Origin of the sequence: Nocardioides currus, from assembly GCF_003057875.1 — a bacterium.
GTDB classification, from domain to species: domain Bacteria; phylum Actinomycetota; class Actinomycetes; order Propionibacteriales; family Nocardioidaceae; genus Nocardioides; species Nocardioides currus.
The window spans coordinates 110831-166458 of the sequence record NZ_PYXZ01000006.1; the positions used below are offsets into that span (position 1 = coordinate 110831).

Sequence of the window (55628 nt, forward strand, 5' to 3'; positions counted from 1 at the left end):
ACGTGTAGTGGGAGCGGTGGCTGCGCACGTGGTCGGCGAGGACCGGCAGCGAGCCGTCGATGTAGTCACGGAACTGCGGGGACCTCAGCCACACCTCGCGCAGCAGCCCGCGCAGCGACTCGAAGCTCTCGTCCACCAGCGCGAGGCCGAGGGACTCGACGGAGTCGAAGTGCCGGTAGAAGGCCGTCGGCACGATGCCGACCTCCTTGGCGACCTGGCGCAGCGAGATCGCCACCAGGCTGGTGTCGGCGGTCAGGCGCAGGGCGGCGTCCAGGATGGCGCGCCGCGTCTGCTCCTTGCGCTCCACCCGGGTCCGCGTCACCTCGCTCGTCCCTCCAGCCACGTCCGCGATCGTAGACGAGACCGTTCGGTGGACAGGTGTGCACGCGTGGTGCGGATCACGGCGGGTCGCGCTTGACCGTCGGCGGCGACTCGGGGCAGGCTTTGAGTGAACAAGCGTTCACTGAAAGGGAAGGTGATCCGGATGTCCCTGGTCACGAACCTCCTGAGGTCCCGCGTCGCCGCGGCCCTCGCATCGCCGCACGGCGTCGACCACTATCTCGAGCAGGTCAACCCGATGTGGGCGGCGCACGACGTGCGAGCACGTGTCGTCGCCGTACGCCGCGAGACCGAGACGGCCGGCGCCTGCGTCGCCACCCTGACGCTGCAGCCCACGAGCACGTGGCGCGGCCACCGCGCCGGGCAGTACGTCCAGGTCGGCGTCGAGCTGCCCGGCTCGGCCCGACGCCTCACCCGCTGCTTCTCCATCTCCTCGGCCGCCTCGCTGCCCGGCGAGCAGATCACCCTCACCGTCCGCGCCCACGAGGAGGGCCAGGTCAGCAAGTTCCTGGTCCACGAGGCGCGCCCCGGCCAGATGCTCCACCTCAGTCAGGCCGACGGCGACTTCACCCTGCACGAGAGCGCGGCCACCCCGACCAACAACCGCCTCGTGTTCATCACCGGCGGGTCCGGCATCACCCCGGCCATGTCGATCGTGCGCACGCTGCTGCGCGACGGCTACGACGGCCGCGCCAACCGCAAGGTCACGTTCCTGCACTTCGCGCGCGGCCCGGAGGACCAGATCTACGCCGACGAGCTCGCCGAGATCGCGGCCGCCGACAACCACGTCGACGTGCACCTGCGCCACGGGGAGGCGCGGTTCAGCGAGTTCGAGCTGCGCCGGCTGGTGCCGCAGTTCCGGGACACCGACACCTGGGTCTGCGGGCCGAGCGGGCTCGTGGACCTGGTGCGGGAGGCGTACGGCGACTCCGATCGCCTACGGGTCGAGTTCTTCAAGCAGCCGTCGACCGCGACCGGCACCGCCGAGGGCGACGTCAGCTTCACCCGCTCGGGGGAGTCCGCCGCCAACACCGGCGCCTCGCTCCTCGAGCAGGCCGAGGCACTGGGACTGGAGCCGGAGTTCGGCTGCCGCATGGGCATCTGCTTCTCCTGCACCTCGCGCAAGACCGACGGCACCGTCCGCAACATCCTGACGGGCGAGGAGTCCTCCCTGCCCGACCAAGACATCCGCATCTGCGTGAGCGCGCCCGTGGGCGACTGCTCCGTGGACCTGTGAAAGGAAGCCGCATGAGCACCGTCACCGGCACCACCCTGACCCGCGAGCAGCTCGACGAGCTCGGTCGTGAGTTCGACGTCATCCGCCAGCGCGTCATCGCCGACCTCGGCGAGGACGACGCGGCGTACATCCGAGGCATCGTCAAGAAGCAGCAGCAGTTCGAGGTCGCGGGACGCGCCATGTTCTACCTGCCGCCGCTGTGGCCGCTGGCCGTCGCCGCGCTGTCGGTCTCCAAGATCCTGGAGAACATGGAGATCGGCCACAACGTCATGCACGGGCAGTACGACTGGATGGGCGACCCCAAGCTCAACTCGCGCATCTACGACTGGGACAACGTGTGCCCCGGCGAGCAGTGGAAGTACAGCCACAACTACATCCACCACACCTTCACCAACGTGCTCGGCAAGGACCGCGACATCGGGTACGGCATCCTGCGCATGGACGAGGACCAGAAGTGGCACCCCTACTACCTCGGCAACCCGCTCTACGCGTTCCTGCTGATGGTCTTCTTCGAGTGGGGCGTCGCGATGCACGACCTCGAGGTCGAGAACATCGTCGCCGGCAAGCGCAAGCTCGAGGAGAACAAGGCCCTGCACGCGGGCATCATGCGCAAGGTCCGCCGCCAGGCCCTCAAGGACTACCTGCTGTTCCCGGCCCTCACCGGACCGCTGTTCCCGCTCACCCTCGCCGGCAACGCGACCGCCAACCTGATCCGCAACGTGTGGGCCTTCAACATCATCTTCTGCGGCCACTTCCCGGCCGGCGTGGCGACCTTCACCGAGGAGGAGTGCCTCGACGTCGAGGGTCCCAACGGCCGTGAGGAGTCGCGCGGGCACTGGTACTACCGCCAGCTGCTCGGCTCGGCCAACATCACCGGCAGCAAGCTCTTCCACATCATGAGCGGCAACCTGAGCCACCAGATCGAGCACCACCTCTTCCCGGACATCCCGGCGCGGCGCTACCCCGAGATCGCCGTCGAGGTGCGCGAGATCTGCGAACGCTACGACCTCGCCTACAACACCGGGTCGCTGTCGACGCAGCTGTTCAGCGTCGCCCGGAAGATCGTGCGGCTGGCGCTGCCCAACCGCACCACGTCCCCGGAGCCGGCCCCGGTTGCCGAGACGCCGGTCGCCGCGTGAGACTGGCGCCATGACCCGGCCCACCAGGCTCAGCAAGGCGGAGATCCGCAAGGACGCCGTGCAGGACACCGTCACGGCGGCCGCGACCACGGTCGGGCAGGTGACCGCGATCGTCACCGGGGCCGTGAAGGACGTCGCCGGGTCCCTCGGCGGGCTGGCCACGGAGCTCTTCGAGATCCGCGACTCCGCCCGCCGGGCGATGGACGACGAGGCCTGACGCCCGCTCAGTCCTCCGGGTCGTCGAGGCGCGCCAGCCAGGTCGCGAACCGCTCGACCGGCGTCTCGAACTCGGGGAACGTGTCGACGAACGCCTGCAGCTGCTCGGCGAGCCACGCCAGGGTGACCTCCTCGTCACCCCGGCGCTTGACGAGCTCCTCGAGCCCGCGGTCGGTGAAGTACATCGACCCTCAGTAGTCGCCGGTCTGGGCGCGGTCGCCGGTCGGCGAGGCGAACGCCGCGTCGAGGAGCGACTTCTGCTCCTCGGTGTGGCGCTTGATCGTGCCGACCGAGGGCGACGCGGAGGCGGGACGCGTGACGGGCTCGACGGTGAGGTCGAGGTCGGGCCACACGTTGAGCTGGTAGTGCGGCCACGGGCCCATGTTCCGCGGCTCGTCCTGCACCCAGCGGATCGACTTGAGGTTGGGGTACTTCGCGATCTCGGCCTTGATCTCGTCGACCGGGCGCGGGTACAGGCGCTCGACGCGACCGATCGCGAACGCGTCGCCGTCCTCGCGCTTGCCGCGCTCGACCATCAGGTCCCAGGTGACGCGACCCGAGCAGAGGAGCAGCGTCTCGACCGTGGCCGGGTCGGCCGCGTCGTCGCCGATGAACGCGCGGAAGGTGGTCTCGCCGGTGAAGTCCTCGGGCTGCGAGGCGGCCTCCTTGCGCTTGAGCATCGACTTGGGCGTGAACACGATCAGCGGACGGTGCTCCTCGCCCAGCGAGTGCCGGCGCAGCAGGTGGAAGTACGACGCGGGCGTCGACGGCTGCGCCACCACCATCGCGTCCTCGGCGGCCATGGTCAGGAACCGCTCGATGCGCGCCGAGCTGTGGTCGGGACCCTGGCCCTCGTAGCCGTGGGGGAGCAGGAGCACGACGCCCGACTGCTGGCGCCACTTCGTCTGCCCGGCGGAGATGAACTCGTCGATGACGGTCTGGGCGCCGTTGACGAAGTCACCGAACTGGGCCTCCCAGAGCACGAGCGCGTCGGGGCGGGCGACGGAGTAGCCGTACTCGAACCCGAGGGCGGCGTACTCCGAGAGCAGCGAGTCGTAGACGTGGAACTTGGCCTGGTCCTCGGTGAGGTTGGTCAGCGGCGTCCACTCGTCGGCGTTGGTGCGGTCGATGATCGTCGCGAAGCGTTGCACGAACGTGCCGCGGCGCGAGTCCTGCCCGGCGAGCCGCACGGGGCGGCCGTCCATCAGCAGGGAGCCGAAGGCGAGGATCTCGCCGGTGCCCCAGTCGATCGGGCCGCTGGTGATCGCGGTCGAGCGGCGCTGCAGCTGCGGCATCACCTTGGGGTGGACGGTGAAGCCGTCCGGCGGCGTGACGTAGGCGTCCGCGATGCGCTTGAGCACCTCCTGGCCGACCGCCGTGGTGAACTCGCCGGCGGGCTTGTCCGGGTAGTCCGGGACGGTGGTCCACTCGGAGACCGCGTCGTTGCTGGCCTCGCGGACCTCGGTGAAGACCCGCTCGAGCTGCTGCTGGTAGTCCTTGAGGACCTGCTCGGCCTCCTCGATCGTGATGTCGCCACGACCGATGAGGGACTCGGTGTAGAGCTTGCGCACCGAGCGCTTCTGCTCGATCAGGTCGTACATCAGCGGCTGGGTGTACGACGGGTCGTCGCCCTCGTTGTGGCCGCGGCGGCGGTAGCAGACGAGGTCGATGACGACGTCCTTGTTGAACGCCTGGCGGTACTCGAAGGCGAGCCGGGCGACGCGGATGCACGCCTCCGGGTCGTCGCCGTTGACGTGGAAGATCGGCGCCTGGACCATCCGCGCGACGTCCGTGCAGTAGAGCGAGGAGCGCGAGGAGCCGGGCGAGGTGGTGAAGCCGACCTGGTTGTTGACGACCACGTGGATCGTGCCGCCGGTGCGGTAGCCGCGCAGCTGCGACAGGTTGAGCGTCTCGGCGACGACCCCCTGGCCGGCGAAGGCCGCGTCACCGTGGACGAGCAGGGGGAGCACGGGGTAGTCGGCGCCCTGGTTGAGCACGTCCTGCTTGGCGCGGGCGATGCCTTCGAGCACCGGGTCGACGGCCTCGAGGTGCGACGGGTTGGCCGCCACCGAGACCTTGATCGTGTCGCCGAGGCCGGAGAGGAACTCGCCCTCCGCGCCGAGGTGGTACTTCACGTCGCCGGAGCCCTGGACGGTGCGCGGGTCGATGTTGCCCTCGAACTCGCGGAAGATCTGGCTGTACTTCTTGCCGACGATGTTGGCGAGCACGTTGAGCCGGCCACGGTGGGCCATGCCGATGGTGACCTCGTCGAGGCCGACCTCGGCGGCCGCCTCGCAGATCTCGTCGAGCACCGGGATCGTGGTCTCGCCGCCCTCGAGGCTGAAGCGCTTCTGGCCGACGAACTTCGTCTGCAGGAACGTCTCGAACGCCTCGGCCTGGTTGAGCTTGAGCAGGATCCGCAGCTGCTCCTCGCGGGGCGGCTTGGTGTGCGGCTGCTCGACCCGCTCCTGGATCCAGCGGCGCTGCTCGGGATCCATGATGTGCATGTACTCGATGCCGACCGTGCGGCAGTAGGAGTCGCGCAGGATGCCGAGCACCGAGCGCAGCTTCATGAAGCGGCGTGCCCCGCCGAACTCGCCGGTCGCGAACTCGCGGTCGAGGTCCCACAGGGTCAGCCCGTGCTCCTCGACCTCGAGGTCGGGGTGGCTGCGCTGCTTGTACTCCAGCGGGTCGGTGTCGGCCATCAGGTGGCCGCGCACGCGGTAGGCGTGGATCAGCTCGAGGATCCGGGCCTGCTTGCTGACGTCCTCGTCGTGGCTGGCCGAGACGTCCTGGGCCCAGCGGATGGGCTCGTAGGGGATGCGCAGCGCACGGAAGATCTCGTCGTAGAACCCGCCGTCGCCGAGCAGCAGCTGGTGCACGGCCCGCAGGAACTCACCGGACTGCGCGCCCTGGATGACGCGGTGGTCGTACGTCGAGGTCATCGTCATGATCCGCGACACCGCGTTGCGGGTCAGCGTCTCCTCCGAGGCGCCCTGGAACTCCGGCGGGAAGTCCATCGAGCCGACGCCGATGATCGCGGCCTGCCCCTGCATGAGTCGCGGCACGGAGTTGTTGGTGCCGAGGCCGCCGACGTTGGTGAGGCTGACGGTCGTGCCGGAGTAGTCCTCCATCGTCAGCTTGTTGTCCTTGGCCTTGCGCACGATCTCCTCGTACGCCGTCCAGAACTGCGCGAAGTCCATCGACTCGCAGCCCTTGATGGACGGGGCGACCAGCTGGCGGGTCCCGTCGGGCTTGGTCTGGTCGATCGCCAGGCCGAGGTTGATGTGCGCCGGGGTCACCATCGTCGGCTTGCCGTCGGTCTCGGCGTACGTGTTGTTCATCGCGGGCTGGCTGTTGATCGCCTTGACGATCGCGTAGCCGATGAGGTGGGTGAACGAGACCTTGCCGCCGCGGGCGCGCTTGAGGTGGTTGTTGATGACGATGCGGTTGTCCCAGAGCAGCTTGACCGGGATGTTGCGCACGCTCGTGGCCGTCGGGACGGCCAGCGAGATGTCCATGTTCTTGGCGGTGGCGGCGGGGATGCCGCGCAGCACGGTGTAGGTCGGCTCGTCGGTGGCCGCGGCCGGCGCGGCGGGCTTGGCGTCCTTGGCCACCGGGGTTGTGGTGCCGGCGGCGGGCTCGGCGGCGGCTGCGGTGGGCCGGGGCTTGGCCTGCGCGGCGGGGGTGGGCTTCGGTGCTGGAGTCGGAGCGGCGGCCGGGGCGGGCGCGGCGGCCGGGGCGGGAGCCGGAGCCGGGGCGGGCGTAGGGGCGGGAGCCGGAGCCGGGGCGGCGGGCTTGGTGGTCGTGCTGGTGGTGCTGGACGTGGCGGTGCCGTTGCCGTTGCCGTTGCCGTTCGCGGTGAAGTAGGCAGCCCACTCCGGCGTCACGCTGCCCGGATCCGCCGCGAACTGCTCGCGCATCTCGTCCACGAGCCACTCGTTGGCTCCGAGGTCGGTGGAGGGGGCAACCGAGGAGTTGCCGGACTGATCGGTGGGGGACTGCGGCACGGCTTGCTTCGCCTCTTCCAGGTGGCAGATGTGTGTGTGCGATCGGTTGTTGTCAAGGCTAGTCCCACACGCGCACAAATGCAGGGGCGGCCCAGATCCGTGGGGCAAGGTGTTGCCAGCGCCACACGCGTCCCACGCGCACCACCTCTGTCCCACTGGAGAAACCATGCGATCTGCCCTCCCGGGCCGACCCCTGCGGGCCCGGCGGACGGCCGCCACCTGGCTGCTGAGCCTCGCCCTCCTGCCCTCGTCCGTCGCCGTCGCCGGCTGCAGCGCGAGCACCGATCCGGCATCCCCGGGGGCGGCCGCGAGCCACGTCGGCGCCACCGTCCGGACCGAGCCGGCCGCGCCGTCCGAGCTGGCGACGACCGCCCAGGTCGGCACCGTCGTGGGCCGCCTGCCCGGGCAGCGCCGCAAGGCGGTGCGCAAGGACGTGACCTCGGTGATCGACCGCTGGTGGGAGAAGGCCTACCTCTCGGGCGCGGGCTCGCAGACCGACGTCGCGTCCGCCTTCCCGGGGTTCACCCCCGGCGCCCGGCGCCGGGCGACCTTCGACCGCGAGCTGATGACCAACGTCGACCTCGACGCCGCCGAGCTCACCCCGCTGATGCGCAAGGTGCGCCTCGACCTGCTCGCCGTCGACCGACGGGCGAAGTCGGTCACCGCCCGCTTCGACCTCCGCATGCGCACGACCGGCACCGAGGCCGGTCGCCTGCGCGTGAGCGGGCGCCTCTTCCTCACCCGCAAGCCGCAGGGCTGGCAGGTCTTCGGCTACGACGTCTCCAAGGGGTGGCTGTGATGCTCCGCCGGTTCCCGACCCTCACGCGCTCGCTGCGCACGGGCCTGCTCGTCCTCGTCCTGGGCGCGGCGGCCCTCGTCGTCCCCGACTCGGCCGTCCAGCCGACCGGCGTGGAGCTGGTCCGCATCAAGCGGGCCGGTGGTGTCTCGGTCGGCCCCGACGTCGTCTGGATCCTCGCCGTCGGCTCCGACGCTCGCCCGGGGGAGGACATGCTGCGCAGTCGCGGTGACGCGCTCCAGCTGATCGGGATCAACACCAGGACCGACGCTGCCACGGCCATCGGCGTGCCTCGCGACTCGTGGGTCTCGATCCCGGGTCACGGCATGAACAAGATCAACGCCTCGCTCTACTTCGGCGGTCCGAAGGGGATGGCCGGCGCGATGGCCAACCTCACCGGCATCACACCCGACTACGTGATGGTCACGCGCTTCCCGTTCTTCGAGAACATGGTCGACGACATCGGGGGCATCGAGGTCCGCAACCCCCGTCGCTTCACCGATCCCTACCTCAAGAAGGAGGGGTTCAGGGCCGGCCGGATCCACCTCGGCGGCTACGACGCGATGGCCTTCTCGCGCATCCGCAAGTCGCTGGCCGGTGGCGACTTCGACCGCTCCGCCAACCAGCAGCGGACCCTCCGGGGCATCCATGCCCGCATCCGCGCCCAGGCCGACCGGCCCGGCTTCATCGAGCGCGGGGTGATGTCGGTGCTGAGGAACATGGGCACCAACCTCGGGCCTGCCGAGCTCTACCAGCTCGCGCAGGCCGTGGCCCAGGTCGAGCCCGGCAAGATCACGACCTGCGTGATCGGCGGTCGGATCGGGTCGGTCGGCGGGCAGAGCGTCGTCTTCCCCGACGTGGCCCAGGCCCGCCGGCTCGGCAACGCCGCGCGCGCCGACGCCACGTTGAGGGGCTGCTGATCAGCGCGGGTAGATGTGCCCGTCGGCCAGGCCCAGGTCCAGCACGACCGCCTCGGCGAACAGCTGCACCCGCAGCCCGATCGACGCGGCGCCGTACCTGCTGTCCTTGACCACCTGACGCTGGAGCAGGCCCGCTCCGCCGGGCAGCTCCACGGTCTGGCCCGGAGCGGGTACGGCGACGGGCTGGCCCCGGAAGGTGATGGCGCCGATGCTCGAGGTGACCTTGGACTTCACCGGCCGGTTCTCCTTCCCGCGCATCGTGACCCTGCTGACGATGTCACTGACCTCGAGCCCGACGGCGGGCACGGAGGTGGAGGCGATGCTGACCGCCGAGAAGCCCTTGGCGAGGTCCTTCCTGGCGTTCTGCTTGCCGCGGTGCGAGTACGTGACGCCGGTGACCCGGGCGACGAGGCCGCCGAGCACGCCGGCCGACGGGACGTGGTAGGTCATCGTCTTGCCGAGGGTGCCCTCGCAGGGGATCGACTTGTGCTGCACGTTGCCGAAGCGCAGCGAGCTCTGGAGGGCCTGGAGGTCGAGCGCGGAGCCGCCGGCCCGGAAGACGCCGGCCGGCGCCGGGGCGCCGATGCGCGCGTTGGCCGAGCCGATCTCCACGAGCTGGCGGCTGCCGCCGGCGTCGACCACGATCTCGAGCGCCATCGCCTCCGAGGTGGCCCGCTTGGCGTTGGCCGAGCCGCGCACCTTGCCGAGCGCGATCGAGCCCAGGCCGGGGATCTGGATCGGCGCGGTGGCGGACTGCAGGACCTTGAAGATCTCGTTGGCGGCCTGGTTGGTGCCCTCGAAGACCGTGTCGGTCACCTGGTCGAGCGGCGCCAGCAGCGCCTCGAGCGGGGTGCCCTGCAGGGGAGTGCCCTCGAGCAGCTCGAGGCGGATGCGCGCGAAGTCGAACGACTCCTCGTGGCCGAAGCCCTGCGGCGTGTGGAACGCGTTGGCCGAGGTGGTGAGGCCCTCGATCACCAGCGTCGGCGTCCTGACCCCGGCGACCTCGCCGCCGATGCGGATGTCACCGACGGTGTTGACGCCGACCACGCCGTTGGTGCTGCCGTCCTGGTAGGTGTCGGTGCGACTCGTGCTCGCCGCGATGTTCACCAGCGGGTTGTCGGGGACGCTGAGCACCGACGACTTCTCGGCGCTCTGGCCGATGGCTCGCGTGCACCGCAGCTGGGCGTGCGCGTCCTTGACGTTGAACGCCTCGACGTTGTCCGTCACCAGCTTCACGGCGTAGACGTCGGCGCGGTAGCCGAAGTCGGTCAGCGTCGGGGCGGATCGTTCCGCGGAGGCGACGGCCGCGGCCGGGCCGGCGGTGCCCGCCAGCAGGCTCAGCGTGACGGTGGTGGACAGGGCGAGGCCCGAGATCAGCTTGCTCACGGTGGAGTGCTCCCAATGTCGATGTTGTAACGCAGTGTTACACATCTCGGGAGTGAAGCGCCTCCGGCAGGATTCGAACCTGCGGCACCCGGTACCGGAAACCGGTGCTCTATCCCCTGAGCTACGGAGGCTCGGGCGAAGCAGACCCTACAACCCAGCCGGCCCGGCCGGCACATCGGTCGGGACCTCGGCTGGTGAAACCGGGTCGGAGGCACCCGTGCAGCGCCGATAGGCTGGGTCGGTGACTCCGGACCAGCTCTCCCAGACCATCGTCGACGTCCTCGAGGCCGCGGTGGCCGACGGGTCCGTGACGCTGCCCGACGGCGTCCCGACGACGGTCACGATCGAGCGGCCCCGGCAGAAGGGCCACGGCGACTACGCCACCAACGTCGCCCTCCAGCTGGCCAAGCGAGCCGGCACCAACCCGCGTGCGTTCGCCGAGGTCGTCGCCTCCCGGCTGACCGCGTCCGACGGTGTCGCGGCCGTCGAGGTCGCCGGACCGGGCTTCCTCAACATCACCGTCGCCGCGGGCGCCCAGGGACAGGTCGCCGCCGACATCGTCGCGGCCGGGTCGTCTTACGGCGCCTCCGACGCGTTCGCCGGCGAGAAGATCAACCTCGAGTTCGTCTCCGCCAACCCGACCGGTCCGCTGCACCTCGGCGGCGTCCGCTGGGCCGCCGTGGGCGACGCGCTCGGCCGGATCTTCACCCTCGCCGGGGCCGAGGTCACGCGGGAGTACTACTTCAACGACCACGGTGCGCAGATCGACCGGTTCAGTGGGTCGTTGCTCGCCAGTGCGCGGAAGCGGCCCGTGCCCGAGGACGGGTACGGCGGGCAGTACATCCACGACATCGCGGACGCCGTGGTCGAGAAGCACCCCGAGGTGCTCGACCTCGACGACGACAAGGCGCAGGAGCTCTTCCGCGAGGTCGGCGTCGAGATGATGTTCGCCGAGATCAAGCAGTCGCTGCACGAGTTCGGGGTCGACTTCGACGTCTACTTCCACGAGGACGACCTGCATCGCAGCGGTGCCGTCCAGAAGGCGATCGACCGGCTCACCGAGCTCGGCAACACCTACGAGTCCGACGGCGCCCTGTGGCTGCGCACCGAGCAGTTCGGCGACGACAAGGACCGCGTGGTCGTGCGCTCCAACGGTGCGGCGGCCTATCTCTCCGGCGACCTGGCCTACTACCTCGACAAGCGCGAGCGCGGGTTCGACCGCTGCTTCATCATGCTGGGCGCCGACCACCACGGCTACGTCGGCCGGATGAACGCGATGTGCTCGGCCTTCGGCGACGAGCCGGGCAAGAACCTCGAGATCCTGATCGGGCAGATGGTCAACCTGCTCAGGGACGGCGAGCCGATGCGGATGTCCAAGCGGGCGGGCACGATCGTCACGATCGACGACCTGGTCGGCGCCATCGGCGTCGACGCGAGCCGCTACGCGCTGGCGCGCTACCACTCCGACTCGCCGATCGACATCGACCTCGACCTGTGGTCGCGCGCGACCAACGACAACCCGGTCTTCACCGTGCAGTACGCCCATGCGCGGGTGGCGAGCCTGATGCGCAACGCCGCCGACCTCGGGGTCGAGGCGCAGTCGCACCCCGAGCTGCTCACGCACGAGAAGGAGGGCGAGCTGCTCCGCGCCCTCGCCGAGCTCCCGCGGGTGATCAAGGCAGCCGCCGAGCTGCGCGAGCCGCACCGGGTGGCGCGCTACCTCGAGGAGCTCGCCGGGACCTACCACCGGTTCTACGACAACTGCCGCGTGCTGCCGCGGGGCGACGAGGAGACCAGCGACCTGCACCGTGCGCGGCTGCTCCTGGTCGACGCGACCCGCGTCGTGCTCGCCAACGGGCTCGGCCTGCTCGGCGTCTCGGCGCCCGAGCGGATGTGAGCGCGTGCCCACCTCGCACCCGTCCGGCTGGGCACACGCCGACGGCGCCCTGAAGGGGCCGCACTGGCTCCAGCGCCCCACCGACGCCAACGAGATCGTCCCGCGGCTCTGGTCGAGCACGACCGAGAAGACCGCGGGCGTGCTCAGCGTCGGCGGCGTGGCCCTCGCCGACGTCGTCGCCCGGCAGGGCAGCCCGGCCTACGTCCTCGACGAAGCCGACTTCCGGGCTCGCGCGCGCGCCTTCAAGCAGGCCTTCGCGGCGTACGACGTCTTCTACGCCGGCAAGGCGTTCCTCTCGGTGACCACCGTGCGCTGGCTGGCGGAGGAGGGGCTCCACCTCGACGTGTGCTCGGGCGGCGAGCTGAGCGTGGCCGAGCGCGCCGGCTTCCCGATGGCGCGCGTCGGCTTCCACGGCAACAACAAGACCGAGCGCGAGCTCGCGCGGGCCCTCGAGCTGGGCGTCGGGCGGATCATCGTCGACTCCTTCCACGAGATCGCGCGGCTCGAGCAGCTGACCACCGAGCTCGGCCGCACCGCCCGCGTGATGATCCGCGTGACCGCGGGCGTCGAGGCGCACACCCACGAGTACATCGCCACCGCGCACGAGGACCAGAAGTTCGGCTTCTCGATCACGAGCGGCGACGCCCTCGAGGCCGTACGCCGCGTGCGCGACGCCCCCGGTCTGGAGCTGCTCGGCCTGCACAGCCACATCGGCAGCCAGATCTTCGACTCCTCGGGCTTCGAGGTCGCGGCCCGCCGCGTCCTGGCCCTGCACGCCCGCGTGGGCGAGGAGCTCGGCGTCGACATGCCCGAGATGGACCTCGGCGGCGGGTTCGGCATCGCCTACACGACCCAGGACGACCCGAGCGATCCCGCGCAGCTCGCGACCGAGATGACCAAGATCGTCGAGCACGAGTGCCGCGCCCTCGGCGTCGCCGCGCCGCGGCTGAGCATCGAGCCGGGCCGGGCGATCGTCGGCCCGTCGATGTGCACCGTCTACACCGTCGGCACGGTCAAGGAGGTCGCCCTCGACGGCGGCCTCACCCGCACCTACGTCTCGGTCGACGGCGGGATGAGCGACAACATCCGCACCGCGCTGTACGACGCCGACTACTCCGCGACCCTCGCGAGCCGTGCGTCCGAGGCTGTGCCGGTGCTGGCGCGCGTCGTGGGCAAGCACTGCGAGGCCGGCGACATCGTGGTGAAGGACGAGTTCCTCCCCGGTGACGTGGCCCCGGGCGACCTGGTGGCGGTGCCCGGGACCGGCGCCTACTGCCGCTCGATGGCCTCCAACTACAACCATGCGCTGCGACCTCCGGTGATCGCTGTGCGGGACGGGAAGATCTCCGTCGTGCTGCGCAGGGAGACTGAAGACGACCTGTTGGCTACTGACGTGGGTGCATGAATGGATGACAAGCGACTGAAGGTCGCGGTGCTGGGCTGTGGATCGGTGGGCTCACAGGTGGTGCGCCTGCTCACGGAGCAGGCCGACGACCTCGCGGCTCGCGTCGGCGCGCCCGTCGAGCTGGTCGGGGTGGCCGTGCGCCGCCTCGACGCCCAGCGGGAGGTCGACGTGCCCGCGGAGCTGCTGACGACCGACGCGGCCGGGCTGGTGGCCCGCGACGACGTCGACCTGGTGGTCGAGGTCATCGGCGGCATCGAGCCCGCCCGCTCGCTGATCCTGGCGGCGCTCTCCGGCGGCGCCAGCGTGGTCACGGCCAACAAGGCCCTGCTGGCCGAGGACGGCCCCACCCTGTTCGAGGCGGCGGCCAAGGCCGAGCGCGACCTCTACTACGAGGCCGCCGTGGCCGGCGCCATCCCGATCCTGCGGCCGCTGCGCGAGTCGCTGGCCGGCGACAGGGTCACCCGCGTCCTCGGCATCGTCAACGGCACCACCAACTTCATCCTCGACAAGATGGACACCTCGGGCGCCGGCTTCTCGGAGGCGCTCGAGGAGGCGCAGGACCTCGGCTTCGCCGAGGCCGACCCGACCGCCGACGTCGAGGGCTTCGACGCGGCGGCCAAGGCGGCGATCCTGGCCAGCCTCGCGTTCCACTCGCGGGTCACGGCCTCCGACGTCTACCGCGAGGGCATCTCCGAGGTCACCGCCGCCGACGTCCAGTCGGCCCGCGAGATGGACTCGGTCGTCAAGCTGCTCGCCATCTGCGAGCTGCGGGGAGACCAGGTCGCGGCCCGCGTGCACCCCGCGATGATCCCGCGCAGCCACCCGCTCGCCAGCGTGCGCGGCGCCTACAACGCCGTGTTCGTCGAGTCCGAGGCCGCCGGCCAGCTGATGTTCTACGGCCCCGGAGCAGGCGGCTCGCCCACGGCCAGCGCCGTGCTGGGCGACCTCGTGACGGTCGCCCGCAACCGGCTCAGCGACACCCGCGGCGCCGGCGAGTCGGCGTACGCCGATCGGGCCGTGCTGCCGATGGGGGAGACCCGCACCCGCTACCACGTGGCGCTCGACGTCGACGACCGCTCGGGCGTGCTCGCCGCCGTGGCCAACGCGTTCGCCGACAACGACGTCTCGATCCAGACCGTGCGCCAGGAGGGTCGCGGCGAGGACGCGCAGCTCGTCGTGGTCAGCCACGCCGCCACCGACGCCGCGCTCAGCGCGACCGTCGAGCACCTGCGGACCATGGACATCGTGCGCGACGTCACCTCGGTGATGCGCGTCGAAGGGGGAGACGAATGACCACCGGCCAGTGGCCCCGCCGTCAGTGGCGGGGCGTGATCGAGGAGTACCGCGACCTCCTCGACCTCCCGGAGGGCCTCGAGGCGGTCACCCTGCGCGAGGGCGGCACCCCGCTCGTGCACTCCGAGTGGCTCTCCGGTCTGACCGGCGGCCAGGTCTGGCTCAAGGTCGAGGCCAACAACCCGACCGGCTCGTTCAAGGACCGTGGCATGACCGCCGCCATCTCGGTCGCGAAGCACGAGGGATCCGAGGCGGTCGTGTGCGCCTCCACCGGCAACACGTCGGCGTCGATGGCGGCCTACGCCGCCAAGGCCGGGCTCAAGCCGCTCGTCCTCATCCCCGAGGGCAAGATCGCGGCCGGCAAGATGGCGCAGGCCGTCGTGCACGGCGCGCAGATCGTCATGGTCCGCGGCAACTTCGACCACTGCCTCGACCTCGCGCGCGGGCTGGCCCGCGACTACCCGGTCGCACTGGTCAACTCGGTCAACCCGGTCCGCCTCCAGGGCCAGAAGACCGGCTCGTTCGAGATCTGCGACTTCCTCGGCGACGCCCCCGACTACCACCTGCTCCCGGTCGGCAACGCGGGCAACATCGCGGCCTACTGGCTGGGTTACCAGCAGTACGCCGAGCTCGGCCGCGCGACGAAGCTGCCCGTGATGCGCGGCTTCCAGGCCGAGGGAGCGGCGCCGCTCGTCACCGGCGAGCCGTTCCCCGACCCGGAGACCAAGGCGACCGCGATCCGTGTGGGCAACCCGGCGTCCTGGCACCTCGCCGAGATGGCGGCCAAGGAGTCGGAGGGCCGCTTCGCCGCGCTCTCGGACGCGCAGATCCTCTCGGCTCAGGCCGAGCTCGCCCGCCGCGACGGCGTCTTCGTCGAGCCGGCGTCGGCGGCCGGGGTGGCGGGCATGCTCGCCGAGCTCGCCGCCGGCGAGAGCTACGCCGGGAAGACGGTCGCGATCACGGTCACCGGGCACGGGCTCAAGGACACCGCCACCGCGCTCGAGTCCTACACCGACATCGTCGACACCGTCATCGATGCCGACGTGGCCGCGGCCGCCGCGGCTGCCGGTCTCGCCTGAGCATGGCGACCTTCGTCAGCGGCCCCGTGCGGGTCACGGTCCCCGCCACGTCGGCCAACCTCGGTCCGGGCTTCGACTCGCTCGGCCTCGCCCTGTCCCTGCGCGACACCCTGTCGGCCGAGGTCACGGGCGAGGGGCTCACGGTCGAGGTGACGGGCGCCGGCGCCGACGACGTCCCCCTCGACGAGTCCCACCTCGTGGTCCGCTCCATGCGGGCGGCGTTCGCCGCGATGGACGCGGAGCCCTCCGGGCTGACCCTGCGCTGCACCAACGTCATCCCGCACGGTCGCGGGCTCGGGTCGTCCTCGGCCGCGATCGTCGGCGGCGTCACGCTCGCCCGTGCCCTCGTCGCCGGCGGGCAGCTGCTGCTCGACGACGAGTCCCTGTTCCGCCTCGCGGCCGACATCGAGGGCCACCCCGACAACGTCGCCCCGGCGTTCTACGGCGGTTTCGTCATCTCCGGGCGTGAGGACGACGATTGGTACGCCGTGCCCGCCGGCGTCGACCCGCGCGTCGGCGCCGTGGTCTACGTCCCGCCGACCCCGGTCGAGACGAGGGTCGCCCGCGGTCTCCTGCCCGAGGTCGTGCCGCACGCCGACGCCGCGGCCAACAGCGGACGGGCCGCGCTGCTCGTCGCCGCCCTCGCCGGACGGCCGGAGCACCTGCTGGCCGCCACCCGCGACTACCTGCACCAGGAGCAGCGCGAGCCGGCCATGCCCGAGTCGCTGGCCCTGGTCCACGCGCTGAGGGCCGACGGGATCGCCGCCGTGGTCAGCGGGGCAGGCCCCACCGTGCTGGCCTTCACGGCCGGCAACGACCGCGAGCTGGTCGCACGCGCCCCGCGGGGGTGGGCGTGCCACGCCCTGTCCGTCGAGGCGGCCGGCGCACTCGTCGGGGACTGACCGGTCCGGCCCCGAGGCCGGGTCGGCTGGTGCTAGCATCGCGCTGCGCCGTACGGCGTGAGCACCTCCGCAGCGGTTCGCCCGCAGGGTGCCGAGCTCGTCCCGGCCGTCTGGTTGCCGGGTTCCCGTCCTGACGACACGCGCCGCTCTTCTCGCCAGCGGCCCCACAACCGAGTTGGACCCACGTGACTGAAACTCCTGACGCTCCCACCGCTGCGCCCGCCACGAAGCGCGCCAAGTCGGGTGGGGGACTCAGCTCCATGCTCCTCGCCGACCTGAAGTCGATGGCGAGCGGGCTGGGCGTCCCCGGCGCCGGCTCGATGAAGAAGGCCCAGCTGGTCGATGCCATCAAGGCCGTCCAGTCCGGCGGGTCGAAGCCGGCCGACAAGCCGGCCGAGAAGCGTGCCGACAAGCCGGCTGAGAGGGCCGACAAGCCGGCCGAGAAGCCGGCCGAGAAGCCTGCCGGGAACACCGAGAGGGCCGAGCCCGCCGCGGACGCGCCGAGCACGCCCACCGTCCAGGTGACCACCCGCCAGCGCACCCGCAATCGCCAGCCGGAGAAGCAGGGCGGCCAGCAGGCCGAGAAGAAGCAGGACGCGCAGAAGCAGGCCGAGAAGCCCTCCTACAAGCCGTCGGACCGGCCCGCCGAGAAGCAGGCCGAGCAGAAGCAGGTCGAGCAGAAGCAGGCCGACCAGAAGCAGGCCGACCAGAAGCAGGACGAGAAGCCCGCCGAGCGGCAGGGCGGCCAGCGCCAGCAGGACCGCCAGCCGAACCAGAACCAGAACCAGCAGGGTCAGCAGGGTCCGCACCAGAACGAGGACACCGACGAGGACGGCGAGGGCGGCAGCCGCCGCAACCGCCGCCGCCGAGGTCGCGACCGCGACCGGCAGGCCAACCGTGCCCCGGGTGGTCGCAACGAGCCCGACACGACGGTGCTCGAGGACGACGTCCTCGTGCCGGCGGCTGGCATCCTCGACGTCCTGGACAACTACGCCTTCGTGCGGACCTCGGGCTACCTCCCGGGCACCGACGACGTCTACCTGTCGCTGTCGATGGTGCGTCGCTTCGGCCTGCGCCGCGGCGACGCCGTGGTCGGCCAGGTGCGCCAGCCCCGCGAGGGCGAGCGCAAGGAGAAGTTCAACCCGATGGTGCGCATCGACAGCGTCAACGGCGCCGACCCGGAGGCCGCCCGCGAGCGCACCGAGTTCGAGTCGTTCACGCCCGTGCACCCCACCGAGCGCCTGCGCCTCGAGACCGACGGCGCCAACCTGATCGGGCGGGTCATCGACATCGCCGCGCCGATCGGCAAGGGCCAGCGTGGCCTCGTCGTTGCGCCGCCGAAGACCGGTCGGACCACGCTCCTCCAGTCGGTCGCGCAGTCGATCTCCAAGAACAACCCCGAGGTCCACCTGATGGTGGTGCTCCTCGACGCCCGCCCCGAGGAGGTCACCGACTTCCAGCGCGCCGTGAAGGGCGAGGTCATCGCCTCGACCTTCGACCGGGCCGCCAGCGACCACACGATGCTCGCCGAGCTCGCGATCGAGCGCGCCAAGCGACTCGTCGAGCTCGGCCACGACGTGACGGTGCTGCTCGACTCGGTGACGAGCCTGGCCCGGGCCTACAACGTCTCCGCGCCCGCGACCGGCCGCACGCTCGCCGGCGGCGTCGACGCCGGTGCCGTGCACCCGCCCAAGCAGCTCTTCGGCGCGGCCCGCAACGTCGAGGGCGGCGGCTCGCTGACCGTCCTCGCGACGGTCGTCGTCGAGACCGGCTCGGCCACCGACGAGGTGATCTACGAGGAGCTCGGCGGCACCGCCAACATGGAGCTGCGGCTGCGTCGCGAGCTGGCCGAGGGCCTCACCTACCCCGCCGTCGACTTCGTGGCGTCGGGCACGCGCCACGAGGCGCTGCTCTCCAGCGACCAGGAGGCGGGGATCGTCGCGTCGCTGCGGCGCCGGATGTCCGCGGACCCGATCGAGTCCGTCGCGCCGGTGCTCGAGCAGATCCGGGGCGCGCAGAACAACATCGCGTTCCTCACCCACCTGCAGCCCGGCTCCGGCCGGGGCAAGTAGCGCGGAACAGGTCGGGGGACCACCATGGCGCGCATCCTGGTCGCGGACGACGATGTCGACATCCGCGAGCTCGTGGAGTTCAAGCTCACCTCGCTCGGGCACGAGGTGGTGGCCGTCGCCGACGGCATGGCCGCGGTCCGGGCGTGCCAGGAGCAGCGGCCCGACCTGGCCGTGCTGGACGTGATGATGCCCGGGCTCTCGGGCCTGGACGCGGTCCGGCTGATCCGGGCCGAGACCGCCCTGGCGGACCTTCCCGTCATCCTGCTGACGGCCCGGGCGCAGGAGTCCGATGTGGAGACGGGCTTCGACTCGGGTGCCGACGACTACATCACCAAGCCCTTCAGTCCGCGCGAGCTCGCCCACCGGGTGGCGGCCCTGCTGGCCCGCGACGAGTGAGGGAATGCCCGGATTCGCACTGGCGTTGACCTCGGTGGCACACTTGTGCGCTGGTTCCGGTTCACGTCTCCTGCAACCGAGCACTGACGACCCGGAACATCGACCGACAAGGACGACACCCCATGAAGAAGGACATCCACCCGGACTACGTGGAGACCCAGGTCACCTGCACCTGTGGCGCGAAGTTCACCACCCGCAGCACCGCGACCTCCGGCTCGATCCACGCCGACGTCTGCTCGCAGTGCCACCCGTTCTACACCGGCAAGCAGAAGATCCTCGACACCGGCGGCCGCGTGGCCCGCTTCGAGGCTCGCTACGCCAAGAAGGCCCCGGCCGGCGCCCCGGCCGAGAGCGCCGAGAGCAAGTAGCCCCTCTCCAGCGCCGACCTCCCGCAATGCGGGAGGTCGGCGCTGTTCATTTCCTGCCGTCCCGCACCGCCACCCGCTCGCCACTTGCGCAAGGAGCCGACCCGTGTTCGAGGCCGTTGAAGGGCTCGTCGCCGAGCACGCCGACATCGAGGCCCGGCTCGCCGCGCCCGAGACCCACGCCGACCAGCGGCTGGCCAAGCAGCTCAACCAGCGCTACGCGGAGCTGAGCGCGATCGTCTCGACCTGGCGGCACTGGCTCCAGCTGGCCGACGACATCGAGGCCGCCCGCGAGCTCGCGTCGGAGGACCCCGCCTTCGCCGACGAGGCGGCGCAGCTCACCGCCGAGCGCGAGACGACCCAGGAGCGGCTGCGTCACCTGCTCATCCCGCGCGACCCGGCCGACGCCAAGGACGCCCTCCTCGAGGTGAAGTCGGGCGAGGGCGGTGAGGAGTCGGCGCTGTTCGCCGGCGACCTGCTGCGGATGTACACCCGATTCGCGGACCAGCACGGCTGGAGCACCGAGGTGCTCGACGCCACCGAGTCCGACCTGGGCGGCTACAAGTCGGTCACGGTCGCGGTGAAGGCCAAGGGCACGCCGCAGCCCGGCGAGGCGCCGTACGCCCTCCTCAAGTTCGAGGGTGGCGTGCACCGGGTGCAGCGCGTCCCGGTCACCGAGTCGCAGGGCCGGGTGCACACCAGCGCCGCCGGCGTCCTGGTGATGCCCGAGGCCGAGCAGGTCGACGTCGAGATCGACGACAACGACCTGCGCATCGACGTCTACCGCTCGTCGGGCCCCGGAGGGCAGAGCGTCAACACCACCGACTCGGCCGTCCGCATCACGCACCTGCCGACCGGGATCGTCGCCAGCTGCCAGAACGAGAAGAGCCAGCTCCAGAACAAGGAGTCGGCCATGCGGATCCTCCGCGCCCGGCTGCTCGCCGCCGCCGAGGAGGAGGCCAACGCCCAGGCCAGCGCCGCGCGCAAGAGCCAGATCCGCACCGTCGACCGCTCCGAGCGCATCCGCACCTACAACTTCCCGGAGAACCGCATCTCCGACCACCGCACCGGTTACAAGGCCTACAACCTCGACACCGTGCTCGACGGCGACCTCGGCCCGGTGCTCCAGTCCTGCGTCGAGGCCGACCTCGCCTCGCGGCTGGAGGGCCTGAACGAATGACGTCCGTACGCCGCAGCGTGGCCTTGGCCTCGGCGGTCGGCCGGCTCCGTGCGGCCGGGGTCGCGAGCCCCGAGCACGACGCGGCCGAGCTCCTCGCCCACGTCCACGGCATGGAGCGGCGCGACCTGTTCCGGGTCGACACCGTGGAGGGGGAGCGGGCGACGCGCTTCGAGTCCCTCGTCGCCCGGCGTGCGGCACGCGAGCCCCTCCAGCACCTGACCGGCGCCGCGTACTTCCGCCACGTCGAGCTCGCGGTGGGACCCGGCGTCTTCGTGCCGCGGCCCGAGACCGAGCTGCTGGCCGGCTGGGCGATCGAGCACGCGCAGGCCGTGGCCGGTCGCGCCCCGGTCGTCGTCGACCTGTGCACCGGGTCGGGCGCCATCGCCCGGGCGGTCGCCGACGAGGTGCCCGACGCGGAGGTGCACGCGGTCGAGCTGGACGAGGACGCCCACGCCTGGGCGGAGCGCAACCTCGCCGGCACCGGGGTCGACCTGCGGCAGGGCGACATGGCCACGGCGTTCGACGACCTGCTCGGCACCGTCGACGTGGTGGTGTGCAACCCGCCGTACATCCCGCTCGAGGCGTGGGAGTCGGTGGCTCGCGAGGCCCGCGACCACGACCCCCACCTCGCCCTCTTCTCCGGCGACGACGGCCTCGACGCCATCCGGGTCCTCGCCGTGCGCGCGGCCGGGCTGCTGCGGCCGGGGGGAGTGGTCGGCGCGGAGCACGCCGACGTCCAGGGCGACTCGGCGCCGGGCGTCTTCGCCGCCGCCGGTCGCTGGTCCGACGTCGTCGACCACCGCGACCTGGCAGGTCGTCCGCGCTTCACGACGGCCCGGCTGGCACGATAGGCAGGTGCAACGACTGACCGTGACGACCGACGACGAGCGCGAGGCGGCGATCGAGGCCGCCTCCCTGGCCATCCGCCGGGGGGAGCTGATCGTCCTGCCGACCGACACGGTCTACGGCATCGGCGCCGACGCGTTCTCCCCGGACGCGGTCCAGGCGCTGCTGGACGCCAAGGGACGCGGTCGCGACATGCCCCCGCCGGTCCTGGTCAGTGCCGCCACCACCCTCGACGCGCTCGCGATCGGCGTGCCGGACTACGCCCGCGCCCTGGTCGAGGAGTTCTGGCCGGGCGCCCTGACGATCGTGTGCCGCCAGCAGTCCTCCCTGCAGTGGGACCTCGGCGAGACGCGGGGGACCGTCGCCGTACGCATGCCGGACGACGAGGTCGCCCTGGCCATCCTGGAGCGGACGGGGCCGCTGGCCGTCAGCTCGGCCAACCTGTCCGGCCGCCCGGCCGCCCACACCGCCGACGAGGCGGAGCAGATGCTGGGGGAGTCGGTCGAGGTGATCGTCGACGCCGGCACCAGCCCGGGCGCCGCCGCCCACGGCCAGGCCTCGACCATCGTCGACTGCACCGGGCCCGAGGGCCGGATCCTGCGGCAGGGCGCACTGTCGGTGGAGCAGCTCAACGCCGTCCTCGAGCCGCTGGGCAGCCGGCTCACGGACGAGGGCCAGCCCTGACCTCATGCGCGAATACCTCCTCGTCTTCCTGGTCGCGGGCACCATCACCTACCTGCTGACCGTGATCGCGCGCGAGATCGCGCTGCGCACCGGCGCGACCGCGGCCGTGCGTGACCGGGACGTCCACACCGAGCCGATCCCCTACATGGGCGGGCTGGCGATGCTCGGCGGGTTGTGGGCGGCGTACCTCGTGGCGCGCGAGCTGCCGTTCCTGTCCACCAGCGGCTCCCTGGTCTTCCAGGACGCCGGGGTCGTGCTGCTCGCGGGCAGTCTGGTCTGCGCGGTCGGCGTGCTCGACGACATCTTCGAGCTCGACGCCCTGACCAAGTTCGGCGGGCAGGTGCTCGCCGCGTCGCTGCTCGTGGTCTTCGGGGTGCGCTTCTACTTCTTCCCGCAGCTGCCCGGCATGGACGCCAACCAGTTCTCCCTCGACGAGGCGCAGGGGGCGTTGCTGAGCGTGGTGGTCGTGATCGCGACGATCAACGCGGTCAACTTCGTCGACGGCCTCGACGGGCTCGCGGCCGGCGTGGTCGGGATCGGTGCGGTCGCGTTCTTCTTCTTCTGCTACGTCCTGACGGCCGAGAAGGACCTCACGCTGGCCACCACGGGCGCCCTGCTCACCGCTGCTCTGGCCGGGGCGTGCGCGGGGTTCCTGCCCCACAACTTCCACCCGGCGCGCCTGTTCATGGGCGACTCCGGGTCGATGCTGATCGGCCTCGTGCTCTCCGCCAGCGCGCTCACCCTGACCGGGCAGTTCACCGGCACCGAGATCGCCTCCGACGGCAACAGCATCTTCGTCACCGTGCTGCCGGTGCTGCTGCCGGTCTCGATCCTGATGGTGCCGGTCGTCGACCTGGTGCTGGCGGTCGTACGCCGCACACGGGCCGGGCGGTCGCCGTTCGCGCCCGACAAGCAGCACCTGCACCACCGGCTGCTCGAGATCGGCCACTCGCAGCGACGGGCGGTCTACATCATGTGGATGTGGGCCGCGCTGGTCGCGGGGGGATCGGTGCTGGTCAGCCTGCGCAGCGGGACCTCGACGTGGGTCGGGCTGGCCGCGATGTTCGTTGTCGTGGTTGTGATGACGTTCGTGCTTCCGAGTCTGCACAAACCGGGCGCGAAGAGACCCGATTCGAACCCGGCCGAGACTTTGTGATAGTTTTCACGAGCGTTCGAACGGGCCGCTCACCACGGTCCTCGAACATGGATTTCTGAACCCTCCACAGGACGGCCGCCGCCATGACGACCGAGTCGAAGCAGGACACCCGCCCGGGTGCAGCCGTGCTCCTCGGGGCGGCCGGTGCGGCCCTCGTGGCCGGGCTCCTGCTGGCGTTCGTCGCGTGGCTCGCGGCCGACGCGGCGGCCGTGCGCAGCGTCCTCGTCAGCACCGCGCTCGTGGTGCTGGTGATCGGCTTCGGGGTCTACGTCCTCGACGTCGTCGCCTCGATCATGCCGAGGGCCACCGTGCTCGTCGCGCTGGTGACCTACGCCGTCCAGCTGGTCGTCCTGGCCGCCGTCGTGCTGGGCCTGGCGCGCAACGGCATGATGGACGACACCCTGGACCGACGGTGGTTCGGGGGAGCCGTCGCGGTCACCACGCTGGTGTGGATGGTGGCCCAGATCATCGCCGCGATGCGGGCCCGGATCCCGGTCTACGACCTCCCGGAGGCGGGTGCGCGATGACCATCCACGCCTGCTATTGTCCGGACCGCGATGGCTCAGCAGCAGCCCCCTTCGGAGCATCCCGACGAACCCACGTATGCCGACCCCTGGTTGGCGTTCTCCTACCTCGTCTCGGGTGCAACGATCTACGGGTTGGTCGGCTGGGGTCTCGATCGATGGCTGGGCACCAGGTTCCTCGTCGTCATCGGCATCCTGCTCGGCGTTGCGCTGGCGATCTACATGACTTTCGGACGGTTCGGCGGGCTCGCCTCGCGGCAGGACAAGCAGACTTGAGGCAGGAGACACAGTGAGCTTCCACCAGAGCCTGGGTTCGGGCATCGTCGCAGCAGAGGGCGGTGGCTTCCACGCCCCCGGTCCCGGCAGCTTCGAGCTGCCGCCGGTCTTCGAGCTCGGTGGCTTCGGCGTCACCAAGCCCATGCTGCTGCTGGTCCTCTCGGCCGTGCTGATCCTCGGCTTCACGATCGCCGCCTCGCGCAACGCCCAGCTCGTCCCGGGCCGCCTGCAGTTCGCCGGCGAGGCCGTCTACGGCTTCGTCCGCAACAACCTGGCGCGCGACAACATCGGCAGCGAGCACTACATGAAGTTCGTGCCGTACCTCTTCTCGCTGTTCCTGTTCATCCTCGTGAACAACTACTACGGCATCTTCCCGCTGCTGCAGTTCCCGAGCTTCTCGCGCATCGGCTTCGTCATCCCGCTGGCGATCATCTCGTGGCTCGTCTACGTCGGCACCGGCGTCTGGAAGCACGGGCCGCTCGGCTACCTCAAGCACGCCACGATGCCCTCGGGCGTCGGCGGGCCGATCCTGCTCCTGCTGGTCCCGCTGGAGTTCTTCTCCAACATCCTGGTCCGACCGGTCACGCTCACCTTGCGTCTGTTCGGCAACATGTTCGCCGGCCACCTGCTCCTGATCCTGTTCGCGACCGGTGGCGCCGCGCTCCTGACCAGCGGCAACCTGCTGTACGGCGGCGTGGGCATCTTGTCCTTCGCCCTCGGGATCGGCGTCAGCTTCCTGGAGATGCTGGTGATGTTCCTGCAGGCCTACGTCTTCACCCTGCTCAGCTCGATGTACATCGGGGAAGCGCTCGCGGACGAGCACTGATCCACCCCTCACAAGTTTCGCCAAACAGCGGCGCGATGGACGCGTCGCCGACGAAAGGAAAAGCCGTGGAAGGCTCCATCAACATGATCGGCCTCGGCCTCTCCGCCATCGGTCCCGGTGTCGGTATCGGCCTCATCTTCGCCGCGTTCATCAGTGGCGTGGCCCGTCAGCCCGAGGCCCAGAGCCGCCTGCAGTCGATCGCCATCCTTGGCTTCGTTCTCGCCGAGGCGCTCTTCATCATCACCGTCGCGCTCGCGTTCGTCCTGCCCATCTGACGACCGTCCCGGCATAAGGGAGATCACCTGTGAACACCGCAATCCAGGCGGCCACCGAAGAGGCGCACAACCCTCTCGTACCGGTCTTCTCGGAGATCGTGCTGGCGCTGATCGTCTTCGCGATCCTGTTCTTCGCGATCCGCAAGTTCGTCGTGCCGAACTTCGAGAAGACCTTCGCCGAGCGCACCCAGGCGATCGAGGGCGGCCTCAGTGCTGCCGAGACCAAGCAGGCCGAGGCGGACGCGAAGCTCGCCGAGCTCGAGAAGCAGCTCGCCGACGCCCGGCACGAGGCCGCGCGCATCCGTGAGGAAGCGCGTGAGCAGGGTGCGCAGATCGTCGCCGAGATGCGGGAGTCGGCCCAGGCCGAGGCCGCGCGGATCGTCGAGCACGGCAAGACGCAGATCGAGGCGGAGCGCCAGCAGGCGGTCACCTCGCTCCGGGCCGAGGTGGGCACGCTCGCCACCGGCCTGGCCGGTCGGATCGTCGGCGAGAGCCTGGACGACGAGGCTCGCCAGAGCCGCGTGGTGGAGCGCTTCCTCGCCGAGCTCGAGAGCGACGGCTCGACCACCAGCGGGAGCGGGGTCAACTGATGACCATCGCCTTGCGTGGTGCGTCGGCCGACGCCCTGGCCGAGCTCTCCAGCGAGCTGGAGAGCAAGCTCGGGGGAGGGGCGGACGCGAGCCGCATCGGTGACGACCTGTTCCGGGTCTCCACGCTGCTGCGCACCGAGCCCGGCCTTCGCCGTGTGGCCACCGACGTCTCCGTCGACAGCGCGGCCAAGGCGAGCCTGGTCACCGAGATCTTCGGTGGCAAGGTCGACCCGGTCTCCCTGGAGATCCTGGTCTCGGCCGTCGGTCGTCGCTGGACCGTGTCGCGCAACCTCGGCGACGTGCTCGAGCACCTCAGCGAGGTGGCGATCGTCCGCTCCGCGGGTGGCGACTCGGGCCGGCTGGCCGACGAGCTCCACTCCTACGCCCAGACCGTGAACGACAACGCCGCCCTGCGCGACGCCCTGTCGGACCCGGCCCGGTCCGTGGACGACAAGGCAGCGCTCGTGCGCGGGCTCCTGGACGGCAAGGCCCTGCCGGCGACCGTCACCCTGGCCCAGCAGGCGCTGGCCGGCACCTACCGCACGGTGGCGGTCGCCCTGGCGACCTACCAGCAGGTCGCCGCGCAGGTGCACGGCCAGGGCGTCGCGACCGTCCGGGTCGCCCACCCGCTCGGCGACGCCGAGCGGCAGCGACTCGGTGACGCGCTGGCGCGGCAGTACGACCGGCCGATCCACCTCAACGTGGTGGTCGACCCCGACGTGATCGGCGGCATCCGGGTCGAGGTCGGTGACGACGTCATCGACGGCACGGTCGCCACCCGCATCGACGAGGCCCGCCGCAAGCTGGCCGGCTGACGGCCCCGCGGCCGACCGCCACCCATTCATACTTTCGAGCAGCAGATTTGAAGACGAGGAAGAGGAAATGACGGAGCTTTCGATTCGTCCGGACGAGATCCGGGACGCGCTTCAGCGTTTCGTGTCCGACTACAAGCCCGAAGCGGCGAGCAAGGAAGAGGTCGGCACGGTGGCCGAGGCGGCCGACGGCATCGCCCGCGTCAGCGGCCTGCCCTCGGTGATGGCCAACGAGCTCCTCGAGTTCGAGGACGGCACGCTCGGCATCGCCCTCAACCTCGACACCCGCGAGATCGGTGTCGTCGTGCTCGGCGACTTCGACAAGATCGAGGAGGGGCAGTCCGTGCGTCGTACGGGCGAGATCCTCTCGGTCCCCGTGGGCGAGGGCTACCTCGGCCGCGTCGTCGACCCGCTCGGCACCCCGATCGACGGCCTCGGCGAGATCGCCTCCGACGAGCGCCGCGCCCTCGAGCTCCAGGCGCCCGGCGTCATGGTCCGCAAGTCGGTGCACGAGCCGCTCGCCACCGGCATCAAGGCCATCGACGCCCTGACGCCGATCGGCCGCGGCCAGCGCCAGCTCATCATCGGCGACCGCGCGACCGGCAAGACCACGATCGCGATCGACACGATCATCAACCAGAAGGCCAACTGGGAGTCGGGCGACCCCGACAAGCAGGTGCGCTGCATCTACGTCGCCATCGGCCAGAAGGGCTCGACCATCGCCTCCGTGCGTGGCGCCCTCGAGGAGGCCGGCGCGCTGGAGTACACCACGATCGTGGCGTCCCCGGCCTCCGACTCCGCCGGCTTCAAGTACCTCGCGCCCTACACCGGCTCGGCCATCGGCCAGCACTGGATGTACGCCGGCAAGCACGTCCTGATCGTCTTCGACGACCTGACCAAGCAGGCCGAGGCCTACCGCGCCGTGTCGCTGCTGCTGCGTCGTCCCCCGGGCCGTGAGGCCTACCCCGGCGACGTGTTCTACCTCCACAGCCGGCTGCTCGAGCGCTGCGCCAAGCTCTCCGACGACATGGGCAAGGGCTCGATGACGGGCCTGCCGATCATCGAGACGAAGGCCAACGACGTCTCGGCGTTCATCCCGACCAACGTCATCTCGATCACCGACGGCCAGATCTTCCTGCAGTCCGACCTGTTCGCGGCCAACCAGCGCCCCGCCATCGACGTGGGTGTCTCGGTCTCGCGCGTGGGTGGCTCGGCGATGACGAAGGCCATGAAGGCGGTCACCGGATCGCTCAAGGTCGACCTGGCCCAGTTCCGCGCCATGGAGGCCTTCGCGATGTTCGCCTCCGACCTCGACGCCGCCTCGCGCCAGCAGCTCGACCGTGGCCAGCGCCTGATGGCGCTGCTGCGGCAGCCGCAGTACTCGCCGTACCCCGTCGAGGAGATGACCGTCTCCCTGTGGACCGGCACCTCGGGCCGCCTGGACAAGGTCCCCACCGAGGACGTCCTGCGCTTCGAGAACGAGTTCCTCGACTACCTGCGCCGCAGCCACGAGGGCATCCTCGCCGGCATCCGCGAGTCGCAGAAGTTCGAGGACTCGACCGAGGTCGAGCTCACCAAGGCCTACGACTCCTTCCTCGACCAGTTCGAGACCTCTGACGGCCAGAGCATCAAGGCCGGCAAGGAGGAGCACGTCGCTCTCGAGGACGCCGACGTCGAGCAGGAGCAGATCGTCAAGCAGAAGCGGGGCTGAGTCATGGCTCTCTCGGTACGCGAGTACCGCGCGCGGATCAGGTCGACGGAGTCGATGAAGAAGATCACGCGTGCCATGGAGCTGATCGCTGCCTCCCGCATCATCAAGGCGCAGCAGCGGGCCCAGGCGGCCGCCCCCTACGCCCGCGAGCTCACGCGCGCGGTGTCGGCGGTGGCGACCTTCTCCAACGTCGACCACGCACTGACGGTCGAGCCGGAGGACCCCACGAAGGCGGCGATCCTGATCGTCACCTCCGACCGCGGCCTGGCCGGCGCCTACTCCTCGAGCGTCCTCAAGGAGGCCGAGCGCCTCATCGAGAAGCTCAAGGGCGAGGGCAAGGACGCCGACATCTACGTCACCGGACGCAAGGGCGAGGCGTACTTCAAGTTCCGCCAGCGCCCGATCATCCAGGCGTGGACCGGCTTCAGCGACCAGCCGACGTACGACGTCGCGCGCGACATCGGCGAGACGCTGATCTCGGCCTTCCTCAACGAGACGGGGGAGACCCCGGAGGAGGGCACGGCGCCCGGCGTCGACGAGGTCCACGTGGTCTACACGCGGTTCCGCTCGATGCTCAGCCAGGAGCCGACCGCCGTGCGGCTGCTGCCGCTGGAGGTCGTGGAGGGCGACGAGAAGCCCTCCGACGAGGACCTCCTGCCGCTCTACGAGTTCGAGCCCTCGCCGAGCGAGGTCCTCGACTCGCTGCTGCCGCGCTACGTCCAGAGCCGGATCTTCTTCGCCCTGCTGCAGGCGGCCGCCTCCGAGCTGGCCGCGCGACAGAAGGCGATGAAGTCCGCGACGGACAACGCCGACGAGCTCATCAAGAAGTACAAGCGCATCGCCAACCAGGCCCGCCAGGCTGGCATTACCCAGGAAATCAGCGAGATCGTCGGTGGCGTGAATGCCCTTGCCGACGCCCAAGCCGGGAGTGAGTGAAAGACGACATGACTGCCACCATCAACGAGTCCGCCGACACCAAGGCCGCGGCCGGTGTGGGCCGCATCGCCCGGGTCATCGGGCCGGTCGTGGACATCGAGTTCCCGTCCGACGCGATGCCCCCGATCTACAACGCGCTGACCTGCGAGTTCACGCTCAGCGGCGAGACGAAGACGATCATCCTCGAGGTCGCCCAGCACATCGGTGACGGGATGGTCCGCGCCATCTCGATGAAGCCGACCGACGGCCTGGTCCGTGGTGGCCAGATCATCGACACCGGCGAGTCCATCACCGTCCCCGTGGGTGACGCGACCCTCGGTCACGTGTTCAACACCACCGGCGACGTCCTCAACCTCGAGGAGGGCGAGGTCTTCGAGCCCGCCGAGCGCTGGGGCATCCACCGCAAGGCGCCGGCCTTCGACCAGCTGGAGTCCAAGACCCAGATGTTCGAGACCGGCATCAAGGTCATCGACCTGCTCACCCCCTACGTCCAGGGCGGCAAGATCGGCCTGTTCGGTGGTGCCGGCGTCGGCAAGACCGTGCTCATCCAGGAGATGATCGCCCGCGTCGCCAAGGACCACGGTGGCGTGTCGGTGTTCGCCGGGGTCGGCGAGCGCACCCGTGAGGGCAACGACCTCATCGTCGAGATGGAGGAGGCCGGTGTCCTCGGCCAGACCGCCCTCGTCTTCGGCCAGATGGACGAGCCGCCGGGCACGCGTCTGCGCGTCGCGCTGTCGGCGCTGACGATGGCGGAGTACTTCCGCGACGTGCAGCAGAAGGACGTGCTGCTCTTCATCGACAACATCTTCCGCTTCACCCAGGCCGGTTCCGAGGTCTCCACGCTGCTCGGCCGCATGCCGTCCGCCGTGGGCTACCAGCCCAACCTGGCCGACGAGATGGGTCAGCTGCAGGAGCGCATCACCTCGACGCGTGGTCACTCGATCACCTCGCTGCAGGCGATCTACGTCCCCGCCGACGACTACACCGACCCGGCGCCGGCCACGACGTTCGCGCACCTCGACGCCACCACCGAGCTCTCGCGCGAGATCGCCTCGCTCGGCATCTACCCGGCCGTCGACCCGCTGACGTCGACCTCGCGGATCCTCGACCCGCAGTACATCGGCGAGGACCACTACAACTGCGCGATCCGCGTCAAGCAGATCCTGCAGCGCAACAAGGAGCTCCAGGACATCATCGCGATCCTCGGTGTCGACGAGCTCTCCGAGGAGGACAAGATCATCGTCCTCCGGGCACGCCGCATCCAGCGCTTCCTGTCGCAGAACACCTACGTCGCCAAGCAGTTCACCGGCATCGAGGGCTCGACCGTGCCGGTCGCCGACACGATCGAGGCGTTCAACAAGATCGCGGACGGCGAGTACGACCACGTCGCCGAGCAGGCGTTCTTCATGTGCGGTGGGCTCGACGACGTCGAGGCCAAGTGGGCTGAGATCCAGAAGAGCCTCTGATGGCTTCCTCTGACACCCTCCAGGTCGAGCTGGTCGCCGCCGACCGACTCGTGTGGTCGGGCGAGGCCAAGATGGTCATCGCCCGCACCACCGAGGGTGACGTCGGCATCCTGGTCGGTCACGCGCCCCTGCTGTCGGTCATCATCGAGGGCGTGGTCGACGTGCAGACCGTCGAGGGCGAGACCTGGGTCGCGGCCGTCGACGCCGGCTTCATGTCGGTGGCCAACAACCGCGTCTCGATCCTCTCCGAGCACGTCGAGATGTCGCACGAGATCGACCTCGAGAAGGCCCGTCAGGACCTCGAGCGGGCCAAGGCCTCGGGCGAGAACGACGACGAGGCCGAGGAAGCCGTACGCCGCGCGGAGGCGCGCATCCGCGCCGTCGAGCGGGCTTCCTGACAGTCGTCAAGCAGCGCCCGATAGGGTGAGCGCACGAACCGGCCGGTTCGTGCGCTCATCTCATTTCACCCACCCCAGCAGGAGAGTGGATGCCCGTCTGGCAATGGCTCCTCGAGTCTGCTGGCGTGCTCCTGCTCCTTCCCCTGCTGTACGGCGCCGCGCTGATCGTGCGCCGTCGGGTGCTCTCGCGCAACGGCGGGACCTTCGAGCTGAGCTGTCGCCTCCACACCGCGCACGCGGGGCGCGGCTGGCTCCTCGGCCTGGGCCGCTACAGCGGCGAGGACCTCGAGTGGTTCCGGATCTTCTCGCTCTCCCCGAGCCCCCGGCGGGTGTGGTCGCGCAGCCGCCTGACCTACGCCGCGCGCCGGGAGGCGGCCGGCCCCGAGTCGATGTCGCTCTACGCCGGGCACGTCATCGTGGAGTGCCAGACTCCCGACGGGCCGGTCGAGCTGGCGATGAGCGAGGCCTCGCTGACGGGCTTCGCGTCGTGGCTCGAGGCGGGTCCACCCGGTGCCGACTGGGACCGGCACCGCTCGCTCTGAGGCTGCCCGGCCCCGACCTCAGGCCGGACCGGTCGAGCTGCCCACCCGCAGGGTCACCGGCAGCAGGACGTCCTCGACGTCGTCGCCCTCGATCCGGGCGAGTGCGGCTCGGGCGACGGCCCGGCCCTTGTCGCCCAACGGCTGGGCGATCGTCGTCAGCTCGAGGTCGAGCCACGGCGTCGGGACCCCGTCGAAGCCGGCCACGCTGAGGTCGCCGGGCACCGAGAGGCCGCGGCGACGAGCCTCGACGACGACCGCGGCGGCCTGCACGTCGCTCTGGCACACGAGGACGGTGGCGTCGGGGGAGCTGTCGAACCAGTCGGACGCCAGCTGCTGGGCGGCGCCGTGGTCGCTCGCGCAGGCACCGATCACCACGGCGTCGGGGAAGACGTCACGCAGCCCGGCCTCGCGCTGGCGCTGCGGGTGCGACGGCTCCAGGGTCAGCACGGCCACCCGGCGGTGGCCGAGGTCGTGCAGGTGGCGGGCCAGGGCCGCGCTGCCACCGCGGTGGTCGATGTCGACGAAGGTGGTGCCCGGCCAGGTCGGTCCCTCGACGACGACCAGCGGGATGCCGCGGGCCACGAACGCGTCGTACGCCGCCCAGGTCTCGCGCCCGCAGATGTCGTAGATGACGGCATCGAGGGGCAGCCGCGCATGGTCGTCCTCGTCGCCCATCAGCAGCAGGCCCAGGCCCGCCGCGCCGAGCACCTCCGAGACCGCGTCGAGCATGGGCAGCGCGGCGGGGTCGCGGAACGCGGTGCTGAGCTGACCGACCGCGATCCCGACCACCCCGCTGCGGCCCTGCCGCAGGTTGCGGGCCAGCGGGTTGGGGCCGGTGTAGCCGAGGGACTCGGCGGCGCCCAGCACCCGTTGGCGGGTCGCGTCGGAGACCGGCTTGTTGCCGGAGAAGGCCAGCGAGGCCGTCGACAGCGAGACCCCGGCGGCGTCCGCCACGTCGGCGAGGGTCGGACTGCGAGTTGGACCGGACACGGGGCAGAGGCTAGCATCGAAACGATTCGATCGAAACGTTTCGCCCAGGAGATCCCGTGCCCCAGCTGACCGCCGCCCGCAACGCCGTCGGGTTCGCCTTCTTCCTCAACGGGCTGGTCTTCGCCAGCTGGGTCTCGCGCATCCCCGAGGTCCGCTCCAGCTTCGAGCTGAGCAACGGACGCCTCGGCCTCGTTCTGCTCTCCATCGCCCTGGGCTCGGTGCTGGCGCTGCCGAGCACGGGAGCGGCGATCAACGCCTGGGGCACGGTCAGGGTCGTGCGTCTCGGTGCCACGGCCGCGTCCGTCGGGATGGTCTCCGCCGCGCTCGGGCTGGGCCACACGCTGCCGCTGACCGTCGTGGGCCTCTTCGTCTACGGCCTCGGCATCGGGGTGTGGGACGTCGCGATGAACGTCGAGGGTGCGGAGGTCGAGCGCGGGCTCGGCCGCACGATCATGCCGCGCTTCCACGCCGGCTTCAGCGGCGGCACGGTGGTCGGGGCACTCCTCGGCGCCCTGCTCATCGAGCTCTCGGTCCCGGCCGCGGTCCACCTCGTCACGGTCGTCGTCGTCTCGATGCTCGTCGTCTGGAGGACCTCGCCGGCCTTCCTGCCGATCGTCGAGGTGCACGAGGAGCACCGCACCTCGGCGGCCCGTGCCTGGCTGGAGCCGCGCACGCTGCTGATCGGGGTCATGGTGCTCGCGCTGGCCATGACGGAGGGCACCGCCAACGACTGGCTCGCCGTGGCGCTCGTGGACGGCCACGACGTCTCGCACGCCGTCGGCGTCGCGGGGTTCGCCGTGTTCGTGCTGGCCATGACGGTCGGCCGCGTCGCCGGCACGGGGCTCATCGACCGCTTCGGGCGGGTGGCCGTGCTCTGGGGGACCATGGTCCTCGCGGGGGCGGGGGTCCTCCTCATCGTCTTCGCCGACCAGCCCGTCCTCGTCGTCATCGGCATCGTCCTGTGGGGTGTCGGCGCCTCGCTCGGGTTCCCGGTCGGCATGAGCGCCGCCGCCGACGACCCGGTCCGTGCCGCGTCGCGGGTCAGTGTGGTCTCCACGATCGGGTACGCCGCGTTCCTCGCGGGTCCGCCCCTGCTCGGCTTCGTCGGGGACGAGGTCGGCACCCTCAAGGCGCTGCTGGTCGTCGCCGTCCTCCTGATGCCGGCCGCGCTGGTGGTGCCGTCGGCGCGCGAGACCGGCCGCACGCGCGTCAGCGCCTGACGCGGGGGCTACCGTCGGCGGCGTGAACCGTCCCGATCGCCTCCGCCCGCTGCTGGTGGCCCTGCCGGGCTTGGCGCTGGCGGGCGCCGGCCTCCTCCATCCACACTCGCTCACGGCGTCGTCGGCCGGTCGGTGGACCTTCCTGCACGTGGCAGGACTGTTCGTGTTCCCCCTGGTGGGACTGGCACTGGTGACCCTCGTGCGCGCGCGTCTCGACCCGCTGTCCTGGGGCGTGCGGCTGGCGGCGTACGTCTATGCGACCGCCTACACCGCCCTCGACGTCATCAGCGGGATCGGGGCCGGCTGGGTGACGCGAGAGCTGGGGGAGGGCGTGCCCCGGCCCGACGAGGTGCGCCACCTGTTCGCGATCGGCGGGAGGATCGGCGAGGTCGGCTCGTGGGCACTGATCGTGTGCACCGTCCTGGTCGCCGCGGACGCGCTCCGGCGGCGGCGGTCGATCGCGCTGCCGGGCCTCGCCCTGGTCGTGGGTGCCGCCCTCGTGCACCGCGAGCACATCTTCGCCCCCACCGGCGCGGCGGGGATGGCCCTGATCGGGCTGGCCACGGGCTGGCTGGCGCTGCTCGAGCGCGGTCGCCCCGAGGTCAGGTCAGGATCCGCCTCATGACGAGCCGCGGCATCTTGCTGGCCACCGCGTCGGTCCGGCCGACCACCTCGAACCCGCAGGCCTCGAACATCGCGCGGGTGCCGACGAAGGCCATCGTCAGGTCCATCCGGCCCTGTGGGTCGACGGGATAGGTCTCGACCGCAGGCGCACCCCGCGAGGCGGCGTACGCGACGGCTCCCTCGATGAGGTGCCGGGTCACGCCCTGCCGACGGCGTCCCGAGCGCACGACGGTGCAGATGATGCTCCAGACGGCCACCTCGTCGATCGGGCGGATCAGCGTGGAGGCGGCCAGCCGCGAGATCTCCGCCCGCGGCGCGACGTGGCACCACCCGACCGGCTCGTCGTCGCGGTAGGTCACGACGCCGAAGCTGCCGCGCCGCGCGGCGAGGGCCCGCGCCGCGCTCTCCCGACTGCCGTCGCCGAGCTCGTCGATCTCCGTCGCCTGCAACCGGTGCGACAGGCACCAGCAATGGGTGCTGCGCCGGCGGGGGTTGATGACGTCGGCGAAGTCGTCGAAGCGCTTCTCGGTGACCGGGTGCGTGGCCCAGCGGTGGTCGTCGGCCATGCCCTACGAGTACATCAGCGACCCGGGGGTGTCGAGCGGCTCGCCGGTCTCGATGAGGGTCTTGAGGCCGGAGAGGATCATCGGCCATCCGCCGTACAGCTCGGGGTTGGCCTGCGCGGGCAGCCCGTCGTGGATGACGGTCAGGCGGCACGACGTGCCGACCGGGACGATCTGCCACGTGACGCGGGTGGTGCCCTGGGCCTTCACCTCGTCGCTCCACAACGCGTCGAAGGTCTGCACGAGCAGGCGCGGCGGGTCGACGACGACGTTGGTGCCCGACGAGATGTCGACGACCCCGGGCACGGCCGCGGTGTAGTCGGACCCGGTGGTCCACTCGCTCTGCGTCTGGACGCCGAAGCTGTAGATCGCGCGCTGTGCGGGATCGGTGATCGCCTCCCAGAGTCGCTCGGGCGTCGTCTTGATGAACACCTCGAACACCGCGGTGCCCTCGGCGACGGGCGCCGTGCCCTCTTCCCACGAAACGGTCCTGACGTCGGTCATGTCCTCGTCCTCCAGATAGGTCTTGAGCCCGCTGAGCGTCGCGGCCCAGGGCTCGGCGTACTTGCTCACCCACCGGTCGTGGACGAGCCTGATGGGGACGGGGTTGAGGAAGTGCAGCTTCTCGCGGCCTTGCCTGCGCGTCGTGACGACGCCCGCCTCCTCGAGCACCTTCAGGTGCTTCATCACGCCGAAGCGGGTCATCGCCAGGCGTCCCTCGAGGGCCGACAGGGTCTGCCCGTCCTCGCGGAAGAGCTCGTCGAGCAGGGCCCGACGGGTCGGGTCGGCCAGCGCCTTGAACACCTCGTCCATGGCGCGACATTAGGTGACCATTTGGTCACATGTCAACGATCAGTCCGCGGAGCGCTCGCCGCCGGGCACCCAGAGCACGTCGCCCTGCTCGCGGTTGGCGTGGCGGGCCAGGATGAAGACGAGGTCGGAGAGGCGGTTGAGGTAGGTGATGGCGATCTTGTTCATCGACTCGCCGTGCTCGGCGTACGCCGCCCAGGCCGACCGCTCCGCCCGCCGGACGACCGTGCGCGCGACGTGGAGGTGGGCCGCGCCGAGCGTGCCGCCGTTGAGGATGAACGAGCGGAGCGCGGGGAGGTCCTCGTTGTAGCGGTCGCACCACCCCTCGAGCCGGTCGACGTAGTCCTGCTCGATGCGCAGGGGCGGGAACTCGGGGTCGGGCACGACCGGGGTGCAGAAATCGGCGCCGACGTCGAAGAGGTCGTTCTGGACGTGCGTGAGGACGGCGACGACGTCGTCGTCCAGCCCACCCTGGGCCAGCGCCAGCCCGATCGTGGCGTTGGCCTCGTCGACGTCCGCGTAGGCCTGGAGTCGCAGGTCGACCTTCGTGGTCTCGCTCATGTCGCCGAGCCGGGTGGTGCCGGCGTCGCCGGTGCGGGTGTAGATGCGCGTCAGGTTGACCATGGCGGTGAGCGTAGCCGGGGGTGACACGCCAAAAAGGTGTGGCGTGGATGCAACGCGTCGGGGTACGACTGCGTCATAGTCGGTGACGGCGGTCACTTCCGCAGCACGGCTCCGGGAGCGGCCATCTGGTCTCGGGACACAGGGGGCAACACCATGAGCAACACGCTGGACATCACGTTCGACGGCACGACGCTGGTCCTGCACGGCGACTTCGACGTGCGCAGCACGTTCGCGGTGCGCACCGCTCTCTACGAGCGCCTCGAGGGCTTCGAGCAGGACATCGTCGTCGACATGGCGGACGTCGACACCATCGACGTCACCGCGCTGCGGGTCCTCGCCGTGGCCACCCGCCGCGCCACCAGCGCCGGTCACCACCTCACGCTGCGCAACTGCGGTCCGTCGGTGCGACGGATGATGCACCTCTCCCGCCTGGCCCACTCGTTCTACGTCGAGCGCGAGGCCGCCACCGCCTGACGGGTGGGGTTCGCCACACCCGGACCCGGTGACTCGGCGGTAACCCCGGCCCTACCCTGTGGCCATGACGGACACGCCGGTCGACTCCCCGCTGGACGCTCCACGCGCCGAGGCCCCGCGCCCCGCGAAGGACAAGCCGTGGGTGATGCGGACCTACGCCGGTCACTCGACCGCGGCCGCCTCCAACGCGCTCTACCGCACCAACCTCGCCAAGGGCCAGACCGGCCTGAGCGTCGCCTTCGACCTGCCGACCCAGACCGGCTACGACCCCGACAGCCCCCTCTCGCGCGGTGAGGTCGGCAAGGTCGGCGTCCCCGTGCCGCACCTCGGCGAGATGCGCCGGCTCTTCCAGGACATCCCGCTCACCGAGATGAACACCTCGATGACCATCAACGCGGTCGCGATGTGGATGCTCGCGATGTACCAGGTGGTCGCCGAGGAGCAGAACCCCGACCTGTCGCCCGAGGAGGTGGCGGCCCAGCTCGCGGGCACCACGCAGAACGACATCATCAAGGAGTACCTCTCGCGCGGGACGTACGCCTTCCCGCCCGAGGCCTCCATGCGGCTGATCGCCGACATGATCGCCTACACGGTGCACCAGATCCCCAAGTGGAACCCGATCAACATCTGCAGCTACCACCTGCAGGAGGCGGGAGCGACGCCGACGCAGGAGCTGGCCTACGCGCTCAGCACCGCCATCGCCGTCCTCGACGAGGTGAAGAACGCCGGACAGGTCTCCGAGGACGACTTCGAGCAGGTCGTCGGTCGCATCTCGTTCTTCGTCAACGCCGGGGTCCGCTTCATCGAGGAGACCTGCAAGATGCGGGCCTTCGTCCGGCTCTGGGACGAGATCACCCGCGAGCGCTACGGCGTCACCGACCCGAAGATGCGGCGCTTCCGCTACGGCGTGCAGGTCAACTCGCTGGGGCTCACCGAGGCCCAGCCCGAGAACAACGTCCAGCGGATCGTGCTCGAGATGCTCGGCGTCACGCTGTCGAAGAACGCCCGCGCCCGCGCCGTCCAGCTGCCCGCGTGGAACGAGGCGCTCGGGCTCCCGCGACCCTGGGACCAGCAGTGGTCGCTGCGCCTCCAGCAGGTGCTCGCCTTCGAGTCCGACCTGCTGGAGTACGACGACATCTTCGAGGGCTCGCACGTCATCGAGGCCAAGGTCGCCGAGCTGGTCGCCGGCGCCAAGGAGGAGATCGACCGCGTGCAGGCCATGGGCGGCGCGATCTCCGCGGTCGACTACATGAAGTCGCAGCTGGTGTCCTCGCACGCCGCCCGGCGTGCGCGCATCGAGACCGGCGAGGAGAAGATCGTGGGCGTCAACGCCTACGAGACCACCGAGCCGTCGCCGCTCACCGCCGACCTCGACGGCGCGATCATGGCCGCCGACCCGGAGGCCGAGAAGACCGCCCGGGCCAGCGTCGAGGCGTGGAAGGCGCAGCGCGACGAGGCCGAGGTCACCGAGGCGCTCGCCGCCGTGACCGAGGCGGCGAGGTCCGAGACGAACCTGATGGGACCGACGCTGGCCGCGGCCCGCGCGGGGGCCACGACGGGGGAGTGGGCCGCCACGCTGCGCGAGGTGTTCGGCGAGTACCGCGGCCCGACCGGAGTCAGCGGCGCCGTCGTCGCCGAGGCCGGGGAGGAGCTGCGGGAGGTCCGCGAGCGGGTGCGCTCCACCGGGGCCGAGCTCGGCGGGCGGCTGCGGCTGCTCGTCGGCAAGCCCGGTCTGGACGGCCACTCCAACGGCGCGGAGCAGGTCGCCGTACGCGCTCGTGACGCGGGCTTCGAGGTCGTCTACCAGGGCATCCGGCTCACGCCGCAGCAGATCGTCGCCGCGGCCGTCGCCGAGGACGTGCACTGCATCGGCCTCTCGATCCTCTCCGGCTCCCACATGGAGCTGGTGCCGGACGTCCTCGAAGGCCTGGCCGCGGCGGGCGTGGGCGACATCCCGGTTATCGTCGGCGGGATCATCCCCGACTCCGACGGACGCAAGCTGCGCGAGCTCGGGGTCGCGGCCGTCTACACGCCGAAGGACTACGGGCTCACCGCGATCATGGGAGGCATCGTCGACGTGATCCGGGCCGCCAACGATCTGTGACGCCCTGGGCGGACTCCACCCACGGTGATCCGGGCCGCCAACGACCTTCCCTGATCACCAGCCCCAGCTGCCCGGGCCGCCCTTGAACGGCCCGACCACCCGGTCGGTGATCCAGCCGCCGTAGAACCCGCCCTCCTGCGCGCGCACGACCTCGCCGTCGACGAGGCACGCGTCGACGGACGCCGGCATGACGGAGACGTGGTCGCGGATGGCCTCGAAGCCGGCCGTCGGGTCGGGGTAGGTCCATGCCGCACGTGGGGCCGTTGCGGTGTCGGTCGCGAGGTCGAAGTAGCTGGCCGCGCCCTTCCACTCGCAGAACGTGCTGCCGGTGACCGGACGCAGCACGCCGGGGGCGAACGCCGCGAGCGGGAGGTAGTAGGCCGGCGGGTGGCTGGTCTCCAGCACTCGCAGCGACGAGCTGGTGCGGGCGACCACCCCGCCGCCGAGGCGGACCTCGACGGTCTCCGAGCTCGGCTCGACGCGGGGCGGACGGGGGTAGTCCCACACGGACTCCTGGCCGGGACCGGGGACCTCGGGGACGATGCGTGCCATACCCACAATCTAGGCTCGCCGCATGAGCGACCTCCAGTGCGCCGTCCGGCTCCTCGTGGCCCGGCACGGCGAGGCGGACTACGAGACCGACCTGCTGGCCGACGACGGCGGCAGCCTGAGCCCACTCGGTCGCTCGCAGTCCGCGGCGCTCGCGGAGTCGCTGGCGGGGGAGAGGATCGCCCACGTCGTCACCAGCTCGCTGTCGCGCGCCGTGCAGACCGGGGAGATCGTCGCGGCCGCCCTCGGCGTCGGTGTGACGGTGCGCGAGGGCCTGCGCGAGTTCTCGGTCGGCTCCTTCGCCGGGCAGGCCACCGACCCCGACCCGTTCCGCGCGACCTTCGACGCCTGGCTGGACGGCCGGCTCGACGAGCGCATCCCGGGCGGTGAGACCGGCAGCGAGGTCGTCGCCCGCGTCGAGGCCGTCCTCGAGGAGGTGCGCGACCGGTTCCGCGGGGAGTCCGTCCTGGTCGTCTCCCACGGCGGCGCGATCTGCACGGCCGTGCCCAACCTCGCCCGCAACGTCGACCGCCGGCACCCGGTCGGCCGGTCGCTGCCCAACACGGGCGTCGTCGAGCTGGACGGCGACGCCGACGGCTGGGTCGTACGCCGCTGGGTGGGCGAGCCCGTCGACTGATCCCGGTCGGGGACAGGTCAGGTTAGGCAAGCCTTCGCGTCGGGTACCCTCGCCCGCATGGGCAAGGGCAAGCGCACCAAGGTCGCGAAGCTCCCGAAGAAGGAGTGCTGCGTCTCGAGGACGAAGTGCAACCGCTGCCCGCTGCGCATGCTCAAGGAGGGCACGCTGCCCGAGGGCTACACGGTCCACAAGCGCAAGCTGGTGAAGGTGAAGAAGTCCAAGGTCAAGAAGGCGGGCAAGAAGGCCGCCTGATCAGGCTCGCCGCCTCAGGACCGCCGCCTCAGGACCGTCGCCTCAGCACCACGACCATCAGCGCCAGCCCCAGCACGAGCCCGACGACTGCGCCCGCCAGCGGGGCCGACTCGGCGTCCGACGCCGCATCGGCCAGGGCCGAGACGGCGAACGAGACGAGCATCGCCAGGAACAGCAGGCCGACCCGCAGCGCCATCTCGCGGCCGAAGATCGCGAAGAACGACTCCGTGCCCCCGCGCCGGTCGAGCGGCAGCGCGTCGACGACCGCACCCCGGTTGATCGGGCCGTAGATGTGCGGGTAGGTGTCGTCGCCGACCGGCTCGACCCGCACCTCCGACTCGAGCCGGTCGGGATCGATGACCAGCAGCACCAGCGGCTCGCCGGCGTCGCGGTAGTAGCGGGAGAAGACGCCCTCCACCTGCTCGCGCCGCGAGGCGTGGATGAAGCCCTCGTCCTGGAGGCTCCGCCCGGCCGTGGACGTCGTGTAGGTGCCGGTGCGACGGAGCTCGAGCCACTCGGCCCGCGTCGCGATGTGGAAGATGCGCTCCACTAGAAGAGGCGGCTCTCGGTGTCGTCCATGCCACGCAGCGCGTCGTAGTCCACCAGGGCGCAGGCGATGCCCCGGTCGGTGGCGAGCACGCGGGCCTGCGGCTTGATCTCCTGGGCGGCGAAGATGCCGCGGACCGGACCCTTGGCGTTGAGCAGGGGATCGCGGTTGAGGAGCTCGAGGTAGCGCGTGAGCTGCTCGACGCCGTCGATCTCGCCGCGTCGCTTGATCTCGACCGCCACGCTCAGGCCGGCCTCGTCGCGGCACATCAGGTCGACCGGACCGATCGCGGTGGGGAACTCGCGGCGCACGAGCGTCAGCCCGTCGGCCAGGCTGGCGGGGTGCTCCGCGAGCAGCTTCTGGAGGTGCTTCTCGACGCCGTCCTTCTGCAGGCCGGGGTCGACGCCGAGGTCGTGGCTGGAGTCGGCGTGGATCTCCTCGATCAGGATGCGCAGCGTGTCGTCGGTCTTGGCCGCCGTCACCGTCCACTCGACCTGCCCGTCCTCGGTCGCGCCCTCGCGGAAGGTCGCCGGGGGCGACATCCAGTTGAGCGGCTTGTAGGAGCCCCCGTCGGAGTGCACGAGCACCGACCCGTCGGCCTTGATCATCAGCACCCGCGTCGCCATCGGCAGGTGGGCGGTCAGCCGCCCCGCGTAGTCGACCTGGCAGCGCGCAACGACGATCCTCACGGGGCGGGAATCTACCGTGCCCGACGAGCGTGAGCGACGTCACTACCGGTCGGTAGCCGCGAGTGCCACACTCAGGCCCCATGACGGATGCCGCAGCTGAGCGAACCTCTCGTACCTTCACCACCATCGGGGTGATCGGCCTCGGCACCATGGGTGCGGGCATCGCCGAGGTGTTCGCCCGCAACGGCTTCACCGTCGTCGGGGTCGAGGTGAGCGACGAGGCCGTCGAGCGCGGTCGCGGTCACCTCACGCACTCGACCGGGCGTGCCGTCGCCCGCGGCAAGATGTCGGAGGCGGACCAGGCCGAGATCCTCGGTCGCATCAGCTTCGCCACCGACCTCGCCGCGCTGGCCCAGGCCGACTTCGTGGTCGAGGCGGTCGTGGAGTCCCTCGAGGTCAAGAAGGACATCTTCCGGCGGCTCGACGACATCGTGCGGTCCGACGCGATCCTGGCCACCAACACCTCGTCGCTGCCCGTCACCGAGATCTCCACGGCCAACTCCCGCCCGGGCCGGGTCGTCGGCGTCCACTTCTTCAACCCCGCTCCGGTGCAGAACCTCGTCGAGATCGTGCGCACCGTCGTCACCGAGCCGGGCGTGCTCGCCGACGTCGAGGGGCTGGTCGGCACGCTGGGCAAGAACCCGGTCGTGTGCGGCGACAAGGCGGGCTTCATCGCCAACACCCTGCTCTTCGGCTACCTCAACCACGCCGCCTCGATGCTCGAGACGAAGTACGCCACCCGCGAGGACATCGACGCCGCGATGCGGTTCGGCTGCGGCTACCCGATGGGCCCGCTGGCGCTGCTGGACCTGATCGGGCTCGACACGGCGTACGAGATCCTCGACACGATGTACAAGCAGGGTCGCGACCGGCTGCACGCACCGGTGCCGATCCTCAAGCAGATGGTCACCGCCGGCCTGCTGGGCCGCAAGAGCGGTCGGGGCTTCTACACCTACGACGGGGTCGACAGCTCCGCCGTCGTCGCCGACGCCCACACCCCGTCGGCCGACTCGGTGCCGCAGCTGCGCCGACCGGTGCGGACCGTCGGTGTCGTCGGCACCGGCACCATGGCCGCCGGCATCGTCGAGGTCTTCGCCAAGAGCGGCCTCGACGTGGTGTACGTCGGTCGCTCGGCCGACAAGGTCGAGGGCGTGCGCGCCACCATCGAGAAGTCGCTCGACAAGGCCATCCAGCGCGGCAAGCTCGAGGAGGCCACGAAGGCCGAGGTGCTCGGGCGGCTCAGCGGCACCACGTCGCTCGACGACCTCGGGCAGGTCGACCTCGTCGTCGAGGCGATCGCCGAGGACCTGCGGATCAAGACGACGCTCTTCGAGAACCTCGACGAGATCTGCAAGCCCGGCGCGATCCTGGCGACCACCACGTCCTCGCTGCCCGTCATCGCCCTGGCGAAGGTGACCACCCGTCCGCAGGACGTCATCGGCGTGCACTTCTTCAACCCCGCGCCGATCATGAAGCTGGTCGAGGTCGTGTCGACGGTGGCGACCGCCGAGGACGTCGCGGAGACCGTGCGCGCGCTGTGCGACCAGGTCGGCAAGGTCGCGGTCTCCTGCGGGGACCGGGCCGGCTTCATCGTCAACGCGCTGCTGTTCCCCTATCTCAACGACGCGGTGAAGATGCTCGAGGCGCACTACGCGACGGCCGACGACATCGACACGGCGATGAAGCAGGGCTGCGCCCTGCCGATGGGACCGTTCGAGCTGCTCGACGTGGTCGGCAACGACGTGTCCCTGGCCATCCAGCGCGAGCTCTACCTCGAGTTCCGCGAGCCGGGGTTCGCGCCGGCCCCGCTGCTCGAGCACCTCGTCACGGCCGGCTACCTCGGTCGCAAGACGCAGCGCGGGTTCCGCGACCACAGCCAGCGCTGAGGGAGACGCCGCTCAGCGAGCCCCGCCACCCGGGGGTAACGCCAACTCACATGCACTCCCGCCACCACCGGTGATGGCGGAAGTGCTCAGATCCTGGCGTTACCGGAGGGAGGGCACTCGGTTCGCGCCGACTCGGCACTCGGTTCGCGCCGACTCGGCACTCGGTTCGCGCCGACTCGGCACTCGGTTCGCGCCGACTCGGCACTCGGTTCGCGCCGACTCGGCTCAGCGCGCGTCGACGACGAGGGCGGCGAGCTTCGCGCGCGTGGTGATGTCGAGCTTGCGGTAGATGTGCGTGAGGTGGGCGTCGACCGTGCGCGGCGAGATGAACAGCTCGGCGGCGATCTGGCGGCTGGTGAGTCCCTGGGCCACCCGGTCGGCGACCTGGCGCTCGGCGTTGCTCAGCCGGCCGAGGACGCTGCCGGTGTCGGGGCTGGTGACGCCCGAGAAGAGGCCGACCACGGCTTCGACGCCGGCGCGGGTGAACTCGTCGTCCACGACCCACTCGCCCGGGAACGACCGGCCCACGACGATCGGCCGGTCGGCGGCGTACCCCCACGCCGCCGCCTGACGGGGAGCCCGGAGCGCGGCGCTCGCGGCGGCCAGCGCGCGGGCGTCGCGCAGGTCGCCGTGCTGCCCGATCCAGGCGAGGCCGTCGAGCGCGTCGGCGACCCGGAGTGGCATCGGCATCTCGCTGGCCCGGTCGAGGGCGGCCAGGAACGTGGTGGTCGCCTGCGCCCGGTCGCCGCCCGCGAGCAGGGCGCGGGCGAGCAGGAGGCGCCCCTCGACCGCGTCGCGGCCCAGGCCGGTGCTGTCGGCGAGGACGACCACGTCGGCCGCCAGGCCGGCGGCGCGCTGCTGGTCGCCGTCGCGCAGGAGGTCACGGGCGTCCTGGGCCAGCACCGGGATCCGGACCGCCCAGGGCAGGCTGTCGCGATCCAGCGGCGCCGGGGTGAAGCCGGGGTCGAGGTGGCGCAGCAGCGTCTCGGCGAGCAGCGCCACCCGGTCCTCGGCGAGGGCGCGGGCGTCGTTGACCACGGCGCGCGCAGCGGAGGCGGCCTCGGTGGGCCGCCCCTGCTCGAGGGCGATCCTGGCCAGCAGGGTCCGCGCCGACAACGAGATCCATCTCTCGTCCTTGTGGTCGCGCGCGGCGAGCAGCTGGCCCAGGGTCGCGGCGGCGTCGCGGAAGGCACCGCGCGAGACCTGGACGTCGGCCAGCGTGCGGGCGGCCTGCCGGGTGATCTCGCTCGCCGTGCCCAGCTCGATGGCTCGTCGCGCGTCCACCTCCGACTGCACGAGCGCACCCGCGTCGAGGTGCATCTCGGCCCGGATCGAGGCGTTCTTGGCGAGCTCCTCGTCGGGGTCGGGCGAGCTGAGCGCGTGCTCGTCGGCGCGGTCGAGCAGCCACTGGCCCTCGTAGGTCCCGCGCACCTCGGAGGCGGCGATCCCGGCGCGCCGGGCGACCTGGGCGCCGATCTCCGGCGGGCCGTCGCCGCTGACGAGGGTGGCCTCGAGGATCTCCACCGCGTCGCGCGCGCGCATCGAGGTGTAGAGCGAGGAGAAGACGCGGTTGGCCAGGGCGTAGCCGAGGCCGCGGGTGCCGGCGTCGGCGCAGGCCGCGGCGATCGCGCTCTTCATCACCGCGAGGTCGCCGAGCCAGGCCTCGTCAGCCGCACCGGTGTTGAAGTCGGCGGGGGCGACGCGGTCGGCCCAGGTGAGCAGCGCCTGCCGGGTGAGGTCGCGGTCGTCGGTGGAGGCGGTGAGGAAGTGGCCGTGCCGGCGGATCGGGCTGAGCATGTCGAAGCGGCCGTCGGGCAGGAGCTCCAGCAGGCTGCGGCGTACGAGACCGCCGGCGATCGCGGCGGCCTCGTCGCGGCTCACGCCGGTGATCTCGGCGAGCACGTCGATCGAGACCGGCGACGTCATCTGCGACATGCGGCGGAAGCAGCGCTGCTGGTCGGCGTCGAGCAGCTCGTAGGAGCCGTGGACCGCCTCCGAGAGCGAGGCCGTCGGCACCACGTTGGTGACGCCGACGAGCGCGATCTGGACGGCGATCTGCTCGATGAGGAGCGGGAGCCCGCCGGTGGCGTTGAGCAGGCGGCGTACGTCGCTCGCGTGGGCCTGGAGGTCGACCGGGTGTCCGCCGGCGGCCTCCACGCGGTGCAGGAACAGCTCGACGGCCGGACCGGCGAGGGGCTCGTGGTCGCGCGGGACGATGAAGGGCGCGACGCGGACGACGCGCTCGGCCGGCTGCCCGGCCATGGTCAGCGAGGTCACCGCCAGCCGGGCCTCGCTGGTCGCCGCCATCAGCTGCTGGAAGGTGGGCCCGAGCGCGGACGGGTCGAGGTCGAGGCCGTCGACGACCAACAGCGTGTCGGTGCCGTCCATCGCGCGGCACAGCGCGCCCTCCGCGGAGTCGCCGGGCGTCGGAGGCACGTCGAGCGCGTCGAGGCAGGCCGAGAGGACGTCCTCGGCGTCCTGCAGCCCGCGCGCATTGACCCAGGTGCTCTCGCCGTCGGGCGCCGCGTGCCGGGCGAGCAGCGTCTTCCCACTGCCGGGAGGGCCGACGATGCTGACCCAGCGCGACGAGGCCAGCGCCGTGGCGAGGCGGGCCTGGGTCTGCTCGCGACCGAGACAAGGGGTGAGCACGGGACGAACCTATCGGTCCCCGGAGGCTGCTGGCGCCGGGTTTAGGTAGGACTACCGATGCCGCCACCCCCGTGATCGCGAGAACGTGGTCCTGTCGCCGAGGCGCGTGGACCGAACAGGGGACAGTCCAACGCCGGCGCCGATCAGCAGGCCGCGGGATTCGCGGGGGTGAACCCGCGGCCTGCTGACGCATCGGGGCAGTCGAGGGCGGCCGGCCGGCCGGGGGGCCACCAGGGCCGGCCGTCCTCAGTCCGCGCCGATCAATCCAGGCAGAACTCGTTGCCCTCGGGGTCGAGCATCACGATGAAGCCGGCGCTCATGGCGCCGTCGGGCTCGGCGCGTCGCTGCCGCGTGGCCCCGAGCGCGACGAGCCGCTCGCAGGCCGACTCGAGGACCGCCATCCGCTCCCCGCCCGCCAGTCCGGGAGCCGCGCGCACGTCGAGGTGGACCCGGTTCTTGACCACCTTGTCCTCGGGCACCTGCTGGAAGAAGACCCGCGGCCCACGACCGTCGGGGTCGATGATGGCGAAGGCCGAGTTGTGCTTCTCCGCGGGGACGCCGACGCGGGTGAGGAACTCCAGCCACGCGTCGGCCGTCTCGATCGGGTCGCCGACCTCACCGCCGGGTGGCGGGTCGACCGCGTAGTCGAGCACCTCGCGCCAGAACAGGCCGAGCGCGCGTGGGTCGTGGGCGTCGAAGGTCACCTGGATCTCTGTAGCCATGGAGACACCATGGACCTCGTCGCGGACAGGACCTGTCCGCTGGGTCTGCGACGCTTGCGCCATGAGTGACACCACGCAGCGCGTCCTGAGCCTGCTGTCCCTGCTCCAGCAGCGCCCGGTGTGGACCGGCCCGGAGCTGGCGGAGCGCCTCGGCGTGACCACGCGCAGCATCCGGCGCGACGTGGAGCGCCTGCGCGGCCTCGGCTACCCCGTGCTGGCGACGCAGGGCCTCGGCGGCGGCTACCAGCTCGGCCGCGGCAAGGACCTGCCCCCGTTGCTCCTCGACGACTCCGAGGCCGTGGCGATCGCGGTCTCGCTGCGCCTGGCTGCCGGCGGCACCGTGACCGGCGCCAGCGAGGCCGCGCTGAGCACCCTGGCCAAGCTCGACCAGGTGATGCCGCCGCGGCTCCGCTCGGAGGTCAAGGCGATCCACGACGCGACCGAGACGCTCAGCAGCAACAGCGACCTCGTCGACGGCGACGCCCTGCTGACCCTGGCCAAGGCCTGCCGCGACCTGCTCCGGGTGCGGTTCGGGTACGACGCCCGCGACGGCGTCGCCACCGAGCGGTGGGTCGAGCCCGTGCGGCTCGTCGCGACGGGGCGTCGGTGGTACCTCATGGCGTGGGACGTCGACCGCGAGGACTGGCGGACCTTCCGGCTCGACCGGATGCGCGAGGTCAGTCCATCGACGTGGCGCTTCAAGCCGCGTGAGCATCCCGACCCGGCGGAGTACGTGCAGGGCTCGATCAGCCGGGCGCCGTACAGCAACCATGCCCAGGTGCGGGTGCACGCCTCCGTCGAGGACGTCTCCGAGCGGATCGACACCCGCTGGGTCACGCTCACCGCGATCGACGGCTCCACCACGTTGCTGGAGGCCAGCGCGGACTCGCTGGAGCACCTCGCGTTCTACTGCGTGATGACCGGGCTGGAGTGCGAGTTCCTCCAGCCCCCCGAGCTCGCGGAGATCGCGACCGGTCTGGGGGAGCGGCTTCAGCGAGCCTCGGCCGGTGCCGAGGGACGCGGGTAGCCGCGGCGGACGGTGCGCTCGAGGATGCCCAGCGTGGCCTTGAGGTTGGCCTCGGAGATGACCGGGAAGATGCCGGCGTCGCGCCACTCCGGCGCGATGTCGGACCAGTCGTAGTAGGACGTGACCAGGCTGCCGTGGTCGGTCGGCTCGATGCGGTAGCCGTAGACGTGCCCGATCTGCGGCCGCACCCGGCCGAGGATCTTCCACGCGATCTCGCGGTCGGCCTCGAAGGTGGAGATGGTGACCGTGACGTCGTACCTCCCCATGTCGAGGTCGCCGAGGGACTCGCGGTCCATGTGCACGACGAACGAGTCACCGACCGCCGTGACCCGCTCGCCGTCGGCGTCCTGCAGCATCCCGGAGGCGTCGATCGCGACGTGGCCCTGCGGGTCGCAGAGGACGGCGAACACCTCGGCGGGGGCGACGGGGAACGGGCGGGAGACCTCGATGCGCTCGGCGGTGGACATGCGAGCAGTCTCGCAGGACGCTCACAGCCGGTTCGTGGGGAGCCCCCGTACGCTGGACGCATGACGGGAATGGTGCTGCTGCTCGTGCTCCTCGGCGGTCTCGTCGCGGTGGCGGTGCTGGCAGGCCAGAGCGCGAAGAACCGTCAGCTGGCCAAGGCCGAGGCCGAGCTCGAGCCGGTGAAGAAGCTGGCCGAGGAGGACGTCACCGCGCTCGGCGTCGAGCTCCAGGAGCTCGACATCGACATGGCCGGCAAGGACCTCGGCGCCGGTGAGAACGCCGACTACCAGCGGGCGCTCGACGCCTACGAGTCGTCCAAGTCCGCGGTCACCCGGATGAGCAAGCCCGACGACATCCGCCACGTCACCGAGATCCTCGAGGACGGGCGCTACGCGATGGCCTGCGTGCGGGCGCGCGTCGACGGGCTGCCGCTGCCGACCCGCCGTCCGCCGTGCTTCTTCGACCCGCGCCACGGCATGTCCGTGGCCGACGTGCCCTACACCCCGCCGGGCGGCACGCAGCGCGACGTCCCGGCCTGCCAGCTCGACGCCGAGCGCGTCCGGGCCGGCGCCGAGCCCGACATCCGCAAGGTCATGGTCGGCTCGCGACGGGTGCCCTACTGGCAGGGCGGGCGCGCCTACCAGCCCTACGCCCAGGGCTACTTCGGCGGCTTCGGCCCGATGGACTGGATGTTCATGGGCATGCTCTTCAGCGGCGGCTTCGACGGCCTCGGCGAGGGCATCGGCGCGATCGGCGAGGGCATCGGCGACATGTTCGGCGGCATCGGCGACGGCATCGGCGACATGTTCGACGGGTTCGACTTCTAGACCCGATCGGGCCCCTGACACACTGGCCGGGTGAGCGAGCCGCAGCTGAACGTGACCCGTCTCGGCGAGGAGGGGCCGCTCATCGCGTTCTGCCACGGCCTCTTCGGGCAGGGCAAGAACTGGACGCAGGTCGCCAAGGCGTTCTCGGCCGACCACCGCACGCTGCTCGTCGACATGCCCAACCACGGGCGCTCGGAGTGGACCGAGGGCTTCGCCTACGACGACCTCGCCGACCGCGTCGCGACGCTCTTCAGTGCCGACGACCCCGTCACCCTGGTGGGGCACTCGATGGGCGGCAAGATCGCGATGGCGCTCGCCCTGCGCCACCCCGAGCTCGTCGAGCGGCTGGTCGTCGTCGACGTCTCGCCGGTCGCCTACTCCTCGGCGCGCGAGTTCCTCGGCTACATCGACACCATGCGCGCGCTCGACCTCGCCACCCTGGAGCGACGTGACCAGGCCGACGAGGCGCTGCGCAGCGCCGTACCCGACGACGTCGTGCGCAGCTTCCTGCTCCAGAACCTGCGCCGCGAGGGAGACGGCTGGCGCTGGATGCCCAACCTCGACCTGCTCTCGGCGCACATGCCCGAGCTCGCGGGGTGGCCGGCCGAGCGGTTCGAGGGGAGGTCGTACGGCGGACCGGTGCTGTGGATCGGCGGTGCCCGCTCGGGCTACGTCAGCGACGAGTTCGCGCCGGCCATGGAGGCGCTGTTCCCGCGCGTGCGCCGGGTGACCGTGAAGGGGGCCGGGCACTGGGTGCACTCCGAGCAGCCGGCGGTGTTCATCGAGGTGCTGCGCCGGTTCGTGAGCTAGCCGGTTCGTCGGCTGACGGGTCGCTGCGTCAGGCCTTCTGGCGGGCGCGGTAGGCGGCGACCGCCTCCCGGTTGCCGCACGCCGTGGAGCAGTAGCGTCGCGAGCGGTTGCGCGAGAGGTCGAGCACCAGGCCGTTGCACTCGTCGGCCGCGCACACGTCGAGCCGGTTGAGCTCGTCGGCGCGGATCACGTCGATCATCGCCATCGCCGTCTCGACCATCACCCGCTCGGCGAGCGGCGCCTCGTCGTCGATCGCATGGATGTGCCAGTCGAGCCGGTCGTGGCGGACCAGCCGGGGGACGGCAGTGGCCTCGGCGAGGATCGAGTTGACCAGCGTGACGGCGGTGTCGCGGTCGGCCTCCAGCAGCTCGCGAAGGGCGCCGCGCACGGACCGCACGGCCTCGAGCTCGGTGGCGTCCTGGCGGTGGCCGCCGGAGTACTCGTGCTCGGCGTAGAACTCCGACAGCGCCTGCACGGTGGTCAGGGTGTCGGGCTCGAGCGCGGTGTTCGCGAGCGCGACCGCGGCTTGCAGCGACGCCGCCGTGTCATGGGTGAAAGTCACGTTGACACCTTACCAAGGTCGCCGGTAGCGTCATGACCCATGGCGACGATGACTCATGACAGGCCGGTGGGGCGGCGGTCCAGCACCACGACCGGCCTGGCCTTCGCCATCGCCTCCGCGGTGTCCTTCGGCCTCTCCGGCGCCCTCGGGCGCGGGCTGATCGACTCGGGCTGGACGGCCGGATCGGCCGTGGCGGTCCGCGTCACCATCGCGGCGCTCGTGCTCGTGGTCCCGGGCGTCCTCGCCCTGCGTGGTCGCTGGCACCTGCTGGCCCGGAACGGGCTGACGGTGGCCGTCTACGGTGTGGCCGCGGTGGCCGGCGCACAGCTGTGCTACTTCTACGCCGTCACCTACATGCAGGTCGGCGTGGCCCTGCTGATCGAGTACACCGCACCCGTCGCGGTCGTCGTCTGGCTCTGGCTGCGCCACGGCCACCGGCCCAACCGGCTCACCGTGCTGGGGGCGGTCATCGCCTCGGTCGGCCTCGCACTCGTGCTCGACGTGGTCTCGGGGGCTGACCTCAGTGCCACCGGGGTGCTGTGGGCCCTGGGAGCGATGGTGGGCGTGTCGACGTACTTCGTGATCAGTGCCGACACCGACAACGGGCTGCCGCCCATCAGCCTGGCCGCCGCCGGGCTCGTGGTCGGGGGGACGGTGCTGGTGGTCGCCGGCCTGGTCGGCGTGCTGCCGATGAGCGCATCGACGGCGGACGTGAGCTACGACGGCCACGTCGTGGCGTGGTGGATCCCGATGCTCGTGCTCGGCCTGGTCACCGCGGCGTTCGCCTACGTCACCGGCATCGAGGCGGGCCGCCGCCTCGGGCCCCGCCTGACGTCCTTCGTGGCCCTGCTCGAGGTGCTGATGGCCCTCGTGTTCGCCTGGCTGCTGCTGGGCGAGCTGCCGCGCGCGATCCAGCTCCTCGGCGGGCTGCTCGTGCTGGCCGGCGTCGTCGTGGTGAAGCTGGGGGAGGGGCCGAGCGCGGTGACCGTCGAGCCGTTGCCCGAGCAGGACCTCAGCGAGCGTCCTGCCGCTTGAGGAACACCTCGCGGTGCAGGAGCAGCAGCGCCGCCGCGACGGGTACGGCGAGGAGCGCGCCGATGATGCCCATCAGGCTGCCGCCCAGCAGGGCCGCGATCACGGTGACCGCACCGGGGATGTCGACGGCGCGCGCCATGATCTTCGGCGAGATGAAGTAGGACTCCACCTGCTGGTAGGCGACGTAGTAGATGGCAGCGACGACCGCGACGGTCGGTGAGACCGTCAGCGCGAGCAGGGTGATGATCACGCCGGACACGACCGCGCCGACGACCGGGATCAGGGACAGCAGCCCGACGATGAACGCCAGCGCGAAGCTGTAGTCGCGCAGCCCGGCGAAGAACGTGAACACCAGGGTGCTGATGCCGGCGCAGATCGACACGAGGAAGGCGCCGGAGACGTAGGCGCCGGTGGACCGGATGATCTTGTCGCCCAGCTCGCTGACGCGGCCCCGCTTCGAGGCGGGCGCCAGGCTGTAGGCCGCGTGCTTGATGCTCGGCAGGGAGATCAGGAAGTAGATCGTCAGGACCAGCACGATGAACGCGTTGGCCACGGCCGAGAGGACCGCGAGGCCGAAGCCGAGCGCGCCGCCGAAGACCTGCTGGCCGAAGTCGCCCTGGGTGACGTAGTCCTGGACCTTGTCGATCACCGAGAAGCGCTCGTCGAGCTGCTGGATCGTCTCGTTGCGCTGCAGGTCCTGCAGCCAGCCGGGCGCGTTCTCGGTGATCTGCGCGATCTGCTCGCTGATGACCGGGGCGACCGTGAGCACGAACAGCGTGAGCACGGCGAGCACGACGACCAGCACCAGGAGCACGGCGATCCCGCGGCGCATCCCGCGGCGCATGAACCACTCCACCGAGGGGCTCAGGCCGACGGCGAGGAACATCGCGAGCACCAGCAGCACGAGCACCGACGAGATGCCCATGAGCTGCTGCCCGAGGAAGAGGGCGACGAGCGCGCCGAGGGCGCCGAAGAACCCGATGTTGAAGGGGGAGTGGCGCAGCAGCGACGGGGCGGGGGTCGCGGTCGACGGTGGAGCGAAGGCCTCGGTGTGCGTGTCCTCGGCGACCAGCTCGGTCGCGTTGTCGATGCGCTCGGCGACCGCGGTCGAGGCCTCGGCGGACTCACGGGCCTCCTCGGCGGCGTCGTCGGCGCGGTCGGCAGCCGCCTCGGCCCGGTCGGCCTGGACCTCGACGTGGTCGACGACCTCCTCGAGCGCGTCGGGGTCGACCGAGCGGGGCTCCTCCGACCCCGGCGCGACCGCGCGCAGGCGGTCGAGCCAGCTCAGGACTCGTCCTCGGCGAACCCGGCCACGACGTCACGCAGGGCGCCCAGCTGGGCGGCGACGGCGTCGCGCCGCTTGGTCATCCGCTCGACCTCGGCCTGCACGGCGGCCAGCTCACGCTCGGCGTCGGCGGTGCCGCTCGCGGCGATCGACTCGGCCTGGGTCGTGGCGGACGCGACGATCTGCTCGGCCTCACGCCGGGCGCGGCTGAGCAGCCCCTCGGCCTCGCTCTGGGCCTGCTGCCGGTGGGCGGTGGCCTGGCTGGTCGCCTCGCGGGCGCGCTGCTCGGCGGCGTTGGCCCGCTCCTCGGCCTCCTGCACGAGGCGCTGCGTCTCGGCGGTGGCGCTGGCGTGGTGGTCGGTGGCCTCGCGGGCGAGCCGCTCCTTCTCCACCGCCAGGGTGCGCCGCGCCTCCTGCACCTCGCGGTCGGCCGCCGCGCGGGACTGCTCTGCCTCACGCTTGGCGGTCGTGCGCAGCTCGTTGGTCTCCTGCTGGGCGGCCAGCCGGACCTGGTCGGCCTCGCGGCGAGCGGCCGCGAGCAGGTCGGCGGCCTGGCCCTCGGCCAGGGTGCGCTCCTGCTCGGCGTCGGCGGTCAGCCGGGCGCGCATCTCGTCGAGCTCCTTGAGCTGGACCAGGCGCATGTCGTCGGCCTCGCGGGCGGCCTCGGCGCGCACGGCCTTGGCGTCGCGGTTGGCCTGCAGGCGGATCTCCTCGGCGTCACGGTTGGCCGCCTCCCGCACGTCGCTGGCCTCGTCCTCGGCCAGCTTGAGCATCGAGGTGGCCCGACCGCCGAGACCGGCGTAGGACGGGTTCTTGTTCTCCGCCAGCTCGGCCCGCAGCGTCTCCATCTCCGCCTCGAGCGCGATCACGCGCTGCTCGGAGGCGCCGAGGCTGCTGCTGAGCCCCGACTTCTCGCTGGTGAGCTGCGAGATCCGCTGGTCGACCGCCAGCTTGTCGTAGCCGCCGCGGCGCACGACCGGCAGGGCCACAGCGGGCGTCGGCTGGCTGGCGGCGGACGGTGCGGGCGCCGTGGGTGCGGCGGGTGCTGGGGCGGGGGCGGGCTGGGCGGCCGGGCGCGCAGCCGGCATGGAGGCCGACTGCGTGACCGGCTGGGCGGGCGGGGTCGGGGCTGGAGTCGCGGGCAGGGTCGCGGCTGGGGTCGTCTTCATGGGCTGCGTGGTCTCGCCGGCCGCCGCTCCGGCGCGGGTGCCCGCCCGGTCGGCCGGCGGCACGACCGGCATCACCTGGGTCTCGGTGCTGTCCGCGGGCTCGCCCGAGCCCGAGGCGGCGGTCGGGGTCGAGGCCTCCGCGTCGAGGTCGGTGTCGGACTCCGGCTCCTCGTCGAAGATCGACAGGCCCTGATCGCTGCTCATGGTCGAGCACCCACTCTCTGCGTTGTCCTACGTCGTCCTGACGCCTCGGTCGACGGCGTCCGGACCAGTCTCTCTGACCGCTCCGGACAAACACACCCCGGCTCGCGGACGAATCGCGAGCCGGGGTGTGAAAGATGCGTGTCAGGCGGGTGTCGAGGTCCCGGTCAGACGCCGCGGAAGCGGTTGATCGCGGTCTCGTGCTTCGCCCGCAGGTCGGTGTCGAGCACGCCCAGGCCCTCCTCGGGCGCGAGGCACAGCACGCCGACCTTGCCCTGGTGGGCGTTCTGGTGCACGTCGAGCGACGCCTGGCCGACCTCGTCGAGGGTGTAGGTCCTCGACAGGGTGGGGTGGATCTTGCCCTTGGCGATGAGGCGGTTGGCCTCCCACGACTCGCGGTAGTTGGCGAAGTGGCTGGAGATGATCCGCTTGAGGTTCATCCACAGGTAGCGGTTGTCGTACTCGTGCATGTAGCCCGAGGTCGAGGCGCAGGTGGTGATGGTGCCGCCCTTGCGGGTGACGAACACGGAGGCGCCGAACGTCTCCCGGCCCGGGTGCTCGAAGACGATGTCGATGTCCTCGCCGCCGGTGAGCTCGCGGATCCTGGCCCCGAAGCGCTTCCACTCCTTCGGGTCCTGCTGCGTGCCCTCGTCGTTCCAGAACTTGTAGCCCTCCTCGGAGCGGTTGATGATCAGCTCCGCACCCATGCTGCGGGCGATCTTTGCCTTCTCCTCGTTGGAGACCACGCACACCGGGGTGGCGCCGCCGTTGAGGGCGTACTGCGTGGCGAAGCCGCCGAGGCCACCGGAGGCGCCCCAGATGAGGACGTTGTCGCCCTGCTTCATGTCGCCGCCGTTCTTCGACACGAGCTGGCGGTACGCCGTGCAGTTGACCAGGCCGGGGGAGGCGGCCTCCTCCCAGGTCAGGTGCTCGGGCTTGGGCATCAGCTGGTTGGCCTTGACCATCGCGACGTCGGCCAGGCCGCCGAAGTTGGTCTCGAAGCCCCAGATCCGCTGCTCGGTGTCGAGCATCGTGTCGTTGTGGCCGTCGGGCCCCTCGAGCTCGACCGAGAGGCAGTGCGCCACGACGCGGTCGCCCGGCTTCCACTTGGTGACGCCCGGGCCGGTCTTCAGCACGACTCCGGAGAGATCGGAGCCCACCACGTGGTAGGGCAGGTCGTGGCGCTTGGTGAGCTCGCTGTTGCGGCCGTAGCGCTCGAGGAAGCCGAAGGTG

Annotated in this window: 57 protein-coding genes and 1 tRNA gene (2 of these 58 running past the window's edge); 39 read left to right on the forward strand and 19 right to left on the reverse strand. The window is 71.2% G+C overall.

Annotated elements, in window-relative coordinates; genetic code table 11:
• On the reverse strand, positions 1–343 hold the 5' portion of the coding sequence (locus C7S10_RS14225; protein ID WP_243395384.1) for a TetR family transcriptional regulator. The gene continues 290 nt to the left of window position 1, outside the view; 343 of the gene's 633 nt are visible here — the first part of the coding sequence; the start codon lies at positions 341–343; the stop codon falls past the left edge of the window.
• 141 nt (positions 344–484) lie between these two features.
• Here C7S10_RS14225 and C7S10_RS14230 point away from each other — a divergent pair, with 141 nt between their 5' ends.
• Genes C7S10_RS14230 through C7S10_RS14240 form a run of 3 tightly spaced genes read left to right on the forward strand, consistent with a single transcriptional unit; the run spans position 485 to position 2932 of the window.
• Complete coding sequence (locus C7S10_RS14230) at positions 485–1576, forward strand: ferredoxin reductase (protein ID WP_108345098.1); 1092 nt, start codon at positions 485–487, stop codon at positions 1574–1576.
• An 11-nt stretch (positions 1577–1587) separates the two neighbouring features.
• Positions 1588–2715: a fatty acid desaturase family protein gene (locus tag C7S10_RS14235; protein ID WP_108345099.1), complete on the forward strand. Its 1128-nt coding sequence runs from the start codon at positions 1588–1590 to the stop codon at positions 2713–2715.
• Between the two features lie 10 nt (positions 2716–2725).
• Positions 2726–2932 carry a hypothetical protein gene (locus C7S10_RS14240; RefSeq protein ID WP_108345100.1) on the forward strand — a complete coding sequence of 69 codons (207 nt, stop codon included), beginning with the start codon at positions 2726–2728 and terminating at the stop codon, positions 2930–2932.
• 7 nt (positions 2933–2939) lie between these two features.
• Here the strand turns inward: C7S10_RS14240 and C7S10_RS22270 are convergent, their stop codons facing one another.
• Positions 2940–3116 (reverse strand): DUF6104 family protein, encoded by a 177-nt coding sequence (locus C7S10_RS22270; protein WP_165807157.1) that lies wholly within the window; start codon positions 3114–3116, stop codon positions 2940–2942.
• A 6-nt stretch (positions 3117–3122) separates the two neighbouring features.
• Entirely contained in the window at positions 3123–6941 is a 3819-nt protein-coding gene (locus C7S10_RS14245) for a multifunctional oxoglutarate decarboxylase/oxoglutarate dehydrogenase thiamine pyrophosphate-binding subunit/dihydrolipoyllysine-residue succinyltransferase subunit (RefSeq protein ID WP_108345101.1), read from the reverse strand.
• Between the two features lie 166 nt (positions 6942–7107).
• Between C7S10_RS14245 and C7S10_RS14250 the strand changes: the two genes are divergently transcribed.
• Complete coding sequence (locus C7S10_RS14250; protein ID WP_108345102.1) at positions 7108–7740, forward strand: hypothetical protein; 633 nt, start codon at positions 7108–7110, stop codon at positions 7738–7740.
• A complete protein-coding gene (locus C7S10_RS14255; RefSeq protein WP_108345293.1) occupies positions 7740–8657 on the forward strand; it encodes an LCP family protein in 918 nt (305 codons plus the stop codon). The genes C7S10_RS14250 and C7S10_RS14255 overlap by 1 nt, the downstream gene beginning before the upstream one ends.
• Here C7S10_RS14255 and C7S10_RS14260 read toward each other — a convergent pair whose 3' ends face one another.
• Both C7S10_RS14260 and C7S10_RS14265 read right to left on the reverse strand, forming a co-directional pair.
• Positions 8658–10043: a choice-of-anchor P family protein gene (locus C7S10_RS14260; protein WP_108345103.1), complete on the reverse strand. Its 1386-nt coding sequence runs from the start codon at positions 10041–10043 to the stop codon at positions 8658–8660.
• A gap of 58 nt (positions 10044–10101) precedes the next feature.
• Positions 10102–10174: transfer RNA gene (locus tag C7S10_RS14265), tRNA-Arg, on the reverse strand.
• Positions 10175–10284: 110 nt separating this feature from the next.
• On the opposite strand from C7S10_RS14265, the gene argS reads away from it, so the two are divergent.
• From argS to C7S10_RS14380, 23 genes are all read left to right on the forward strand, one after another.
• A complete protein-coding gene (argS, locus tag C7S10_RS14270) occupies positions 10285–11940 on the forward strand; it encodes an arginine--tRNA ligase (RefSeq protein ID WP_108345104.1) in 1656 nt (551 codons plus the stop codon).
• Between the two features lie 4 nt (positions 11941–11944).
• Positions 11945–13345 carry a diaminopimelate decarboxylase gene (lysA, locus tag C7S10_RS14275; protein WP_108345105.1) on the forward strand — a complete coding sequence of 467 codons (1401 nt, stop codon included), beginning with the start codon at positions 11945–11947 and terminating at the stop codon, positions 13343–13345.
• Entirely contained in the window at positions 13346–14638 is a 1293-nt protein-coding gene (locus C7S10_RS14280) for a homoserine dehydrogenase (RefSeq protein WP_108345106.1), read from the forward strand.
• The gene (gene thrC / locus C7S10_RS14285) at positions 14635–15717 is read left to right on the forward strand and encodes a threonine synthase (RefSeq protein ID WP_108345107.1); all 1083 of its coding nucleotides are present in this window, start codon (positions 14635–14637) and stop codon (positions 15715–15717) included. Before C7S10_RS14280 ends, thrC begins: the two co-directional genes overlap by 4 nt.
• A 2-nt stretch (positions 15718–15719) precedes the next feature.
• Positions 15720–16619, forward strand: coding sequence for a homoserine kinase (gene thrB, locus C7S10_RS14290; RefSeq protein ID WP_108345108.1), 900 nt, complete (start codon positions 15720–15722; stop codon positions 16617–16619).
• Positions 16620–16804: 185 nt separating this feature from the next.
• Positions 16805–18691 carry a transcription termination factor Rho gene (gene rho / locus C7S10_RS14295; protein ID WP_341476752.1) on the forward strand — a complete coding sequence of 629 codons (1887 nt, stop codon included), beginning with the start codon at positions 16805–16807 and terminating at the stop codon, positions 18689–18691.
• Between the two features lie 24 nt (positions 18692–18715).
• Positions 18716–19087, forward strand: coding sequence for a response regulator transcription factor (locus tag C7S10_RS14300; RefSeq protein ID WP_108345110.1), 372 nt, complete (start codon positions 18716–18718; stop codon positions 19085–19087).
• Between the two features lie 122 nt (positions 19088–19209).
• Entirely contained in the window at positions 19210–19455 is a 246-nt protein-coding gene (gene rpmE, locus C7S10_RS14305; RefSeq protein ID WP_108345111.1) for a 50S ribosomal protein L31, read from the forward strand.
• Between the two features lie 103 nt (positions 19456–19558).
• Positions 19559–20632 carry a peptide chain release factor 1 gene (gene prfA, locus C7S10_RS14310; RefSeq protein WP_108345112.1) on the forward strand — a complete coding sequence of 358 codons (1074 nt, stop codon included), beginning with the start codon at positions 19559–19561 and terminating at the stop codon, positions 20630–20632.
• Positions 20629–21483 (forward strand): peptide chain release factor N(5)-glutamine methyltransferase, encoded by an 855-nt coding sequence (gene prmC, locus C7S10_RS14315; protein WP_108345113.1) that lies wholly within the window; start codon positions 20629–20631, stop codon positions 21481–21483. The genes prfA and prmC overlap by 4 nt, the downstream gene beginning before the upstream one ends.
• Positions 21484–21487: 4 nt before the next feature.
• Positions 21488–22162 carry an L-threonylcarbamoyladenylate synthase gene (locus C7S10_RS14320; RefSeq protein WP_108345114.1) on the forward strand — a complete coding sequence of 225 codons (675 nt, stop codon included), beginning with the start codon at positions 21488–21490 and terminating at the stop codon, positions 22160–22162.
• Positions 22163–22166: 4 nt separating this feature from the next.
• On the forward strand, positions 22167–23318 hold the full coding sequence (locus tag C7S10_RS14325; protein ID WP_108345115.1) for an MraY family glycosyltransferase: 1152 nt from the start codon (positions 22167–22169) through the stop codon (positions 23316–23318).
• An 83-nt stretch (positions 23319–23401) separates the two neighbouring features.
• Positions 23402–23845 carry a hypothetical protein gene (locus tag C7S10_RS14330; protein ID WP_108345116.1) on the forward strand — a complete coding sequence of 148 codons (444 nt, stop codon included), beginning with the start codon at positions 23402–23404 and terminating at the stop codon, positions 23843–23845.
• A gap of 30 nt (positions 23846–23875) precedes the next feature.
• Complete coding sequence (locus C7S10_RS14335; RefSeq protein ID WP_207769389.1) at positions 23876–24118, forward strand: AtpZ/AtpI family protein; 243 nt, start codon at positions 23876–23878, stop codon at positions 24116–24118.
• 13 nt (positions 24119–24131) lie between these two features.
• Entirely contained in the window at positions 24132–24944 is an 813-nt protein-coding gene (atpB, locus tag C7S10_RS14340; protein ID WP_243395385.1) for a F0F1 ATP synthase subunit A, read from the forward strand.
• Between the two features lie 65 nt (positions 24945–25009).
• Complete coding sequence (gene atpE / locus C7S10_RS14345; protein ID WP_036490454.1) at positions 25010–25219, forward strand: ATP synthase F0 subunit C; 210 nt, start codon at positions 25010–25012, stop codon at positions 25217–25219.
• Positions 25220–25248: 29 nt separating this feature from the next.
• The gene (locus C7S10_RS14350; protein ID WP_108345117.1) at positions 25249–25809 is read left to right on the forward strand and encodes a F0F1 ATP synthase subunit B; all 561 of its coding nucleotides are present in this window, start codon (positions 25249–25251) and stop codon (positions 25807–25809) included.
• A complete protein-coding gene (locus C7S10_RS14355; RefSeq protein WP_243395386.1) occupies positions 25809–26624 on the forward strand; it encodes a F0F1 ATP synthase subunit delta in 816 nt (271 codons plus the stop codon). Before C7S10_RS14350 ends, C7S10_RS14355 begins: the two co-directional genes overlap by 1 nt.
• Positions 26625–26691: 67 nt before the next feature.
• Positions 26692–28332: a F0F1 ATP synthase subunit alpha gene (gene atpA / locus C7S10_RS14360; RefSeq protein WP_108345118.1), complete on the forward strand. Its 1641-nt coding sequence runs from the start codon at positions 26692–26694 to the stop codon at positions 28330–28332.
• Positions 28333–28335: 3 nt separating this feature from the next.
• Entirely contained in the window at positions 28336–29268 is a 933-nt protein-coding gene (locus C7S10_RS14365; protein WP_108345119.1) for a F0F1 ATP synthase subunit gamma, read from the forward strand.
• Between the two features lie 8 nt (positions 29269–29276).
• On the forward strand, positions 29277–30734 hold the full coding sequence (gene atpD / locus C7S10_RS14370; RefSeq protein ID WP_108345120.1) for a F0F1 ATP synthase subunit beta: 1458 nt from the start codon (positions 29277–29279) through the stop codon (positions 30732–30734).
• Complete coding sequence (locus C7S10_RS14375) at positions 30734–31132, forward strand: F0F1 ATP synthase subunit epsilon (protein ID WP_108345121.1); 399 nt, start codon at positions 30734–30736, stop codon at positions 31130–31132. Before atpD ends, C7S10_RS14375 begins: the two co-directional genes overlap by 1 nt.
• A gap of 89 nt (positions 31133–31221) precedes the next feature.
• Positions 31222–31674 (forward strand): DUF2550 domain-containing protein, encoded by a 453-nt coding sequence (locus C7S10_RS14380; RefSeq protein ID WP_108345122.1) that lies wholly within the window; start codon positions 31222–31224, stop codon positions 31672–31674.
• An 18-nt stretch (positions 31675–31692) separates the two neighbouring features.
• Here C7S10_RS14380 and C7S10_RS14385 read toward each other — a convergent pair whose 3' ends face one another.
• Positions 31693–32664, reverse strand: a complete 972-nt coding sequence (locus C7S10_RS14385; RefSeq protein WP_108345123.1) for a LacI family DNA-binding transcriptional regulator — start codon at positions 32662–32664, stop codon at positions 31693–31695.
• Positions 32665–32720: 56 nt separating this feature from the next.
• Between C7S10_RS14385 and C7S10_RS14390 the strand changes: the two genes are divergently transcribed.
• Positions 32721–33884 (forward strand): MFS transporter, encoded by a 1164-nt coding sequence (locus C7S10_RS14390; protein ID WP_108345124.1) that lies wholly within the window; start codon positions 32721–32723, stop codon positions 33882–33884.
• A 22-nt stretch (positions 33885–33906) separates the two neighbouring features.
• Complete coding sequence (locus tag C7S10_RS14395) at positions 33907–34509, forward strand: hypothetical protein (RefSeq protein ID WP_108345125.1); 603 nt, start codon at positions 33907–33909, stop codon at positions 34507–34509.
• On the opposite strand, the gene C7S10_RS14400 is transcribed toward C7S10_RS14395, so the two are convergent.
• From C7S10_RS14400 to C7S10_RS14410, 3 genes are read right to left on the reverse strand one after another with little or no spacing between them, the layout of a single operon-like run.
• Complete coding sequence (locus tag C7S10_RS14400; protein ID WP_108345126.1) at positions 34487–35074, reverse strand: GNAT family N-acetyltransferase; 588 nt, start codon at positions 35072–35074, stop codon at positions 34487–34489. The genes C7S10_RS14395 and C7S10_RS14400 overlap by 23 nt on opposite strands.
• Before the next feature lie 3 nt (positions 35075–35077).
• Positions 35078–35884: an ArsR/SmtB family transcription factor gene (locus tag C7S10_RS14405; RefSeq protein WP_108345127.1), complete on the reverse strand. Its 807-nt coding sequence runs from the start codon at positions 35882–35884 to the stop codon at positions 35078–35080.
• A 39-nt stretch (positions 35885–35923) separates the two neighbouring features.
• Positions 35924–36505 carry a cob(I)yrinic acid a,c-diamide adenosyltransferase gene (locus tag C7S10_RS14410; protein WP_108345128.1) on the reverse strand — a complete coding sequence of 194 codons (582 nt, stop codon included), beginning with the start codon at positions 36503–36505 and terminating at the stop codon, positions 35924–35926.
• A 153-nt stretch (positions 36506–36658) separates the two neighbouring features.
• On the opposite strand from C7S10_RS14410, the gene C7S10_RS14415 reads away from it, so the two are divergent.
• Both C7S10_RS14415 and C7S10_RS14420 read left to right on the forward strand, forming a co-directional pair.
• Positions 36659–36979, forward strand: coding sequence for an STAS domain-containing protein (locus C7S10_RS14415; RefSeq protein ID WP_243395387.1), 321 nt, complete (start codon positions 36659–36661; stop codon positions 36977–36979).
• Between the two features lie 64 nt (positions 36980–37043).
• Positions 37044–39083, forward strand: a complete 2040-nt coding sequence (locus tag C7S10_RS14420) for a protein meaA (RefSeq protein WP_108345298.1) — start codon at positions 37044–37046, stop codon at positions 39081–39083.
• A 54-nt stretch (positions 39084–39137) separates the two neighbouring features.
• On the opposite strand, the gene C7S10_RS14425 is transcribed toward C7S10_RS14420, so the two are convergent.
• Positions 39138–39635 (reverse strand): DUF427 domain-containing protein, encoded by a 498-nt coding sequence (locus C7S10_RS14425; protein ID WP_108345129.1) that lies wholly within the window; start codon positions 39633–39635, stop codon positions 39138–39140.
• A 22-nt stretch (positions 39636–39657) separates the two neighbouring features.
• On the opposite strand from C7S10_RS14425, the gene C7S10_RS14430 reads away from it, so the two are divergent.
• Together C7S10_RS14430 and C7S10_RS14435 are read left to right on the forward strand one after the other, a co-directional pair.
• On the forward strand, positions 39658–40269 hold the full coding sequence (locus tag C7S10_RS14430; RefSeq protein ID WP_108345130.1) for a histidine phosphatase family protein: 612 nt from the start codon (positions 39658–39660) through the stop codon (positions 40267–40269).
• Positions 40270–40326: 57 nt separating this feature from the next.
• Positions 40327–40521, forward strand: coding sequence for a hypothetical protein (locus C7S10_RS14435; protein ID WP_108345131.1), 195 nt, complete (start codon positions 40327–40329; stop codon positions 40519–40521).
• A gap of 28 nt (positions 40522–40549) precedes the next feature.
• On the opposite strand, the gene C7S10_RS14440 is transcribed toward C7S10_RS14435, so the two are convergent.
• Both C7S10_RS14440 and nucS read right to left on the reverse strand, forming a co-directional pair.
• On the reverse strand, positions 40550–41071 hold the full coding sequence (locus C7S10_RS14440; RefSeq protein WP_108345132.1) for a DUF952 domain-containing protein: 522 nt from the start codon (positions 41069–41071) through the stop codon (positions 40550–40552).
• Entirely contained in the window at positions 41071–41757 is a 687-nt protein-coding gene (gene nucS / locus C7S10_RS14445) for an endonuclease NucS (RefSeq protein ID WP_108345133.1), read from the reverse strand. Before nucS ends, C7S10_RS14440 begins: the two co-directional genes overlap by 1 nt.
• An 80-nt stretch (positions 41758–41837) precedes the next feature.
• On the opposite strand from nucS, the gene C7S10_RS14450 reads away from it, so the two are divergent.
• Complete coding sequence (locus tag C7S10_RS14450) at positions 41838–43643, forward strand: 3-hydroxyacyl-CoA dehydrogenase family protein (RefSeq protein WP_108345134.1); 1806 nt, start codon at positions 41838–41840, stop codon at positions 43641–43643.
• Positions 43644–43868: 225 nt separating this feature from the next.
• On the opposite strand, the gene C7S10_RS14455 is transcribed toward C7S10_RS14450, so the two are convergent.
• Positions 43869–46292 carry a LuxR C-terminal-related transcriptional regulator gene (locus C7S10_RS14455; RefSeq protein ID WP_108345135.1) on the reverse strand — a complete coding sequence of 808 codons (2424 nt, stop codon included), beginning with the start codon at positions 46290–46292 and terminating at the stop codon, positions 43869–43871.
• A 260-nt stretch (positions 46293–46552) separates the two neighbouring features.
• Positions 46553–47014 (reverse strand): VOC family protein, encoded by a 462-nt coding sequence (locus C7S10_RS14460; RefSeq protein WP_108345136.1) that lies wholly within the window; start codon positions 47012–47014, stop codon positions 46553–46555.
• A 61-nt stretch (positions 47015–47075) separates the two neighbouring features.
• On the opposite strand from C7S10_RS14460, the gene C7S10_RS14465 reads away from it, so the two are divergent.
• A complete protein-coding gene (locus C7S10_RS14465) occupies positions 47076–48041 on the forward strand; it encodes a helix-turn-helix transcriptional regulator (protein WP_108345137.1) in 966 nt (321 codons plus the stop codon).
• Here the strand turns inward: C7S10_RS14465 and C7S10_RS14470 are convergent.
• On the reverse strand, positions 48005–48508 hold the full coding sequence (locus C7S10_RS14470) for an SRPBCC family protein (RefSeq protein WP_108345138.1): 504 nt from the start codon (positions 48506–48508) through the stop codon (positions 48005–48007). The genes C7S10_RS14465 and C7S10_RS14470 overlap by 37 nt on opposite strands.
• A gap of 60 nt (positions 48509–48568) precedes the next feature.
• Here C7S10_RS14470 and C7S10_RS14475 point away from each other — a divergent pair, with 60 nt between their 5' ends.
• Both C7S10_RS14475 and C7S10_RS14480 read left to right on the forward strand, forming a co-directional pair.
• Positions 48569–49333: a hypothetical protein gene (locus C7S10_RS14475; RefSeq protein ID WP_108345139.1), complete on the forward strand. Its 765-nt coding sequence runs from the start codon at positions 48569–48571 to the stop codon at positions 49331–49333.
• A gap of 30 nt (positions 49334–49363) precedes the next feature.
• Positions 49364–50143: an alpha/beta fold hydrolase gene (locus C7S10_RS14480; protein WP_108345140.1), complete on the forward strand. Its 780-nt coding sequence runs from the start codon at positions 49364–49366 to the stop codon at positions 50141–50143.
• A gap of 28 nt (positions 50144–50171) precedes the next feature.
• Here C7S10_RS14480 and C7S10_RS14485 read toward each other — a convergent pair whose 3' ends face one another.
• Complete coding sequence (locus tag C7S10_RS14485; RefSeq protein ID WP_108345141.1) at positions 50172–50705, reverse strand: CGNR zinc finger domain-containing protein; 534 nt, start codon at positions 50703–50705, stop codon at positions 50172–50174.
• Positions 50706–50744: 39 nt separating this feature from the next.
• Between C7S10_RS14485 and C7S10_RS14490 the strand changes: the two genes are divergently transcribed.
• Positions 50745–51740: an EamA family transporter gene (locus tag C7S10_RS14490; protein ID WP_108345142.1), complete on the forward strand. Its 996-nt coding sequence runs from the start codon at positions 50745–50747 to the stop codon at positions 51738–51740.
• On the opposite strand, the gene C7S10_RS14495 is transcribed toward C7S10_RS14490, so the two are convergent.
• The 3 genes from C7S10_RS14495 to ccrA form a co-directional block, all read right to left on the reverse strand.
• Positions 51718–53028 (reverse strand): AI-2E family transporter, encoded by a 1311-nt coding sequence (locus tag C7S10_RS14495; RefSeq protein ID WP_341476753.1) that lies wholly within the window; start codon positions 53026–53028, stop codon positions 51718–51720. The genes C7S10_RS14490 and C7S10_RS14495 overlap by 23 nt on opposite strands.
• A complete protein-coding gene (locus tag C7S10_RS14500; RefSeq protein ID WP_108345144.1) occupies positions 53025–54398 on the reverse strand; it encodes a coiled-coil domain-containing protein in 1374 nt (457 codons plus the stop codon). Before C7S10_RS14500 ends, C7S10_RS14495 begins: the two co-directional genes overlap by 4 nt.
• Positions 54399–54562: 164 nt before the next feature.
• A protein-coding gene (gene ccrA, locus C7S10_RS14505) for a crotonyl-CoA carboxylase/reductase (RefSeq protein ID WP_108345145.1) crosses the window boundary here: on the reverse strand, positions 54563–55628 show its 3' portion. It continues 275 nt past the right edge of the window; 1066 of the gene's 1341 nt are visible here — the last part of the coding sequence; its start codon lies beyond the right edge, outside the window — the gene reads right to left on this strand; it ends in the stop codon at positions 54563–54565.

Excerpts from the sequence above, each read along its gene's own strand:
- C7S10_RS14230 (WP_108345098.1), top strand. The coding sequence starts at position 485 with ATGTCCCTGGTCACGAACCTCCTGAGGTCCCGCGTCGCCGCGGCCCTC.
- C7S10_RS14235 (WP_108345099.1), top strand. The coding sequence starts at position 1,588 with ATGAGCACCGTCACCGGCACCACCCTGACCCGCGAGCAGCTCGACGAG.
- C7S10_RS14240 (WP_108345100.1), top strand. The coding sequence starts at position 2,726 with ATGACCCGGCCCACCAGGCTCAGCAAGGCGGAGATCCGCAAGGACGCC.
- C7S10_RS22270 (WP_165807157.1), bottom strand. The coding sequence starts at position 3,116 with ATGTACTTCACCGACCGCGGGCTCGAGGAGCTCGTCAAGCGCCGGGGT.
- C7S10_RS14250 (WP_108345102.1), top strand. The coding sequence starts at position 7,108 with ATGCGATCTGCCCTCCCGGGCCGACCCCTGCGGGCCCGGCGGACGGCC.
- C7S10_RS14255 (WP_108345293.1), top strand. The coding sequence starts at position 7,740 with ATGCTCCGCCGGTTCCCGACCCTCACGCGCTCGCTGCGCACGGGCCTG.
- C7S10_RS14280 (WP_108345106.1), top strand. The coding sequence starts at position 13,346 with ATGGATGACAAGCGACTGAAGGTCGCGGTGCTGGGCTGTGGATCGGTG.
- thrC (WP_108345107.1), top strand. The coding sequence starts at position 14,635 with ATGACCACCGGCCAGTGGCCCCGCCGTCAGTGGCGGGGCGTGATCGAG.
- thrB (WP_108345108.1), top strand. The coding sequence starts at position 15,720 with ATGGCGACCTTCGTCAGCGGCCCCGTGCGGGTCACGGTCCCCGCCACG.
- C7S10_RS14300 (WP_108345110.1), top strand. The coding sequence starts at position 18,716 with ATGGCGCGCATCCTGGTCGCGGACGACGATGTCGACATCCGCGAGCTC.
- rpmE (WP_108345111.1), top strand. The coding sequence starts at position 19,210 with ATGAAGAAGGACATCCACCCGGACTACGTGGAGACCCAGGTCACCTGC.
- prmC (WP_108345113.1), top strand. The coding sequence starts at position 20,629 with ATGACGTCCGTACGCCGCAGCGTGGCCTTGGCCTCGGCGGTCGGCCGG.
- C7S10_RS14325 (WP_108345115.1), top strand. The coding sequence starts at position 22,167 with ATGCGCGAATACCTCCTCGTCTTCCTGGTCGCGGGCACCATCACCTAC.
- C7S10_RS14330 (WP_108345116.1), top strand. The coding sequence starts at position 23,402 with ATGACGACCGAGTCGAAGCAGGACACCCGCCCGGGTGCAGCCGTGCTC.
- C7S10_RS14335 (WP_207769389.1), top strand. The coding sequence starts at position 23,876 with ATGGCTCAGCAGCAGCCCCCTTCGGAGCATCCCGACGAACCCACGTAT.
- C7S10_RS14355 (WP_243395386.1), top strand. The coding sequence starts at position 25,809 with ATGACCATCGCCTTGCGTGGTGCGTCGGCCGACGCCCTGGCCGAGCTC.
- atpA (WP_108345118.1), top strand. The coding sequence starts at position 26,692 with ATGACGGAGCTTTCGATTCGTCCGGACGAGATCCGGGACGCGCTTCAG.
- C7S10_RS14365 (WP_108345119.1), top strand. The coding sequence starts at position 28,336 with ATGGCTCTCTCGGTACGCGAGTACCGCGCGCGGATCAGGTCGACGGAG.
- atpD (WP_108345120.1), top strand. The coding sequence starts at position 29,277 with ATGACTGCCACCATCAACGAGTCCGCCGACACCAAGGCCGCGGCCGGT.
- C7S10_RS14375 (WP_108345121.1), top strand. The coding sequence starts at position 30,734 with ATGGCTTCCTCTGACACCCTCCAGGTCGAGCTGGTCGCCGCCGACCGA.
- C7S10_RS14380 (WP_108345122.1), top strand. The coding sequence starts at position 31,222 with ATGCCCGTCTGGCAATGGCTCCTCGAGTCTGCTGGCGTGCTCCTGCTC.
- C7S10_RS14400 (WP_108345126.1), bottom strand. The coding sequence starts at position 35,074 with ATGGCCGACGACCACCGCTGGGCCACGCACCCGGTCACCGAGAAGCGC.
- C7S10_RS14405 (WP_108345127.1), bottom strand. The coding sequence starts at position 35,884 with ATGGACGAGGTGTTCAAGGCGCTGGCCGACCCGACCCGTCGGGCCCTG.
- C7S10_RS14410 (WP_108345128.1), bottom strand. The coding sequence starts at position 36,505 with ATGGTCAACCTGACGCGCATCTACACCCGCACCGGCGACGCCGGCACC.
- C7S10_RS14415 (WP_243395387.1), top strand. The coding sequence starts at position 36,659 with ATGAGCAACACGCTGGACATCACGTTCGACGGCACGACGCTGGTCCTG.
- C7S10_RS14420 (WP_108345298.1), top strand. The coding sequence starts at position 37,044 with ATGACGGACACGCCGGTCGACTCCCCGCTGGACGCTCCACGCGCCGAG.
- C7S10_RS14425 (WP_108345129.1), bottom strand. The coding sequence starts at position 39,635 with ATGGCACGCATCGTCCCCGAGGTCCCCGGTCCCGGCCAGGAGTCCGTG.
- C7S10_RS14430 (WP_108345130.1), top strand. The coding sequence starts at position 39,658 with ATGAGCGACCTCCAGTGCGCCGTCCGGCTCCTCGTGGCCCGGCACGGC.
- C7S10_RS14435 (WP_108345131.1), top strand. The coding sequence starts at position 40,327 with ATGGGCAAGGGCAAGCGCACCAAGGTCGCGAAGCTCCCGAAGAAGGAG.
- C7S10_RS14450 (WP_108345134.1), top strand. The coding sequence starts at position 41,838 with ATGACGGATGCCGCAGCTGAGCGAACCTCTCGTACCTTCACCACCATC.
- C7S10_RS14460 (WP_108345136.1), bottom strand. The coding sequence starts at position 47,014 with ATGGCTACAGAGATCCAGGTGACCTTCGACGCCCACGACCCACGCGCG.
- C7S10_RS14465 (WP_108345137.1), top strand. The coding sequence starts at position 47,076 with ATGAGTGACACCACGCAGCGCGTCCTGAGCCTGCTGTCCCTGCTCCAG.
- C7S10_RS14470 (WP_108345138.1), bottom strand. The coding sequence starts at position 48,508 with ATGTCCACCGCCGAGCGCATCGAGGTCTCCCGCCCGTTCCCCGTCGCC.
- C7S10_RS14475 (WP_108345139.1), top strand. The coding sequence starts at position 48,569 with ATGACGGGAATGGTGCTGCTGCTCGTGCTCCTCGGCGGTCTCGTCGCG.
- C7S10_RS14490 (WP_108345142.1), top strand. The coding sequence starts at position 50,745 with ATGGCGACGATGACTCATGACAGGCCGGTGGGGCGGCGGTCCAGCACC.
- C7S10_RS14500 (WP_108345144.1), bottom strand. The coding sequence starts at position 54,398 with ATGAGCAGCGATCAGGGCCTGTCGATCTTCGACGAGGAGCCGGAGTCC.